General features: G+C 61.8%; 29 protein-coding genes, 1 rRNA gene and 1 pseudogene. 20 read left to right on the forward strand and 11 right to left on the reverse strand.

Annotated elements, in window-relative coordinates; translation table 11 throughout:
• Positions 1-139 precede the first annotated feature (139 nt).
• The 8 genes and pseudogenes from GUY40_RS23360 to GUY40_RS23395 form a co-directional block, all read right to left on the reverse strand.
• Positions 140-1,612 (reverse strand): efflux transporter outer membrane subunit, encoded by a 1,473-nt coding sequence (locus tag GUY40_RS23360; RefSeq protein ID WP_166571275.1) that lies wholly within the window; start codon positions 1,610-1,612, stop codon positions 140-142.
• Positions 1,609-2,676 (reverse strand): HlyD family secretion protein, encoded by a 1,068-nt coding sequence (locus GUY40_RS23365; RefSeq protein ID WP_166571276.1) that lies wholly within the window; start codon positions 2,674-2,676, stop codon positions 1,609-1,611. The genes GUY40_RS23360 and GUY40_RS23365 overlap by 4 nt, the downstream gene beginning before the upstream one ends.
• A gap of 281 nt (positions 2,677-2,957) precedes the next feature.
• Positions 2,958-4,235, reverse strand: a pseudogene (locus tag GUY40_RS23370) (MFS transporter); the annotation flags it as partial.
• Positions 4,236-4,343: 108 nt separating this feature from the next.
• A complete protein-coding gene (locus GUY40_RS23375) occupies positions 4,344-5,261 on the reverse strand; it encodes a LysR family transcriptional regulator (protein WP_166571278.1) in 918 nt (305 codons plus the stop codon).
• A gap of 69 nt (positions 5,262-5,330) precedes the next feature.
• A complete protein-coding gene (locus tag GUY40_RS23380) occupies positions 5,331-6,197 on the reverse strand; it encodes an ABC transporter permease (protein ID WP_166571279.1) in 867 nt (288 codons plus the stop codon).
• 18 nt (positions 6,198-6,215) lie between these two features.
• Positions 6,216-7,082, reverse strand: coding sequence for an ABC transporter ATP-binding protein (locus GUY40_RS23385; protein ID WP_166571280.1), 867 nt, complete (start codon positions 7,080-7,082; stop codon positions 6,216-6,218).
• A gap of 5 nt (positions 7,083-7,087) precedes the next feature.
• Positions 7,088-8,125, reverse strand: a complete 1,038-nt coding sequence (locus tag GUY40_RS23390) for an ABC transporter substrate-binding protein (RefSeq protein WP_166571281.1) — start codon at positions 8,123-8,125, stop codon at positions 7,088-7,090.
• Positions 8,126-8,152: 27 nt separating this feature from the next.
• Complete coding sequence (locus GUY40_RS23395) at positions 8,153-9,049, reverse strand: TauD/TfdA family dioxygenase (RefSeq protein WP_166571282.1); 897 nt, start codon at positions 9,047-9,049, stop codon at positions 8,153-8,155.
• Positions 9,050-9,779: 730 nt separating this feature from the next.
• Here GUY40_RS23395 and bcsE point away from each other — a divergent pair.
• From bcsE to GUY40_RS23445, 10 genes are all read left to right on the forward strand, one after another.
• Positions 9,780-11,324 (forward strand): cellulose biosynthesis protein BcsE, encoded by a 1,545-nt coding sequence (gene bcsE / locus GUY40_RS23400; RefSeq protein WP_166571283.1) that lies wholly within the window; start codon positions 9,780-9,782, stop codon positions 11,322-11,324.
• The gene (gene bcsF, locus GUY40_RS23405; RefSeq protein ID WP_166571284.1) at positions 11,321-11,512 is read left to right on the forward strand and encodes a cellulose biosynthesis protein BcsF; all 192 of its coding nucleotides are present in this window, start codon (positions 11,321-11,323) and stop codon (positions 11,510-11,512) included. The genes bcsE and bcsF overlap by 4 nt, the downstream gene beginning before the upstream one ends.
• A complete protein-coding gene (gene bcsG, locus GUY40_RS23410) occupies positions 11,499-13,136 on the forward strand; it encodes a cellulose biosynthesis protein BcsG (protein WP_166571285.1) in 1,638 nt (545 codons plus the stop codon). Before bcsF ends, bcsG begins: the two co-directional genes overlap by 14 nt.
• Positions 13,106-13,369, forward strand: a complete 264-nt coding sequence (bcsR, locus tag GUY40_RS23415; protein WP_166571286.1) for a cellulose biosynthesis protein BcsR — start codon at positions 13,106-13,108, stop codon at positions 13,367-13,369. Before bcsG ends, bcsR begins: the two co-directional genes overlap by 31 nt.
• Positions 13,366-14,085: a cellulose biosynthesis protein BcsQ gene (gene bcsQ / locus GUY40_RS23420; RefSeq protein WP_166571287.1), complete on the forward strand. Its 720-nt coding sequence runs from the start codon at positions 13,366-13,368 to the stop codon at positions 14,083-14,085. Before bcsR ends, bcsQ begins: the two co-directional genes overlap by 4 nt.
• The gene (bcsA, locus tag GUY40_RS23425) at positions 14,082-16,673 is read left to right on the forward strand and encodes a UDP-forming cellulose synthase catalytic subunit (RefSeq protein WP_166571288.1); all 2,592 of its coding nucleotides are present in this window, start codon (positions 14,082-14,084) and stop codon (positions 16,671-16,673) included. The genes bcsQ and bcsA overlap by 4 nt, the downstream gene beginning before the upstream one ends.
• Complete coding sequence (gene bcsB / locus GUY40_RS23430; protein WP_166571289.1) at positions 16,670-18,988, forward strand: cellulose biosynthesis cyclic di-GMP-binding regulatory protein BcsB; 2,319 nt, start codon at positions 16,670-16,672, stop codon at positions 18,986-18,988. The genes bcsA and bcsB overlap by 4 nt, the downstream gene beginning before the upstream one ends.
• Positions 18,978-20,111, forward strand: a complete 1,134-nt coding sequence (gene bcsZ, locus GUY40_RS23435; RefSeq protein WP_166571290.1) for a cellulose synthase complex periplasmic endoglucanase BcsZ — start codon at positions 18,978-18,980, stop codon at positions 20,109-20,111. The genes bcsB and bcsZ overlap by 11 nt, the downstream gene beginning before the upstream one ends.
• On the forward strand, positions 20,099-23,674 hold the full coding sequence (bcsC, locus tag GUY40_RS23440; protein ID WP_166571291.1) for a cellulose synthase complex outer membrane protein BcsC: 3,576 nt from the start codon (positions 20,099-20,101) through the stop codon (positions 23,672-23,674). Before bcsZ ends, bcsC begins: the two co-directional genes overlap by 13 nt.
• An 83-nt stretch (positions 23,675-23,757) precedes the next feature.
• Positions 23,758-24,072, forward strand: coding sequence for a tryptophan synthase subunit beta (locus tag GUY40_RS23445; protein WP_166571292.1), 315 nt, complete (start codon positions 23,758-23,760; stop codon positions 24,070-24,072).
• 1 nt (position 24,073) lies between these two features.
• Here the strand turns inward: GUY40_RS23445 and lapD are convergent, their stop codons facing one another.
• Both lapD and lapG read right to left on the reverse strand, forming a co-directional pair.
• On the reverse strand, positions 24,074-26,020 hold the full coding sequence (lapD, locus tag GUY40_RS23450; RefSeq protein ID WP_166571293.1) for a cyclic di-GMP receptor LapD: 1,947 nt from the start codon (positions 26,018-26,020) through the stop codon (positions 24,074-24,076).
• A gap of 9 nt (positions 26,021-26,029) precedes the next feature.
• Positions 26,030-26,722, reverse strand: coding sequence for a cysteine protease LapG (lapG, locus tag GUY40_RS23455; RefSeq protein ID WP_166571294.1), 693 nt, complete (start codon positions 26,720-26,722; stop codon positions 26,030-26,032).
• Positions 26,723-27,007: 285 nt separating this feature from the next.
• Between lapG and GUY40_RS23460 the strand changes: the two genes are divergently transcribed.
• From GUY40_RS23460 to GUY40_RS23505, 10 genes are all read left to right on the forward strand, one after another.
• The gene (locus GUY40_RS23460) at positions 27,008-27,697 is read left to right on the forward strand and encodes a GntR family transcriptional regulator (protein ID WP_166571295.1); all 690 of its coding nucleotides are present in this window, start codon (positions 27,008-27,010) and stop codon (positions 27,695-27,697) included.
• An 81-nt stretch (positions 27,698-27,778) separates the two neighbouring features.
• Positions 27,779-28,534, forward strand: a complete 756-nt coding sequence (locus GUY40_RS23465) for an alpha/beta fold hydrolase (RefSeq protein WP_166571296.1) — start codon at positions 27,779-27,781, stop codon at positions 28,532-28,534.
• A 529-nt stretch (positions 28,535-29,063) separates the two neighbouring features.
• Entirely contained in the window at positions 29,064-29,840 is a 777-nt protein-coding gene (locus GUY40_RS23470) for a DUF3050 domain-containing protein (RefSeq protein WP_166571297.1), read from the forward strand.
• On the forward strand, positions 29,837-30,766 hold the full coding sequence (locus GUY40_RS23475; RefSeq protein ID WP_166571298.1) for a diiron oxygenase: 930 nt from the start codon (positions 29,837-29,839) through the stop codon (positions 30,764-30,766). The genes GUY40_RS23470 and GUY40_RS23475 overlap by 4 nt, the downstream gene beginning before the upstream one ends.
• Positions 30,767-30,781: 15 nt before the next feature.
• On the forward strand, positions 30,782-34,210 hold the full coding sequence (locus tag GUY40_RS23480; protein ID WP_166571299.1) for a non-ribosomal peptide synthetase: 3,429 nt from the start codon (positions 30,782-30,784) through the stop codon (positions 34,208-34,210).
• Positions 34,211-34,232: 22 nt separating this feature from the next.
• A complete protein-coding gene (locus tag GUY40_RS23485) occupies positions 34,233-34,700 on the forward strand; it encodes an SRPBCC family protein (RefSeq protein WP_166571300.1) in 468 nt (155 codons plus the stop codon).
• A 128-nt stretch (positions 34,701-34,828) separates the two neighbouring features.
• Positions 34,829-35,335 (forward strand): sigma-70 family RNA polymerase sigma factor, encoded by a 507-nt coding sequence (locus tag GUY40_RS23490; RefSeq protein WP_166571301.1) that lies wholly within the window; start codon positions 34,829-34,831, stop codon positions 35,333-35,335.
• Positions 35,328-36,320: a FecR domain-containing protein gene (locus GUY40_RS23495; RefSeq protein ID WP_166571302.1), complete on the forward strand. Its 993-nt coding sequence runs from the start codon at positions 35,328-35,330 to the stop codon at positions 36,318-36,320. Before GUY40_RS23490 ends, GUY40_RS23495 begins: the two co-directional genes overlap by 8 nt.
• A 98-nt stretch (positions 36,321-36,418) precedes the next feature.
• Positions 36,419-38,932 (forward strand): TonB-dependent siderophore receptor, encoded by a 2,514-nt coding sequence (locus tag GUY40_RS23500; RefSeq protein WP_166571303.1) that lies wholly within the window; start codon positions 36,419-36,421, stop codon positions 38,930-38,932.
• A gap of 86 nt (positions 38,933-39,018) precedes the next feature.
• Entirely contained in the window at positions 39,019-40,194 is a 1,176-nt protein-coding gene (locus GUY40_RS23505) for a PepSY domain-containing protein (RefSeq protein ID WP_166571304.1), read from the forward strand.
• A gap of 69 nt (positions 40,195-40,263) precedes the next feature.
• Here the strand turns inward: GUY40_RS23505 and rrf are convergent.
• Positions 40,264-40,379: ribosomal RNA gene (rrf, locus tag GUY40_RS23510) — 5S ribosomal RNA — on the reverse strand.
• Positions 40,380-40,568 lie beyond the last annotated feature (189 nt).

A 40,568-nucleotide genomic window follows, 5' to 3' on the forward strand; every position in this document is an offset into this window, starting at 1 on the left:
ATGGGCTGCGCAGCAGCCCCCGAGGCCGGTGATATCAACGACAAGCCTTGGGAGTGCGGGCGGTTTCGGAATCGCCGGGGCCGCTTCGCAGCCCATCGCGGCCAGGTCCGCTCCTACATGGATTTCGGCGGTTCATCCCTTAACTGACTGGCATTGGGGCAAGCCCGACTCCTACCTGGGCGGTAGTCAGCGGGTACACCGACTGCCAGCCGCCGCCGAGTGCGCGGTAGAGGTCAACCAGTGCCAGCGACACGCCAGCGGCGCTGTCGATCAGCTGTTCCTGACTGGCCAGCAACGCACTCTGCACGGTCAGTACGTTGACGAAGTCGACCACCCCTTCCACGTACTGGCGTTGCGCGGTCTGCAGGGCGATCTGGTTCTGGCGCACGGCTTCGGTCAGGTGATCGCGGCGCAGCTGGCGGCTGTTGTACAAGGTCAGCACGTCATCGATTTCATGCCAGGCACCCAGCACGGTGCGCTGGTAAACCTGCGCCGCTTCCTGCTGCTGGGCCTCGCGCAACGCCAGGGTGCCGCGCAGGCGCCCGCCATCGAACAGCGGCAGGCTGAACTGCGGCCCGATAGCAAACTGACGCGAGCCCCAGGAGCCGAGGTCGCTGAGCTGCAAGGCTTGCGAACCGAGGCTGCCCGACAGCGTGATGCGCGGATAAAAGTCCGCCTTCGCCACGCCAATGCTAGCGGTGGCCTGGTGCAGTCGAGCCGCTGCGCGGCGGATATCCGGGCGCCGTTCGGCCAGCTCCGACGGCAGGCCGCGGCTGACTTGCGCAGGCGGTTGCGGCAAGGGTGCCTCAGGTTGCAGGCGCGCCTGCAGACTGCGCGGCGGCTCGCCGGTCAACAGGCTCAGGGCGTTGATCAATTGGGCTTCGCGTTGGGCCAACGGCGGCAAACGTGCTTCGATGCTGGCGACCTGCGCCGCGGCTTCGGCTACATCCAGATGGGTCGCGACGCCATCATTGAAGCGCAGCTGGGTCAGCGATTGGCTGTGGCGCGCCACTTCCAGGTTCTCGCGGGTAATGGCCTCGGTGCTTTGCACGCCGCGCAGCTGCAGGTAGTCCTGAGCGGTTTCGGCGAGCAGGCTCAGCAGTACTTCACGGCGATCGTTTTCGGCCACTTCCAGCGCAGCATCAGCGGCTTCGGTCTGGCGCTGCAAACGGCCCCAGAAGTCCACTTCCCAAGCGGCCTGAAAGCCGCCTTCCAGCAGGTTGAAGTTCGAACGCCCGCTATTTCCCGAAGGGTCACTCAGGCCTTTGGCAGACCGTCGTTGCCGGCTGTAACCACCGGCCGCCGACAGGTCCGGGGCGTTGTCAGCCGTCACCACCTGGTACAGCGCGCGGCTCTGTTGCAGCCTTGAGGTGGCGAGTTTCAAGTCGAGATTGCCAGCGATGACCTCCTCGCTGAGCGCCGACAGTTGCGGGTCACCGAACACCTTCCACCAACGCTCGGTCAGCGCCTGATCCACCGGTTTGCTGGCGGCCTGATCGCCTTGGGTGGTCAGCCATTGGTCGGGCTGCGCAGCGCTCGGTTCGCTGAAGTCAGGCCCTAACGTGCAGCCGCTCAGGGTGATTGCCGCCATCGCCAATGCAAAGGTTCTCATCGCTGGCTGACCTCTTTCCTGAAGTCCTCAGGCGCGGCGCTGGTAGTGTCGATGTCGGCTTGTACCGACATGCCCACACGCAGGTGGCCAAGTAGCGGCTGGTTGGCATCCAGGCTGATTTTCACCGGAATGCGCTGCACCACCTTGGTGAAGTTACCGGTGGCGTTGTCCGGGCGCACGGCGGCGAAGGTCACGCCAGTGGCCGGGGCGATGCTTTCCACATGCCCGAGCAAGGCAGCATCAGGGAAGGTGTCGACGCTGAGGCTGACCGACTGGCCCACGCGCACGTCGGTCAGCTGGGTTTCCTGGAAGTTGGCGATCACGTAAGCCTTGTCCAGCGGCACCACGGCCAACAGCTTGCTGCCGGGCGTGACATAAGCCCCGACCCGCACCGCACGCTCGCCGACCATGCCGTCGAACGGCGCGACGATGCGCGTGTACGACAGCTGATAGTCGGCCAGGGTCTGATTCGCCTCGGCCTGCTCCAGGCTGCCGGCAGCGGCATCGCGCTGGGCGGTGAAGATGTCCACCTGTTTACGTGCCGCCGCCAGCGTTGCGCTGGCCCTGGCCTGCCGGGCGGTGGTCTGCTCGACGCGGGTACGGGCTTGCTGGGCGTTCTGCACCGTACCAGCGCCATTGCCGGCCAGGTGGTCGTAGCGGGTCAGTTCGCGCTTGGCAAAATCCAGCGCAGCCTGGGCTTCAGCCAGGCCGGCCTGGTGTTGGGCAATGATCGTGGATTGCTGCTCCAGGGTGTTCTGCGCATCTTGCAAGCGCGCCTTGGCGACCAGCGCATTGGCATGGGCAGCACTGGCCGCCGCGCGCAAGTCGCGGTCATCGATCACCGCCAGCAACTGCCCGGCCTTGACCCGCTGGTTGTCCTCGATCAGCACTTGGCTGATAAAGCCGGCAACCTTGGGCGCGACCAGCGTGAAGTCGGCGGCCACATAGGCATCGTCGGTGCTCTGGCGGGTGCCGCCGACCAGTTTGGCGCCCATGACCGAAGCCAGCAGTGCGATGGAAAATGCGGCCACTGCCGTGAGGGTTAAAGTGCGTGATGGTTTCATGGAAAAAGTCTCTGGCAATGGGGCTACTGAGGTGCGCGCGGCGGATAAACACGCGTCGGCAACCAAGGAATCAACAGAATCAGCGCCGCAGCCACCCAGGCCATGACGTAGTAAAGATCGGCACTGGTCAACACCACAGCCTGGCGATGCAGGCGCTGGGCCAGCACGGTCGGGTCGCCGTCAACCCACGGCGAGTTGCCCAGGCGATCGACCAGCATCGTTGAATGAAAGTGCAGGCGCGACGTGGTCAAGGCGTCCAGCACCCCGGCGGCCACCACCGCCGCCATGCCCTTGACGGTGTTGAACCAGGCCGATGCATAGGGCCCATCGGTCGGTGCCAGGCCACCGGTGGCGAGCATCAGCAAGGGAATCACTGACATCGGCTGGCCGAAAATCTGCAGCAGCTGCAAGGGGTAGAAGTCGTTGCGAATCCACTGCGAGGTCAGCCCGGAGCCGGCCAAGCACGACAGCGCCAACAGGCTCAGCCCCATTGCCAGCACCCAGCGGCAATCGACCCAGCGCAGGTTGCACAGCGCCGCCACCAACGGCAGCGCCAACAGTTGCGGCACGGCCACCATCAGCATCATCGGTGCGGTTTGTATCGGCCGATAACCCTGAACCTGGGCCAGGTAGCTGGACGGGATAATGATGACCGCGGTCAGCACCACCAACACCCCGCCCAGGGTCAGCAAGGCGTGGGTGAGATTGCGGTTGGCCAGCAGCCGCAACTGGAAGAACGGCACCGGCGCAAACCATTCGTTGATCAAAAACGCCACCATCAACACCAGTCCGCCGCCGAGCAGCCAGCTGATCAAGGGCGAGTGCAGCCAGTTCAGCCGGTTGCCCTGCAGCAGACCCATCACCAGCGCGCAGATGGCGGGCAGGCCGAGCAGCAGTCCACGCCAGTTGAACTGGCGAAAGCGCTCAAGCCGCAGTGGGTCCCGGGGTAATCCCCAGGCGACGGCGGCCATGGCCAGCAGCCCCGGGGCGACAATTTGCCAGAAGGTCCAGTGCCAGCCCAGTTGGTCGGTCAGGAAAGCCGCCAACGGCGTGCCCATGCCCGGCCCGAAGGTGGCCGTCAGCGCATAACTGGCCAGGCCGTACAGCTTCACATTGGGCGGCAGGAAACGCAGCGCGGCGGTCATCAGCATCGGCGGCAGGCTGCCCGCCGCCAGGCCCTGCAAGGTGCGCAGCAGCAACAGACTGGGCAGATTCGGGGCGAACGGGGTCAGCAGGCCCAGCAGGATAAAGGCGGCGATCGCACACAAGGTAAAACGCCGCAACGAGAAGGTCACCGAGCACCACGGCGCGAAGGCCATGGCCGCCACCGACGTGGCGCTGTAGCAGGCGATCAGCCAGGTACCCTCGTCGTACCCCAGGTGCAGGCCACCCCGGATATCGGCCAGCGCTACCTTGCCGACCATTTCGTTGAAACCGGACAACAATACCGCCAACAACACTCCGGTCAGCCCCACGCCAATGCGCATGCCTAAAGCCGCCGGCACGGCGGGCTTGCCGGCGATGGCGGTCGGCGTGCCAGTGGCAGCAAGCGAACTCATGATCAAAGACTCCGGAGAAAAGATTCCCGGACAGTCTAAAAAGCTGGAGAGCTTACGAAAACTGACTTATCTGCAGCTAATAATTGCGTCCGACGCAACGATGGCACCTCACACCCCTGGTGCCCGCGAACGCTCGTCGCAACAGGCCTTGAGGGTCTGGCGCAGCCACCGGTGGGCGGGGTCCTTGTCCATGCGCGGATGCCAGGCCTGGATCACTACCACCGATTCCAGCGGCAGCGGCAAGGCGAAGGCACGCAAGCGCAGCCCCTGCTGTGGCGCGCCCCAGAGCGCCAGCTCCGGTAGCGGCAGAATCAAGTCGGAGTCCTGCAGGGTAAACATGGCCGAATGGAAGTTGGGGGAAATCATCGAGACGCGTCGCGTCAGGCCCATCGCCGCCAGTGATGTGTCGATCGGACCCAGTGCCCGGCCGCGGCGCGAGACGCTGATGTGCGCATAGCGACAGAGGCTTTCTGCACTCAGGTCTTCGGCAAATATCGGGTGATCCTCCCGCGCAAGGCCGACGAACATGGTGTTGAACAGTGTCTGCGTGAGGATTTCCGGCCCCAGGTTTCGCACCGAGCAAACCCGCAGATCGATCCGCCCCTCACGCAGGGCTTCGTCATCACTCTCGCCTTCGGGCACGAAACGCAGCTCGGCATTGGGCGCCTGCCGGCCCATGGCGGCGAGCAGCTTGCCGCCAAACGCGCCGACAAACACGTCATTGGCGCGTACGTTGAAGCGCCGGGTCAAGCTTGCCAGCTCCACCTCTTCTGCCGAGCGAAAGACCTGCCCGGCCTGCTCCACCAAGGATCGCACCTGAGCTTGCAGGGCCAGCGCCTTGGGGGTGGGCACCAGCCCGCGCCCGGCCCGCACCAGTATCGGGTCGCCGACCGCTTCGCGGATGCGCGTGAGCGTGCGGCTCATGGCCGCCGGGCTCAGGTGCATGCGCCGCGCGGCACCGACCACACTGCCCTCATCGAGCAGGGCGTCGAGGGCTACCAGAAGGTTCAGGTCGGGAAGCTGCATGGGGCACACTCTTGGTCTTGAAAAGATTGATCCAGGCGCAATCCTCTCAAGACCACGGCCTCTCGGCAATCAGCGCTGCATGCCCCAGCGTTTTACCGTCACGCGCTCCAGGGTGTTGAAGACCAGGTTCTCTACCAGCAGGCCAATCAGGATGACCACCGCCAGCCCGGCGAACACCTTGTCGGTGTACAGCTCGTTGCGGTTCTGGAAGATGTACCAGCCCAGCCCGCCCTTGCCACTGGTGGCGCCAAACACCAACTCGGCGGCGATCAATGTGCGCCAGGCAAAGGCCCAGCCAATCTTCAGACCCGACAGGATCGATGGCAGCGCCGCCGGCACCAGAATCAGCAACACGAAGCGCAGACCCCGCAGGCCATAGTTACGCCCGGCCATGCGCAAGGTTTCCGAAACGCCCAGAAAGCCCGCGTATGTATTCAGCGCCAGGGCCCACAGCACTGAATGCACCAGCACGAATATCAGGCTGTTTTCGCCAAGGCCGAACCAGAGCAAGGCCAACGGCAGCAAGGCAATGGCAGGCAGCGGGTTGAACATCGAGGTCAGGGTGCTGAGCACATCGCGACCGATCTGGGTCGAGACCGCCAGTGTCGTCAGACCAAACGCCAGCACAATCCCCAGCGCATAGCCCTTGAGCAGCACCACCAGCGAGACGCCGACCTTGGCCGGCAATTCACCGCTGAGTGTGCCGTCGTACAGGGCGCTGGCGGTTTGCAGAAAGCTTGGGAACAACAGGTCGTTGGCTTGGTAACGGGCCACCGCCTCCCAGGCGATGGCGAGCACAATCAGGATCAGGCTCTTGCGCAGCCAGCCATGTTGCCAGAGGCGCTGAGCCAGGGGCAACTCGCGCTCAAGCGGCACGGACAGCAGCGGCTCCAGGGCCACCTCATATTCCACACGGACCGAGGGTGTCGTTTTCATCGGGTAAGGCTCCTCGGCTCAATAAGCGATTCGGATATCGCTGAAGTCCAGCGCCTGCGCAGGCTCGGCGCCCTGTTCTTCATCGAACAGCAAGCGATGGATGCGCTGCGCCGAGGCTTGGAAGCCGGCGCCGCCCAGGCTTTGCAGGTCGTATTGGTGGCTGTGGATTTCAGCACGCACGCGGCCGGGGTGCGGCGACAGCAGCAGGATGCGATTGCCCACCACCAGCGCCTCTTCAATCGAGTGGGTGACGAACAACAGGGTGAAACGCACCTCCTCCCACAAGCGCAGCAGCTCTTCCTGCATCTTGCGCCGGGTCAACGCATCGAGCGCGGCGAACGGCTCGTCCATGAGCAGGATCTTCGGCTGCATCGCCAGTGCCCGGGCAATCGCCACGCGCGCCTTCATGCCGCCGGACAAGGTGTGCGGGTAGGCATCAGCAAAGCCGGTCAGGCCGACCTTGTCCAAATAGTGCAGCGCCCGTTGCTCGGCCTCGGCACGCTTGAGCGTGCGTGATGCCAGCAACGGAAACATGACGTTCTCCTTGACGGTTTTCCAGGGCGGCAGTTGGTCGAACTCCTGGAATACCACGATGCGATCAGGGCCCGGGCCGTGAACGGCTTTGCCCTGCAATCGGATCTCGCCCTGGGTCGGGGCGATAAAGCCGGCCACCGCCTTGAGCAAGGTGGACTTGCCGCAGCCCGACGGCCCGAGCAGCACGAAGCGGTCCGCCGGGTCGATTTCGAAACTCACCTCGTGGGTGGCCCGCACCACGCGCTGCGGCGTGCGGTATTCGAGGCTGACGTTGTCGACGTGCAGCAGCGCGCCAGTGGCGACTGCGGCGTGAAGGTTGCTGGCCGTGTGGCCTTGCAAGGGCGCATTCATGACCATCAGCTCCCTTGTAGCGGTTTGGCATCCTGGAAGAAGTAGTCCTTCCACGATTCGGGTTTGTGCTTGATCGCGCCGACCCGGTAGAGGAACTCAGCCAGCGGGTAGGTGTTCTTCGGCGTCACGCTGAACTCGTACTGCGGACTGTCGATGATCTTCAGCAGCGCCTCGCGATCGATCCTGGCCTTGGTCACGCGGATATAAGTGTCGGCGGCCGCGCCCTTGTCGTTCTGGGCAAACTCGGCAGCTTCGGCCAACGCCTCGACGAACGCCTTGTAGGTCTTGGGGTTGTCTTTGCGGAATTTCTCGGTGGCAAACAGCACCGTCGGCGAGTTCGGCCCGAGCAGGTCATAGGTGTTGAGCACCACATGCACATTCGGGTTGGCCAACGCCTGATCCTGGAACGGCGGGTTGGAGAAATGCGCGTTCAACTCGGTGCCACCGGCCAGCAGGGCGGCGGTCGCATCCGGGTGCGGGACGGCCAGGGTGTATTTGTCCAGCCGGGCGTATTCCTGGTCGCCCCACTGCTTGGCTGCCGCATACTGGAGGAAACGAGACTGCACCGAGACACCGACCGCCGGCACCGCAATGCGGTCCTGTTCGGTGAAGTCAGCAATGGTCTTGACCTTCGGGTTGTTGCTGACCAGGTAATACGGGAAGTTGCCGAGGGAAGCGACCGCCTTGACGTTCTGCCGGCCCCGGGTACGGTCCCAGATGGTCAGCAGCGGGCCGACACCGGCACCGGCGATATCAATCGAGCCGGACAACAGCGCATCGTTGATGGCCGCACCACCGGACAATTGCGTCCAGTCGACCTTGATATCGATGCCCTCCTCCTTGCCGTGCTTCTCGATCAACTGCTGATCGCGCACCACATTGAGCAGCAGGTAAACAATGCCGAATTGTTCCGCGATACGGATCTCACCTTCGGCATGGGCGGCGGCCGGCGCCACCAGGCTGCCGGCGAGGACGCTCAGGCTCAAACCCACGGCAGCGGCCACGCGGTTGAGACCCGGCACAACGAATTTGCGTTTGGACATGATGAAGCTCCTGAAAAAAGTCGGGTATCAGAACGGGGCGTCGCCCTGGATCGTGGTACGAAACAGTTTGCGGCGCAGGTGGTTGGGGCAGCCGGCCGCCAGGTGAATCAGCGAGCGGTTGTCCCAGAACACCAGATCATGGGGCTGCCATTGATGGCGGTAGATGTTCTCTTCGCGAATGCTGTGGGCGTAGAGCTCGGCCAGCAGCGGGCGACTCTCGTCTTCCGGCAGGCCGACAATGCGGGTGGTGAAGCCTTCGCTGACGAACAGGGCCTTGCGGCCAGTTTCGGGGTGCTTGCGAACCACCGGGTGAATGACCTCGTTGACCTGGGCCAATTGCTCGGCGGTCAGGGTCGGACGCCAGTTGCCCTCGAATTTGGTTTCGCTGTAACGCGCGGTGTAGGAGTGCGCGGCGCTGCGGCCTTCAACGGCTTTGCGCAGGGCCTCGGGCAGGCTGTCCCAGGCCTTGTGCTGATCGGCGAACAGCGTATCGCCGCCTTCGCTCGGCAACTCCTGGGCATGCAGCATCGACCCCAGGCTCGGCAGCTCTTTATAGGAAAGGTCCGAATGCCAGAATTTGCCCGCATCGCCCAGGCCAATCGACTGGCCGTTTTCAATGATGTTGGAAACGATGAGGATTTCCGGGTGCCCCGTCAGCAGGAACTGTTTGAGCACATGAATTTGCAATACGCCGAAACGGCGGCTGAAAGCGATCTGCTGCTCGGGGGTGATGCGCTGGTCGCGGAACACCAGCACATGGTGATCCAGATGCGCCCGGTGGATACGGGCGAAGTCTACGGAGTTGACCGGTTTGGACAGGTCGAGGCCGATGATCTCGGCGCCAACCCTGCCTGCGAATGGACGTACTTCGAACGCTTGCGCTGCACCTTCAGAGGCAGCCAAGGAAACTGAGGCCAAAGACATTGATTCACTCCCACGCAGTGCGCGCCAAGGTGCGCGCAACGATCAGAAATCCACGGGATTGCCGTGGTCGTTCATTTCGTGCGGCGCGCCGATTGGTCGGCAAGTACGCAGAACTGCAAGGTATAGGAATAAGAGAGTTACTTTAAATATCGATAAGGAATATCGATATTTCGTTCGATTCCTCGTGTCGGAATTTTCTCAGCGACCAGACGGAAGGCTGCTCCAGGTCATTCCTTGATGAATGCGAACACGTAGAATCCGCCGCCGATTCAAAGGAAGTGCTTTGAGTTCTTTGCATGGGCAGCGCACCGGTAGAGTGACAACGAACAGCTGAGCATGGCGTCATTTTTATGACGATCTTTACAGGCAATGACCGTTCGTCTGAAAAAAAATGGCGCTGACGTCCAAAATATTGACACCATCAGCCTGATATCACACATTGCGCGCCATTCCGCATCGCAATAACTTCTGTGTGATTTAGGTCGAATCTGTCTAATAAAAAGCTCACACTCGTCTAGGCAGGAACCGCTGATTTCCTCACCCGCGGGTATTTTTCGCGACAGATTTCGCCCTATTCGGACGTTTTAACGCCAATCGTGAACCCTGCTGCCCGCCCGCGGAGTCGTGCGGCTCTGCGCAGACATTGGATGTTTTTCTTGTCGTTAGGCTCGCACGGTGGCCAACCAGCCCGGCGCGTCCTATGCATTAGGATCAGGTGGAGTAGCAGGTTTTGAGTCATGTCACTTTGGCCATTCGGCATCTGCAGGATGAGCAAATACGCCTGCGAGAGGCAGGCCTGTATTGGGTCGTGCTGGATCAGCCGGCCGATGCGACCCTGCTTGCCCGCCAGTATCTATCGGCACTGCAGCAATCCCACGCAGCGACTTTGATCTGCTGCGGCCAGGACCCTGCCTCGGTGGTCGACTCCATGGCCAGCGATGCCGGGCCCGGTGCGCTGAGAATGTTTTCGGTGCCCGCTGACACCGCCATACCGGCAGCCTTCAATGCCTTCACCACGGATCTGTCACGTATCAACATTCGCCAAGGCAGTTGCCTGGTGTTGATGCTCGCTGCCAACCACCTGGAAAACCTCTCCCGCGCCCGGCTGCAACGCTGGATTGAAGGCATGCGCCAATGGCTCGATGAACGCGCTTGCACCTTGCTGGTGCTTTGCCACGGCCAGGCGCCTGCACTGCATGAATGCCTGCTGGCCCTCAATGAAGACATTTCCGGGCTCGCCCAGCTTTACCGTCGCGACGGCAGCATTTGCTACCAACTGAACTTCTGGCACAGCGAGCTGGGTGTATGCGCCGCCCAGGCATTCGATCTTGAGCTTGAAGATGATGTCTTCGGCTTGAGCGTCACGCAGCTATCCAGCCCGCCGCAGACGCGGACCGACGATCAGCGCATCTACTTGACCCAGCGCTCGGTACTCGAAGGCGCACCGCCGCTTTCCGAGCAATGGCGGCTGTTCGAGCATCGCGACGACCTGCTGGAGCAGGCGGGTCATGCGCGGGCTGCCAGCGTGATCATGGCGCTGGACAGCAACCAGGAAGTCGAGCCACTGGCCCGTCGTCTGCACGCGCTGCGCGAGCGTTGCGGCGTTGCCCTGAAGATCATCGTGCGCGAAATGGAGCCGTGCCTGCGCTACCGCGACGAGCGCCTGTTGCTGGCCTGCGGCGCCAACCTGATTGTGCCGTTCAAGACACCACTGGCGCATTTCCTGAGCCTGGTGGACAGCGTTCAGGGGCAGGTCTGGCGGCATCGCCAGGTGGCCAACGTCGAGATGCTGTTCGATCGCCTGCACCCGCCTGCCCAACGTGGCTTGCTGGACCCGCTGGCATTCATCACCACGCTGGATCAGGTCTACAGCGGTGCCTCGGGCGAAGTCACCCACCAACTGCTGCGGTTACGCCCGCGCGGTGACCTGGACATCGATCAGTACCTGAACCAGATCACCTTGCGCCGTTTCGGCGACATCGCCTGCGTACTGGACGGGTATTTCTATCTGTTTCTGTTCGCCTGCCGTGCCGATGGACTGGAGCCCGCGCTGGGTAACATCTGCCGCTTGCCATGGCGCGATATTTTCAGCGAGTTCAGCGCCCTGTCGACAGTCGATGACCTGCCTCGCCAGGCCTTCCTGGACGCGCCACATCAATCCGAGGCGTACCGCATCGCCAGCGAACAAGTGACGGATGACCTGACCCAAGCGATTGCCCGCACCGGCTACACCCCGCAACGCATCAGCCTGCCGCTGTCGGAGCCGTGCCCATGATGTACTCCCAACTGCTGCAAGTCATCGCGGCCAGTTGCCTGATGACCGTGGCCCTGGTCCTGCTGCTGCGTGCTGTTCACCAGCGTCTTCAGCGCTGGTCCCAGCGACACCTGTCACCCCGTTATTTGAAGCCCTGTGGCGTGCGTCGGCGCGTGCCTGCTGCGAGTGATTCCGATGAGCCGGTTTGAAAAACTCGACGTCCCCCTGCCCGTTCGACAGAACGCCTGGACCTGGCCGGGACTGGGGCGCTGGAACCTGTATTTTCTGATCAAGCTGGCCTTGCTGTGGGGCGGCTACCTGAACCTGCAGGTGTTGCCCAATCTGGTCTTCGCCGCCGTGCTGCTGATTCCGTTGCGCCAGCGCTACCTGGCCGCCCTGCGCACGCTGATCGCCGTTCCGGCGGGCGCGGCACTGCTTTATCAGGACACCTGGCTGCCGCCCTTCAGCCGCCTGCTCGACCAGCCCGGGGTATTGAATTTCACCCCGGAGTACCTGCTTGAGCTGGCCGGCCGCTTTATCGACTGGAACCTGTGCGGCGCGCTGATGCTGATGGTAGTCGCGTACTTTTTCATTTATCAATGGCTGCGGCTCACCACCTTCACCCTGGCCGCCCTTGCCTGGCTGGGCGCCAGCAACTTGCTGGCCTTGCAAGTGCCCACGCAGTCGCTGGCGCAGTCGGCCACGCCTGTCCAGGCCACCATAGCAGGCGAACCGGACAGCAAGACGCTGGAGGCCTACCTGCAAAAGTTTTATGACACCGAAGCCGCGCGCCATGTCGAGTTCAAGCCGGCAGACGCCACGGCCCAGCCGTTCGACCTGCTGCTGATCAACATCTGCTCACTGGCCTGGGATGACCTGGACACGGTCGGCCTGCGCGATAACGCCCTGCTGGCCCAGATGGACGTGGTGTTCGACAACTTCAACTCCGCTACCTCCTACAGTGGCCCGGCGGCGATTCGGCTGTTGCGCGCCAGTTGCGGCCAGCAATCGCACAGCCAGTTGTACGGGATGGCGCCCGAGCAATGCCTGCTGATGGACGATCTGCGCAAGCTGGGCTACGAGAACGAAGTCATGCTCAACCATACCGGTCAGTTTGAAGGTTTCATCAATGAAGTGCGCGCCCAAGGCGCCCTGCCGGCGCCGGCTGTCAGCACCTCCGATTTGCAGCGCGCACTGGTCGCCTTCGACGGCTCGCCAATCTGGCGTGACCGTGATGTGCTGGACAAATGGTGGGAACACCGGGAAAGCCAGAACAGTGCGCGCGTAGCGCTGTTCTACAACACCACCACCTTGCATGACGGCAACCGCGCGCTGACCGCCGATGGCGGCACCCAGCGTGCCGACTACAAGCCGCGAGCGCAAACCCTGCTGACGGACCTGGATATCTTCCTCAAGGAACTGGAGAAGAGTGGTCGCCGGGTGGCAGTGGTGATCGTGCCGGAGCACGGTGCGGCGTTGCATGGCGACCGGATGCAGATTTCGGGCATGCGCGAGATCCCGAGCCCTTCGATCACCCACGTCCCGGTGGGCATCAAGCTGGTGGGCATGGGCAAAAACCCGCGCAGCGGGCCGGTCCATGTCACTGAGCCGAGCAGCTACCTGGCCCTCTCGGAAATCATTTCGCGGCTGTACGCGTCGCCCCCTGCGCCTGACGGCCAAAGCCCCGACTGGCAGACCCTGCTCGCCAACCTGCCACAAACGCCGGTGGTGTCGGAAAACGCCGGAGCAGTCGTACTCGACTATGCCGGCAAGCCTTATGTTCGAGTCAAGGAGAAGGGTACATGGCTACCTTACCCGCAAAGATTCCAGTAAAAAACCAAGCGCTGTCACGCACCGAACGCGCCGATGACATCGCCCGCCTCAAGGTCGAGCTGAAGCTGCCCGCGCTTGAATACGTCGATATTTCGGCGCAACTGGAACTCAGCCGCGCCATGCGCCGCTGGCCGCTGCTCAACGAGTTCAGCTTTCCAACGCTTGCGCCCGCCGAGCCGCCTTTGCCGGTGGTCCAGCCGATCCGACAGGGCAAGTTCGGAGCGCTGAAGTGACAGCGTTGAGCCTGCGTGGCGTGCGCGGCGGCGTGGGGACCAGTTCGGTTCTGGCGGCCGTCGGCTATGCGCTGCACACGCTCGGGGAGCGGGTACTGATGGTGGATATGTGCCCGGAAAACCTGCTGCGCCTGCACTTCAATCTGGTCGCCAGCGAAAAGCTCGGCTGGGCGCGCGCCATGCTCGATGGCGACCATTGGCATGCCCAGGCCTGGAGCCTGGCACCCACGCTTGACCTGTTGCCTTATGGCGGCCTGTCCTGGCAAGAATCCATGCGTATCGAACAGCAGCTGCTCGACAACCCGAAGCTTTGGGCACGCCGCCAGGCAAGCCTGACGGCGCACTACGATTGGGTGTTGTTCGATTTGCCCCAGCGCTTACCGGGGCACGCAACGATCGGCCCGTGCCTGTTCCCGATCCGCGTAATCGAAGCCGACGCCGCCTGCCATGTACTGATGCTGCAGGAAGGCGGCACGGCACCGCTGCTGGTTAACCGTTTCGACCCCGGCAGCCAGTTGCAGCGCGACTTGTTGCTGATTTGGCGCAAGCATCTGGCCTCACGCCTGCTGCCCTTTACCGTGCACAGCGACGAAGCCCTGCGCGAAGCCCTGGCGTTCAAACAGCCGGTCGGCCAATACGCGCCCAGCAGCCTGTCTGCCCAGGACGCCCTCAGCCTGGCGACCTGGTGCCTGACCCGACGCCGGGAGGCGCAATGATCGCGCGGATTTTCCCCTACATGCATTTGCGTCGACGGTACGACTGTTACCCACCGACGGCGTTCTTGCTGGCGACGCTGACCGCGTTGGCCTGGATGTTCCTGCGCCTTGAGTCGTCCGCCTGGCAGCCGCTGCTGGAGCAGCGCCAACGCTGGTACCCGCACCTGGCCAACAAGGCACCGAGTGTGGGTGACCCGCTGCGTATCGCCCTGCAAAGCCTGTGGCTGCTGGTGGCAAGGCCCATGCCTGAACGTCGCCGCAGAAGCAAACCGCAATGGGTTCAGGACCTGGGCCAGTCCAACCTCCGGCTGTGGGAGCGCGCGGCCCTGTTTCTCAACGGGTTGCCGCAGCAGGCGAAAGACAGCGAAACGGTGCATGCCGGCAAGCAATGGTGGCAGACCCTCAGCCCTCGCCAACAGCATTGGCTGAACTATATCTGCGCGGCTGTCGGCCTGGTGCTGGTGGTGGTGTGCATCACCGAGCCGTTCGGTTACGGTTCGCAATTGATGTTCGTATTCTTGCTCTGGGCCGTGGCTATGGTGGTTCGCCGCGTTCCCGGGCGGTTCCCGACCTTGCTGCTGATCGTGTTGTCGATCATCGTTTCCTGCCGCTACCTGTGGTGGCGCTATACCTCGACACTGAACTGGGGAGCCCCGCTGGACCTGGCCTGCGGCGTCTTGCTGCTGATTGCCGAAACCTATTCCTGGCTGGTACTGCTGCTGGGCTACATCCAGACCTGCTGGCCCTTGCAGCGCATCCCGGCGCAATTGCCGGCCGATACCCGCCTGTGGCCAACGGTCGATCTGTTGATCCCGACCTACAACGAAGATTTGTCGATTGTGCGCGGCACCGTGTACGCAGCGCTGGGTATCGACTGGCCCCATGACAAGTTGCGAATCTCGATTCTCGACGACGGCAAGCGCGAGGAATTTCGCCTGTTCGCCGCCGAGGCCGGGGTGAACTACATCACGCGTTCGGACAACAAGCACGCCAAGGCCGGCAACCTGAACCAGGCGTTGCTCAAGCTCGACGGTGAGCTGGTCGCCATTTTCGACTGCGACCATGTACCGGTCCGCTCCTTCCTGCAGCTGACCGTCGGCTGGTTCCTGCGCGATCCAAAACTTGCACTCGTGCAGACGCCCCACCACTTCCTGTCGCCGGACCCGTTCGAGCGCAACCTCGGCACCTTCCGCCAGCGGCCGAACGAGGGCGAGTTGTTCTACGGCCTGGTGCAGGACGGCAACGACATGTGGAACGCCGCGTTTTTCTGCGGCTCCTGTGCGGTATTGCGCCGCTCGGCGATAGACGACATCGGCGGCTTTGCCGTCGAGACCGTGACTGAAGATGCTCACACCGCTCTGCGCCTGCACCGCCGCGGCTGGAACTCGGCCTATGTGCGCATCCCTCAGGCCGCCGGGCTCGCGACCGAAAGCCTGTCCGCGCATATTGGCCAGCGGATTCGCTGGGCGCGCGGCATGGCGCAGATTTTCCGTACCGACAACCCGTTGCTGGGCAAGGGCCTGACGATCTTCCAACGGATCTGCTATGCCAACGCCATGATGCACTTCCTGGCAGGCTTGCCGCGCCTGGTGTTCCTCACGGCGCCTCTGGCATTTCTGTTGCTGCATGCCTACATCATTTACGCCCCGGCGATGATGATCGTCCTGTATGTGATTCCGCACATGCTGCATGCCAGCCTGACCAACTCCCGCATGCAGGGCGAACACCGCCTGACGTTCTGGGGTGAAGTCTATGAAACGGTGTTGGCCTGGTACATCGCCCGCCCGACCACCGTCGCCTTGTTCAATCCCAAAAAAGGCAAGTTCAACGTCACCGCCAAAGGCGGCCTGATGGCCGAGAACCAGTTCGACTGGCGCATTGCGCAGCCTTATCTGGTGCTCGCACTGCTCAACATCGTGGGCCTGGGTTTTGCGGTTTGGCGCCTGATCTACGGCCCCGCCAACGAGATCGGCACCGTCCTGGTGAGCAGCCTGTGGGTGATCTACAACCTGCTGATTGTCGGCGCCGCGGTGGCCATCGCTGCAGAAGTTCGTCAGGTCCGGGAAACGCACCGGGTCCAGGCGCGTCTTCCGGTCGCCATTCGGCTGGAGAACGGCCATTTCTATCCTGGCATGCTGGTGGACTACTCCGACGGCGGGGCCGGTATCGAACTGGAAGTGGTGCTGTCGCTGCCGGTCGGTAGCCGCGTGTCGCTGCTGATGCAACGCGGTCAACGAGAGTTTCTGTTCCCCTGCTTCGTCAGCCGCAGCCACAAGAACTTTGTCGGTGTGAGCCTGCAGGACCTGCCCGCCGAGCAAAAAATCGATTACGTACAGTGCACCTTCGCCCGTGCCGATGCCTGGTTGAACTGGAATGAAGACTTCATCCAGGATCGGCCGCTGCGCAGCTTCATCGATGTGCTCAAGCTGGGCACCATGGGCTACTACCGCCTCTACGAATACCTGCCGGCATGGACCTTCAAGCTGGCCTCTCCATTCGTGCGCCTGGGCGCATGGGTGATCAGCTATGTACCGCGCTTTCCGAAGGCTGCCTCTTCTCTTTCTTCTCGTCCGGTGAGCGCATCATGAGCCGCTATTTCCAAAATTCCTTGTTGGCATGCCTGGTGTTGCTGGCCGTTGGTTGTGCGCAGGCGCAGACCCTGAAGGCTCAGCCAGCCGCGGCGGCAGCCCCCGTGCTGGAGCCCGCTGCGGCCACATCGGTAATGCCGAGCTGGGAGGTACAGCGCAGTTTCGCGCAGCTGGGGCGCCCGGCTGACAGCCTGTTGCTGGGCACGAACAACACCGATCAGATCGAATTCACCATGCGCCGCGACCGCATCGCCAGCGATGCGAAGCTGCAACTGGAATACACCCCGTCTCCGGCGCTGATCCCGACCCTGTCGCACCTGCGCATCTACCTCAACGATGTGTTGATGAATGTGCTGCCGATCGAGAAAGACCAGCTGGGCAAAAAGGTCACTCAACCGGTGGCGCTCGACCCTCGCCTGATCAGTGACTTCAACCGGGTCCGCCTGGAATTCGTCGGGCACTACACCGACATCTGTGAAGAGCCGTCGAACAGCGCCTTGTGGGTCAACGTCAGCCGCGTCAGCCATATTTCGGTCACCGAGCAGGCGCTCAGCGCGGAAAATGATCTGGCCTGGTTCCCGCTGCCGTTCTTCGACGCACGCGACTACCAGAGCCCGGTACTGAACATGATCTTCGCCGCGAACCCGACCCTGGAAGCGCAGCGCGCGGCCGGTATCCTCGCGTCGTATTTCGGCAGCCAGGCCGGCTGGCGGGGGACCCGCTTCCCGGTAGCCTTCGATCACTTGCCGGGCGCCACCGCCAGGGACAAGGCTCTGCCTTCGATCGTCTTCGCCACCAACGATCATCGTCCAGCCTTTCTCGCCGACCTGAAAACATTCCCGGCAGTGGATGCACCGGTGGTGCAGATCATCGACAACCCCGACAACCGCTACAGCAAAGTGCTGTTGGTCATGGGCCGTAACGAGGCCGACCTGATCACCGCGGTGAAGGCATTGGCGCTGGGTGGCGACCTGTTTCGCGGCTCCCGCGTGACCGTCGACAAGGTCCAGCAGATCCTGCCGCGAAAACCCTACGACGCACCGAACTGGATGCGCACTGACCGCCCGGTACGATTCGCCGAGCTGGTCAGATACCCCGAGCAGTTGCGCGTCAGCGGCGTACAGCCGTTGCCGATCAGCCTCGACATCAACCTGCCGCCGGACCTGTTCGTCTGGCGTAACCAGGGGATCCCGCTGCAGACCAAATACCGCTACACACCGCCGGCAGCGGCCAATGACGGCTCACGGCTGAACATCAGCCTGAACAACCAATTCATCACCAGCTTGCCACTGCTGGTCAACAGCAACAGCCGACTGGATGAACTGCGCCTGGCCGTACTCTCCAGCGAATCGGCAAACACCAATGAGCGCCTGTCGGTTCCGGCCCTGAAAATCGGTGACCGCAACACCCTCAGCTTCAACTTCAGCTTTGCCAGCACCGCCAGCAGTTCTCAACGCGACCGTTGCCAGAGCTCGCTGCCGGTCGACACCCAGGCTGTGATCGACGACCAGTCCAGCATCGATTTGTCCGGTTATCACCACTACATTGCGATGCCCGACCTCAAGACCTTCGCCCGCAGTGGCTTCCCTTACAGCCGCATGGCTGACCTGTCGGAAACCATGATCCTGCTGCCGCCACAACCGTCGGCCATTCAGCTGAGTACTTACCTGGAGGCGGTGGCGGGTATTTCCGCACGTTCCGGCCTGCCGGCCTTCGGTCTGCAGGTCAGCGATAATTGGAGCGATGCTGCCAGGCTCGATGCCGACCTGCTGGTACTCGGCGCACTGGCCCCGGACGTGCGTGACAACCGTGACTTGAACCTGCTGCTCGACCGCTCCCGCGATTGGCTGCTGCAGGCCAGCAATACTCAGCCCGGCCGCACCGGAGTACCGCAGCGGCAATACGGCGACGAGCGCAACCTGGCCGCCAACCGGGTCGAGGTATCCGCCAAAGGCCCGATCGCAGCCATGGTCGGCATGAAGTCACCGTTCCATGAGCAGCGCAGTATCGTTGCGCTGCTGGCCACCCAGGACGCCGACTACCAGCTGCTGCGCGAGACCCTCGCCGACAGCGGCAAGATGGACGCCGTGGCTGGCTCCGTGGTGCTGATCCGCAGCAGTGGCGTGAGCAGCCAGATGGTCGGTGAGCCGTACTACGTCGGCCATCTGCCGTGGTGGTTGATGCTCTGGTTCAAGCTGTCGGACCACCCGATCCTGCTGGCCTTCATGGCCGCAACCGGCGTATTGCTGACTGCCTTCCTGGTCTGGCGAGTCCTGCAGTGGGCGGCACGTCGTCGTCTGGCTTATGAAGAGTAAGCGGGCAGCGAATGCCTGCCTGACAGGCCTGCCGCTGGTTGTGGCGCTTGCGCTGCAACCAGCACACGCGGCGGCAAGCAATTGTCCGTGGCCGGCCTGGGAACGCTATAAGCAGGCGATGATCAGCGAAGACGGGCGCGTCATCGACGGGTCCTCCGAGCAGCGCATCAGCACCTCGGAAGGCCAGAGCTACGGGCTGTTTTTCGCCCTGGTCGCCAACGACCGCAAGTCGTTCGAGCGGCTATTGGCCTGGACCCGCAACAACCTGGCCGCAGGCGACTTGAACAGTCATCTGCCAGCCTGGAAATGGGGCAAGTCCCAGAACGAACAGTGGCAGGTGCTGGACAGCAACAATGCCAGCGACGCGGATTTGTGGATCGCCTACAGCCTGCTGGAAGCCGCGCGACTGTGGCAACGCCCGGACCTCGAAACTCAAGGTCGCAATCTGCTCTGGCGCAGCGCGGCGCAAACTCTGCACAAGCTGCCTGGCCTGGGGCTGATGTTGCTGCCGGGCGATGTGGGCTTCCAGTCCGCCGAGGGCGTGCGCTTGAATCCAAGCTACCTGCCACTGCAATTGCTCGCGCGGTTTTCCAGTGAGGCGCCGGTCTGGGCAGAGCTGGCCGACAACACCCGGCGAATGCTGGTTGAAACCTCGCCCAAAGGCTTCGCGCCCGATTGGCTGATGTGGCAGGCCGGCCAGCGCTGGGGCCCGGACGCCAAGGGCGCGGACGGCAGCTATGACGCCATCCGTGTTTACCTGTGGCTCGGCATGTTGGCCGAGAACGCTCCCGGCCGCACGCAACTGCTGGCGCATTTCAAACCGATGCTTGAGGCGACCACTCGACTGGGCTATGTGCCCGAACGCGTGAACAGTGTCAGCGGCATCGCCGCTGGAACCGGGCCAGTCGGTTTTTCCGCGGCCATGCTGCCACTGCTGTCCGCCAGTGGCGCCAACGCAGCAGCTGCCGTTCAGCGAGAGCGTGTGCAACAGGCCCCGCCGCTGGCAGACGCCTATTACAACCAGTCGCTGCTGATGTTCGGCCAAGGCTGGGACGAGCAACGTTACCGATTCGATAAGGACGGACGGCTAGTGCCAAATTGGAAGGGTTCATGCAAAGGCTAGTCCTGCGAAAAACGGCGGCGAAAACATCCACGCTGAGATCACTTCTGACTTGCGGCACGCTGCTGTCCAGCCTTTACCTGTGCTCCTCGGCACTGGCGGCGCAAGCCCCGGACACGCAACAGGCGCAGCAACAATGGTTGCTGCAGCAGATGCGCGTTGGCGAGGCGATGTTCCGTGAGGAGCTGATCAATGATTCGCTGGCGCGCCTGGAACTGATCGCCCCCGATCACCCGCAAGTGTTGGTCGGCAAGATCCGCCAGGCATTGCGCGCAGGTACCGCCCGGCAGGACCCGGCCCAAAATGCGCAATGGATCGAACAACTGTTGACCCGCCTGCGCCAGCAGGCCCCCGGCTCACCTGCGCTGCGCCAAGGCCTGGCGCTGGTCAAACTGCAGAGCGCCAGCGGTGTCAGAGACTTGCAGCAGGCTCGCTTGCTGGCGGCGGCCGGGCGCTTCGGCGAAGCCATCGCAGCGTACGAGCAGCTGTTCGGCAATGAGCCACCCGACCTTGCCTCAGCCGTGGAGTACTGGAGTATCCGCAGCCGTCTGCCCGGCCAGCGGCAGCCAGCCATCGCTGCCGCGCGCAACCTGGACAACAACTACCCGGGTAGCGCCAGCCTGCGTCAGCTGCTGGTCGGGTTGTTGTTCGCCGAAGATCGCGATGACGAAGCCCTGGCGGTGCTGCACCAATTGGCTGCCGATCCGCTGGCAAGCGCCAGTGCGGCCGACCGTGAATACAAATACCTGGTAACGCTGCCGGTCAGCCCGGAAACGGCCAAGGCCTGGCAGGCATTCGCCGGCTACTACCCCTATTCACCGCTGACCAAAGAAGCCGCCAGGCGGTTGGCCGAACAACGTCGGCTGCTTGCCGACCCCGCCTGGGTAGCCGGTAGCAAAGCTAAAGCGCTGCTCAGGAACGATGCCGATCCAGTCGGCGCTGAAGCCATGTTGCGTCGCTCGCTCAAGGCCTACCCCCAAGACCCGAGCCTGCACGGTGCCTTGGGCATTTCGCTGATGCGCCAAAGCCAATACACGGCGGCCAACGAGGCCTTCGGCCGCGCGCTGAGCCTTGAGCAGGACACCTTCTACATCACCCAATGGCGAGACCTGCAGGACGCTTCGCGCCTGTGGATGGTGCTGCAAAAAGGCGAACTGGCGCTCAAAGCCAAAAACTTGCCCGCCGCACGTGTGGCGTTTACCCAAGCCCGCGCACTCAAGCCCGACAATACCGACGCATTGATTGGCCTGAGTGATGTCGCCATCGCCGAATCGGACGACATCGCCGCCGAGGCGCTGCTGCTGCAGGTACGCAAGCTGGAGCCGGACAATGCCAGCGCCGTGCGAAGGTTGGTTCGCCTGTACCGAGCCCAGTCCAGCGAGAAGGCCGAAGCTTTTCTCGATACGCTGCCCACCGGCAATCAGGTCGAATTCACCCGCTTGCGTCAGAGCATTCAACTTGAACGCTTGAGCCTGAAGGCTGACGCGGCGACGCAGCGCTCGGACTGGGCGCAACTGGTGCCGTTGCTCAAACAGATGCGCCCGCTGGACCCGGACAATCCCTGGCTGGCTTACCGCCTGGCATCCGCCGAACTTGCCCTGGGCAAACCGGGCGAAGCCGACGACGCGTTCCGCCAGCTGTTGCTGCGTCAGGGCCAGAACCCTGAAGCCCGCTACGCCCACGGCTTGTACCTGGCCACCGAAAACCGCGACAGCGAGGTGCTCGCCAGCCTGGGGCAAATTCCCGAGGCCGGCCGGACCGACAACATGCGCGAACTGGCCACCCGGGTCGAACGTCGACAGGTGCTGGCACAGGCGCAGACTTTGCGCGCTGACGGCCGCGAGCCCGAAGCCATTGCCCTGCTGCTTCGCAAACCGACCGTCGATGACCTGTCGACGCTGGCCGACTGGGCGTTCCAGCGCGAAGATTACCCACAGGCGCAACACTACTACCGCCAGGTGCTCAAGCAACAACCACTGGAGGCCGACGCGCAACTGGGTCTGATCGAGACCTGGATCGCTACCGCTCGCCAACCTCAAGCCCGTGAGGCGCTGGCCAAACTCAAGTCTCCCGCTGCCCCTACGCCAGGCTGGCAACGGCGCGTGGCCAATGCCTGGGCCTCGGTCGGTGAGCCGGGCAAGGCCAACGCCCTGTACGCCCAGCTGCTGCAAACGCCGCAGACCGATCCGCTGATCTACCGCGACGCTGCACGGCTAATGGCCAAGGAACACCCGCAACAGGCCCTGGATAACTATGCCCGCAGCATGGCAGCTGCAGGCTTGACCACATCGGCACAGCCCCCCCCGCGCGACAACGTCGCGATGACCGAAGCCAGCCGCGCCAAAGACAGTGATGACTGGATGCTGCGCAGCCTGCGCGGTGATGTCGATGAGCTGTACCAACAGCAAAATCCGACTGTGAACCTCTATCAGGACTTTGCCTGGCGCACTGATAACGGTGACTCGGGCATTTCCGACTTGACCACACAAACCACTATTCTGCGCATCGATATGCCGTTTGCCGAAGGACAAGGCTTTGTCCAGGCCGAACAGGTCGACTTGCAAGCAACCGACTTCGATACTGATGCCAATGGCCGGCACCGAGAAGCGTTCGGGACTTGTGCGCTGGTCACCAACGGCTGCGCCAGCACCTCTCAAAGCACCAGCGGCCCAGGCCTTGCGGTCGGCTGGAAGAGCGCCCAATGGGCCGTCGATCTTGGTCACACCCCGCAAGGCTTCGAAATCGGCAACTGGCTGGGTGGCGTCAGTTACAGCAGCGACTGGCGAAGTGTGGGCTGGACCCTGACCGCTTCGCGACGGCCGATGAGCAACTCGGTGGTGTCCTATGCCGGTGCCGTCGATCCACTGACCGGCACTCGCTGGGGCGCAGTTACCAGCAATGGCCTGACCTTGGGTCTGAGCCATGACGAAGGCGGCGTGGATGGGATCTGGGCCAGCCTGGGCGCGCACTGGCTGCGTGGCAAAAATGTGGTCGACAACCAGCGTCTGTCTGTCATGGGCGGCTATTACTACCGGCTTATCAACACCGCCGATGAACGCATGCGTACCGGTCTGACCCTGATGTCCTGGAGCTATGACAAGGACCTGAGTGAATACACGCTGGGGCAAGGCGGTTACTACAGCCCGCAGCAGTATTATTCGATCGGGGTGCCGTTGAACTACGCCTGGCGTAACGCCGACTGGTCGGCAACGCTGGAAAGCTCCATCGGCTGGTCCTATTCGAAAACCCGTGCCAGCGATCTGTATCCACTTGAGCCCGTCGACAGTTTGCTGGCCAGGCTCGATGCCGACGGATTCGAGACTGACAGCAACGCCAGCCTGACCAAGGAGGCCAGCAGCAGCAATGGTGTCGGTATTCGCTTGCAAGCCCTGGTCGAGCGCAGACTGTCCGATCATCTGGTGCTGGGCTCGGGCATCACCTTCCAGCACAGCGAAGGCTATGCCCCCAGCCGTGCCCTGCTGTACCTGCGCTACACCTTCGATGAATGGCAAGGCAACCTGCCGATGCCGATCGAGCCGGTCACCCCGTACGCGGGCATGCGCTGACCCTTTCGATCACTCCATGCACAGCCAACCATTGGCCTATGCTGCTCTTGGCTGTCATGGAATCAACTCTGGAGGGATGCGCCATGTTCTATGTGCAACGCGATGCCCAGGGCCAGCTGGCCCGCGTGGAATCTGCACCGTACGGCGGGGAGACCGAAATGCTGGCGGCCGATCACCCGGAGATTCAGGCCTGGTACAGCCGTCGGCTGCTCAAGCAAAGCGACCTGGACATGATCCGGGTGCTCGACGACTTGATTCAGGTGCTCACTGAAAAGGGCGTGATTCGCATCACTGACCTGCCACCCGCCGCCCAGAGCAAACTGATGCAACGCAGCCAGACCCGTGAGGCACTCGGCGGGTTGGCCCACCTGGTCGACGACGACGAGAAGTTACTCTGACTCAGCGCCACGGCATCGGCTCACCGAACAGGCGACCCTGCACCCCCTCAATGCCCATTTCACGCAGCACCCGCAGCTCTCCTTCGGTTTCGACCTGCTCGGCGATAAGCGGCAGGTCGATGCTGTGGGCGGCACGCTGGATCGCTTCGATAAACAGGCGCTTGTGGTGTTCCTTGTCGATGGCGCGAATGTAGCTGCCGTCGATCTTCAAGTACGCCAGGCCCAGGTGCGCCAGGTTGCCGATCATGCTGAAGCGCCCGCCGAACTGCTGCAGGCTCAGGCCGAAGCCAAGGCTGCGCAGTCTGCGGATCACCTGTTCGAGCTGCGCCTGTTCGGGCAGCTGGTCTTCGGCGATTTCCAGTGTCAGCCGTGAACCCAGGGCTGGGTGACGCGCCAGCAGGGCGTAGATCCGTTCGAGCACCTGTGGGTCGCTCAGGGTGGCGGCGGACAGGTTCAGCGCCAGCGGCTGCTCATGGTCCTGCAGGTGCTGGATGACTTTTTCCAGCATCAGCAGGTCCAGCCGCGGCGACCAGCCAAAACGCCCCAGCCAGGGCAGGAAGCGCCCGGCGACGAGGGTGTTGCCTTGAGGGCCGAGCAAGCGAGAAACCACCTTGTGGTGCAGCACGCGCTGCGGGTCGTCGCTGGCAACCACCGGCTGGAAGAACAGCTGGAAGTCGCCCTTGCTCAAGGCTCCGTCCAGCAGTGCGTGCCAGTCGGATGGGTCGTCGCTCACTTGCTGCGCATTGCCGTAGTCAAGGCAGACCCCGTGCGCCTCTGGCTGACCCTGCGCCTGGGACACCGCCTCATCGGCCAGTGCCAGCACGGCGTGGGGTGCGTCGCCCGGGCGGTACGGCGCCAGGCCGATCCAGGCAATGGGAGTGACGTCGCTGACGCCGGTCGCTTGCAGGTCGAGCAGATGGGTTTCCAGGGTTTGCGCCAGTTGCAGCGCCTCCTCGCGCACCAACCCCGGCGCCAGCACGGCGAACTCGCCGCCTCGACTGCGGGTGATCAGGTTGCTGGTTTGTGGATAGCCGGCGCAGGCACGCTGCAGTTGCCCGGCGATGGCTTGCAGCAGCGCATCGGCGGTTTGCCCGCCGAGGCGCTGGTTGAGCCCCGTCAGATCGTTGACCCGCAGCAGCAGTAAAAAGCCCTCTCCGGCCTCATCGCGATGGCTGACCCGGGCGTTGAGTTGCATCTGGAAATAGCGCCGGTTACCCAGACCCGTCAGCCCATCGTGGTAGGACTCGACCCGTAGTTTTTCACTGCGTTCAGCCTGCTCCTGGAACAGCGCCTTGAGCTTCTCGACCATCTGGTTCATGGCCTGCACCACGCGGTGCAGCTCTGGCGTGCGGGGCAATTGCGGCAGGCTCAGGAATTCGCGCCGGGCAATCGCATGGGACTGCGCCACCATGTAGTCCAGCGGCTTGAGCTGGCGCCGTAGCAACAAGGCGCCCAGCACCGCGCTCGCGGCGCCGCACAACAGTAGCCAGCCGAGGCTGCCCAGTGCGCTTTGCCACAACTTGGTGACGGCAAACATCGGGTGGCTGACCACTTCAACCCGGGCCGCCTGTTGCCAGCCACGGCTGACGATCGCATCGCCACCGGCCGGGCGCAGGTTGATCAGTTTGCCAAACCAGGCCGGCACGCCACTGGCATCCGGTTCCGCGCTGCGCTCCACCAGGACCGTGTCGGTCGCCATGTCCACCACGCGGATGCTGGCGTAGTAGCCGCTGTCGAAGATCGAACTGACCATCAGCTCGACCATCGCCGGGTCGTCGATATTTGGCGTCAGGGACAACGCCAGCGCCGTCGCGGCGTCCTGGGCGTGGGATTGCAGTTGATTGACGTACTGGGCACGAGAGCTTTCCAGGCTGACCATGAAGCTGCCGCTGAAGGCGACCACCAGGAACAGGCAAATGGCGATGAGCAGTTGTTTGAATAAAGACATTGGCGCTCCTTAGTAAACGGGCTCTGCTGGAAATCCTTCGGTGCGCATCTTCTTCAGTAGATCCTGCCAGCGCGACAATCGTTTGGTATCTCCGACTTTTTTGTTGCCAGCAGCCCCGGTCAACCACATGCCCTCACCATTGAAGGCATAGACCGGAATCAGGTCGTCGCGCTGGCTGGCAGGCTTGATCGTGTCGATCAGGCTGTCGAGAACCAGCGGCACCGCCTCGGGGCTCGAGTAATAGGTGAGGACCATGTGCGCACGGTTCTGGCGCAAGGCTTTGACGTAGGTGATACGCAGCTTGTCGCTGGGCACGCCGAGGCGGCGCAGGCTGAAATATTTGCCGACGGCGTAGTCTTCGCAATCGCCGGCGCCCTTCCACAGCGACTCGATTGGCGTGGCCCAGTAGTCAATCTCATGCCACAGCTCGCTGTCTTCCCGGTAGCGCAGTTGGCGATTGAAGAACAGGTTGACCACCTTCAACTGCTCACGCTCCGCCAACTGTTTGTGGGTGCTCAACAGCCGTTGCCAGGCATCGATGCGCCGCTGCCCCTCGCCCAACTGCCCATAGAGTGCCTGGGCGTGACGGCTGATCCGGGAAAAGTCCCAATCGGCATGAACGCCGGCCAGCAGCAGGCCGCCGAGCAAAATCGCCAGCCCGAAGCGGTACAAAGTGGAGAAAAACGCGCACCGTGACGCCAATGCGATCAACCCGCGCAATCTGGAGGGAATGCCCCGGATGGTGCGGCCTGGAGGGTAAAAAAACAATGCCGGGGCACGCTGATGCCGAGCCGGAAAACTCGATAATCGCGGCCGCTTTATTTCGAAGAAATCTTGGTTCACGATGGTGTCATGCCTCGTAATCAAGGCGTGGAATCCCTGTAGCTGCGGTTACATTCCCGACGGGTTTGACAAGGACAATAGCAATCACTAGTGTGTTTTGGATCTTGGATCCAATTTGCACCTTTTGCAGGTGAAAATGGCGTGATGCAAAAATCCAGACCCTTGAGCAGCATCCTGGCCAGCGAGCAGGTGCCCGCGCACCTCGCCCGCGCCGTGATTGAAGAAAAACTGCGCAACGCGATTCTCGATGGTCGCCTGCCCAGCGGCATGGCTTTGCGTCAACAAGAACTGGCTACCTTGTTCGGTGTCAGTCGGATGCCGGTGCGCGAGGCGTTGCGGCAACTGGAAGCACAATCGTTGCTGGAGGTGGTGCCGCACAAGGGCGCCCTGGTCGCGGCACTGATCGGTGAAGATGCCGTCGACACGTACGCGCTGCGCCTGTTGCTTGAAACCGAAGCGCTGCGCCAGTCGATACCGCTGCTGGAGCCCGAAGACATTGCACTGGCCCGGCACTACATCGAGCTGTTGGAAAAACAGAACTCGCATGCCGAGATCGGCCGGCTCAATCGCCTGTTTCACATGGCGCTGTACGCCAAGGCGACCAACAAGAAACTGTTGCACTTCATCGAGGTCGAGCTGAATGAGGAGGAGCGCTTCCTGCGCTTTCACCTATCATCCATGGGGCTGGGGAAACTGACCCAGGATGACCATCGCGCCTTGGCCGATGCTGCCAGCGACAAGGCCGTGGACGCTGCAATCGGGGTACTGGAACGGCACTTGAACAAAGCTTCGGAGACGATCAAGAACTATCTGAACAGACGTTCTGATGTTTGAACCGACGGCCCTGGGGGCGAAGGATTCGGCCTGTGGGTAGTGAGCCGACCTGGGTGTATTGTCCCAGGCGAAGGAAAGGCAGTGCACGCGCAAAACAACAAGTGGCTGATGGTCCTCAATTCCGGTCAGCCGATAAAGATCCGGCTGATCTGCTTCCCTTATGCCGGGGGCGACCCGGAGCAATTTCGCAGTTGGTCAGCAGACCTGAGTGACCATATCGAACTGGTCACAGTGCGCCTGCCCGGGCATGGCTCGCGTCTGGACGAGACGCCTTACGATGAGTGGGCGCCGCTGCTGGAAGACACCTTTGCGCAGCTGAGCGGCTACCTCAAGGAACCCCACGCCCTGTTTGGCCACAGTTTTGGTGGCCGTCTGGCCTATGAAATCGCCAAACTGACCGAGCGTCGCTATGTGGGCCAGACCCGCCACTTGTTCGTCTCGGGCTGCCGCAGCCCCGACAGCGACCAGGCCCGTCCTTTTCTGCACGAACTCCCGCAACCCGATTTCGATCACGCGCTACTCTCCCGCGGCATCGCTCCGCCAGAGGCGGTGCGCAACAGTGAACGCCGGCTTCAGTTCGAGCCCGCGATTCGCAGCGACCTGAAGCTCGCCGAGCTGTGGTCCGATCAAATCGGCGAAAGCCTGAATATACCGGTCACGGCCTTGTACGGCAGCGACGACCCACTCGATTCGGTCGCCAGCATGATGAACTGGCGGGAATTCACCCGGCGCGAGTTCGAATTGATCGAGGTGCGTGGTGATCATTTCTTCGTCACCACCCAGCGCAAGCGCTTGCTGCAAATCATCAATACCCATCTGGGGTTGCTCAGCGAGTAGCCCAATCCGCTCCATAAATTGGGTTCAACGCGATCCAATGGCATTGCCTTGACCTGTTAACCCCCTCCCCCATGGCAGCGCGCCGATTTTGAGCACACTCTTGTCTCCCATCGACACGTCGAAGGAGATCAACGAGGGCCAGGACGGATCAACGCGTCGGCCAAAACAGTCAGTTATCGAAACTTCCCCAATCACACAGTGCTCGGAGTGAGGCATTCACTCATCTGTTATTTATTCTGGCGTTTATTCACCGGAAGGGGCACTTACAGGCCAATAAAACTTTAACTTAAAGTTTTAACGCGCTCACTTCGACCCAAAAAAATACAACTTTAAAATATATTCAAAATAACTTGCGCACTACTTCAGCTGTGTTTTAACTTTTTGATCACCGGCCGACGACAGCCCGTCCAGTCAACGCCCGGCACCCGGAAACAACTGGCCCAACGGTTTAACCACCTGACAAGAGGCGGTACTTGCACGCCTCGAAGTTCTAACCAGGAACCTCGCCAACTTTATTCAAGGACTGATCATGGAACACTTGAAAGCGCAACTTGAACACCATAAACATGCCCTCGCCCATCACCCGATATTTTCCGAAATCGATTCACTCACCGTCCTTCGGCGCTTTATGCAAACCCATGTATTTGCCGTTTGGGATTTCATGTCGCTGACCAAGCGCCTGCAACAAGAGTTGACCTGCACCCGTCTGCCCTGGCTGCCGCCGGCCGACCCTCAGGCCGCGCGGCTGATCAATGAAATCGTGCTCGGGGAAGAGTCCGATGATCGTCGCCCGCACGGTCACTACAGTCATTTCGAACTGTACCTGGACGCCATGCGCGAAGTCGGCGCGCGCACCTCATCCATCGAGCAATTTGTCGCCCTGCAACGCGCCGGGGAACCTTACCCGAGTGCCTTGCGCCAAGTTGCAGCCGGGGCTGCCGCCAGCCGCTTTGTCGAGCACACCTTGAGCGTCGCGCTGCACGGCGGCGCCCATGAAGTGGCCGCCGCCTTCCTGCATGGCCGCGAAAGCGTCATCCCGCCGATGTTCCAGCGCATACTCAATGACTGGAACATCAGTGAGGAACAGGCGCCAACCTTCCACTACTACCTGCAACGCCATATCGAGGTCGACAGCGAGGACCACGGCCCGGCAGCCGAACGCTTGCTGGCGCGGCTGGTCGCAGGCGATGAACAGCGTCTGCGCGAGGTGTACCAAGCGGCTATCGCTGCCGTGCAAAGTCGCATTGCACTGTGGGACGGCTTGCGGGTCTCCATGCACGTGGGCGAAGCCGAGGTGAGCGCATGAACGCCGCCGACTATCAGTCCTTCGCCGAAGCCTGGGAGGCGCGGGCAACCATCCGCACCCGCCCTCGCCGCCTGTTGGAAAACGATGACAAGCTGATCTACCCGCTGAGCCGTCAGCCCTTGGTGCTCAGCGCCACTTTCCAGCGCGAATGCCCGCAGCAACGCGACTTCGTGCTGGTGCAGAGCCTGTACAAGTTCATCAATGACGTGGTGATCTTCGAGACGGAAATCGTCGATCGCACCGCACGCAGCATCGCCAAGGACCGCTTCGCCATTGGCTATCCGTTTGCCTGCCGCTATGACGCGATGACGGTGGTGGTGGACGAGGACTACCACGCGCTGGTGGCCCTGGACTTCATGCAGCAGACCCTGGATCTGACGGGCATCGAGCCCATCGCATTGCCGGCCGAGATCGAACTGAGCCGTGCCATTCCGGCGGCCATGGCGCAGGTCCCGGATGAGCTGCGCAGTGCGGTGGAACTGATCTGCGTGGCCATCGCCGAAAACACCCTGACCAACGACGTCGCCGCCTTCGCCCGGGACGACACGGTCAAGGCTTCGGTGAAAGGTCTGATGGCCGACCACTTGCTGGACGAAGGCCGGCACTCGACCTTCTGGGCCAGGCTGGTGCGTATTTACTGGCAAGGCGCAACAGAACCCGAGCGGCAGGCCATCGCCCGGATGCTGCCGGTGTTTATCGGCCAGTACCTGACCAACGACATCCAGAAAGACTTCGACCTTCGCCTGATCGCGCAGCTGAATATTCCCGCCCGCACCCGCGAAGCACTCGAGCGCGAAATGCAGGCCATGGCCTTCCCGATCAACCGCCAGCACCCGCTGCTGGGCAACATCCTGCGGTTTTTCCGCAGCAGCTCGATGCTCGACTCAGCCTGCGTGCAACACGCGCTGGCCGACTATCTGCCCTGATGGAAGGAGACCGTCATGAGACGCCTGAACATTGTATTGATCGGTCGTAGCACGGCCCTGGCCGAGATCGGTCGGGAGCTTGAGCAGCACGGCCATCGCCTTGATCACCTGTGTGCCCCTGGCTCACTGGATGAAGCGGCGGCGGACCTGCAGTTGGTGATCGAGGACGGCAGCCTGCCGCTGCCGGACCTTCCAGCCTGCGAACATCTGGGCCTGCGGGTGGCGACCAGCCTTGCCAAACGTGGCCTGCCAGCGCTTGAGTTGCTGGGCTGGCATGGCAGCGCCACCGCTCAACGCCTGATCATCTGCCAAGCGCTTGCGACCGAACCCAGCGGCAACGGCCAGGCCCTTCGGTTGCGGGCGATCCAGGCGTGGGTGGAGCGCATTGCGGTTGAGGTCAGTCGCTTTTCTCGAAACCCCGCGCATTTCACCCAGGCCACGGTAGCAGGGCCTGCGCGGCAAGCCACTGAGTCGGGCTTGCAGAGGCTGGATGCGCTGGCGTTCGAGCACCTGCTCAATCACACCACTGACGAGGTGCTTGAACGACAGGCGCAAACCACGTTGATCGAAGCGCTGGATGAAAGCCTTGTGTGCTTTGCCGAACGGACTGCGCTGTCGATGAACGGGCAGTCGCTGAGTTATGCCCAATTGCAGGGGCAAGCCCTGAAGATTCAAGCCTCGCTGATCGAGCAGTTCCCCTGCGGTGTGTCCGGGCAGGTAGTGGGCGTATGCCTGGAGAAATCCTTCACGCTGTATGCCGCGATACTCGCCGTGCTGGGCTGTGGTGCGGTGTACCTGCCGCTGGACCCGAGCCATCCTTCCGAGCGCGTGCGGCATATCCTCGCCGATGCCAAGGCCTGCGCCGTGCTGCATGACGGCACAGCGCAGCTTGCAGGCCTGGGCATACCCACCCTCGACCTGCGCCAGCTGGACACACCGCAGCCTGCGGCCGACGCTCGCCTGATGCGCCAGCCGCCAAGCGTCGATGCGCCCTGTGTGGCGATCTACACCTCCGGCACCACCGGCCAGCCCAAAGGCGTGCTGCTCAGCCAACACAACCTCAGCCACTTTCAAGCGTGGTATTGCCAGCATGTGCAGCTGAATGAGCAGCGCCGCGTCCTGCAATTTTCAACCATTGGTTTTGACGCTTCACTGCTGGATATTTTCCCGACCCTGATCGCTGGCGCCGAACTGGTGGTGCCCAGCGAGGACCAGCGCCGCGACCCTCGGCAATTGCTCGAACTGATCAAGGTGCGCGGCGTGACCCACGCCTTTTTGCCGCCGGCGCTGCTGAGTATTTTGCCTGCCGATGAACCGCTGGGGCTTGAGCACCTGATCACCGGCGGCGATGTCTGCGAACCCACCGTGATTGAGCGCCTGGCCCGTGGCAGCCACCTGCACAACATCTACGGCCCGACCGAAACCACGGTGCTGGCGACCACCCGCGTCCTCAACCCCGGCGACAACAATCGCGACATTGGTCGGCCGATTGCCAACACTCAGGTGCTGATTCTGGATGAGGCGCTGCAACCGGTTGCCCACAACACCATGGGCGAGCTCTATATCGCCGGGGCTGGCGTGGGCCTTGGCTACCTGAACAATCCGCTGCTGACGGCCGAACGGTTTGTCGCCCTCGACCTGCCAGACGGTACTGCCTTGCGGGCCTATCGAACCGGCGACATGGGCCGCTGGACCGACGATGGCATCGCATTCTGCGGGCGGCGTGATCATCAGGTGAAGATCCGTGGCTTTCGGGTCGAGCCCGAAGAGATCGAACACACCCTGCGCGCCAGCGGATTGTTCGCGCAGGTGGCGGTGGTGATTGATCCACACAAGCGCATCCTGGCGTTTGCAGCGGGGCCGCACATTGAGGCTTCATTGGCCGCGCTGCGCCAATATGCCGAGCGCCAGCTGCCGGGCTATATGCAACCCGCTGTATTGCGTGAACTGACAGCCATGCCATTTACCCCTAACGGCAAGGTTGATCGCCGGGCCTTGTCGAACTTGCCGTTGCCGGAACGCGAACAGGCGCCGCGTTGCTTGCCCGCCAATGCTTGTGAACAGCGCTTGCTGACACTCTGGGCCACTCTGCTGGAGCTGCCCGAAGACGACATCGGTACAGACGAGAGTTTCTTCAATCTCGGTGGCCATTCGATCCTGTTGTCGCGTTTGCTGCTTCAGGTGCGCGAGCAGTTCCAATGCAGCATCCCCATCAATCGCTTTATAGAAACGCCCACGCTACAGCGACTGGCAAGCCTGATCGGTGGTGCCCAGGAAGAGGCGAACCCGGTTTGCCCGCAGGCCCTGATAGACGCTTGTCGAACACTGGAGCTGACGGTGTTGCCTGTCAGCCAACTGGGTGATGTACACCGCATCATCCTGACCGGCGCCAACAGCTTTCTGGGTGTGCACCTGGTCGAAGCCTTGCTGGCATGGGGTGCGACTGAAGTGGCTTGCCTGGTGCGGGCCACGCCGACGCAAACCGCCTCTGAGCGCTTTGCCCAAGCCATGCGCGAGAACCGCCTGGACCACCTGGACCTGAGCCGCGTCAGCGTGATCACCGCGGATATTTCCCAGCCCGGCCTCGGCTTGAGCGACACCGAATACGAGCGTCTGGACCGGGACTTCGGCGTGCTTATCCACAATGCCGCGCACGTCAATCACGTGCTCGATTACCCCGCGCTGGCCGCTGACAACGTAGAACCGATTTTCGAATGCCTGCGCCTGTGCGAGGGCCAGCGCAAGAAGATCTTCAACTTCGTCTCCACCCTGTCGGCCTCCAGCGCGACCGGCGCCAACGGCAGTGTGCTGGAACAACCGCCAGCGCAGACCCCGCCGATCTATATCCGCAACGGCTACAACCTGTCGAAATGGGTGGCGGAGCGGATCCTGCAACGGGCACGCGAACAGGGGGTTTGGGTCAATCTCTATCGACCCGGGAATATCACGTTCCACAGTGACAGCGGCGTCTGCCAGCCCCACAAAAACCGCTTGATGTTGATGCTCAAAGGGTCGCTTCAGCTGGGACAGGTACCGGCCTTGAAGCTGAACTTCGATTTGATGCCAGTGGATTTTCTCGCCCGTTTCATCGCCTTTCACAGCAGCTGTTACCAGCCCCGGCAAGCGGTGTTCAACCTGCACAACCCCGAGCCTTTGAGCTGGGACGGTTATGTGGCGTCGTTCCGCGAACTGGGGCACGCCTTCGAACTGGTCAGCGTCGAGGCCTGGCAGCGCCAGCTGCAACGCGTCGACAACCACAACGCCCTGTTTGGTGTGCTCGGTTTCTATCTCGACGGGTTCGAAGAAGACATCGGCGACATCTCCAGAATCGACCATGACAACGCCCTGGCCGGGGTACTGCGCATGGGCGAGCGCTACCCCAGCAAAAGCCCGGCGCTGCTGCGCAAGGGCTGCCAATACCTCAAAGACATTCAGTTCATCTGACTACCCACCGCAGGAGCACCTCATGAAAACCCTTAAACCCGACACCCTGATTCACAACCCGGATGGCTGCACCGTCGTCGCTTCAGTCGAAATTGCGGCCGATGCCCAACGCGTCTGGAGCATCGTCGGCAACTTTGCCGGCTTCCCGGTCTTCATTCCGGCGCTGGCGCACATCGAGATGACCGGCGAAGGCGTGCGCTCGGTGCGCAAGAAGCTGTTCAAGGATGGCAACGTGGTCATCGAGCAGCTTAACGCGCGGGACGATCAGGCGCTGCACATGACCTGGAGCCTGATTTATACCAGCCTGAATATCGGCAACCTGTGGGCCGCGATGCAGGTTGAGGAAATCGACGCAGGCTATGCCCGCGCTGTCTGGACCATCGAAGCCGAACCGCTCGAAGGCGGGGCCGAAGCCATGCCAGCGTTCAGCGCCTTCCTGCAAGGCTTTGCCGATGACGCGATGAACAATGTGAAGCAATTGTTGAGCTGATCCCAACTGGCTACGCCCGCAAGCTGAGCGGGCGTAGCCATTCAGACAGTCCGTAGTTGCAAAATTTTCAGGGCTTCAGCCACAATGCGACTAATTATCATTTATGACGCCACTTGCAGCGCGTGTCCATGCCCTCTCAAGAGTTCGCCGTGCAGTCGCTTTACCATCACCATCACAGCTGGCTGAACGCCTGGTTGCGCAGCAAGCTGGGCAATGCCGCCGATGCCGCGGATCTGGCCCAGGATACCTTCGTGCGCCTGCTGCAACGTCGCGACAGCCTGGAGCTCAGTTCGCCCCGGGCGTTTTTGCGGACCATCGCCCGTGGCCTGGTCATCGACCATTGGCGCCGGGAAGAGCTCCACCGCGCCTACCTGCAGGCGCTCGCTCATCTACCGCCAGCAGAAGTGCCGTCGCAAGAAACCCGTGAACTGCTGCTAGAGCTGCTTGAGCGCATTGCGCTGATGCTCGACGGGCTCAAGCCAAAAGTGCGACGGGCTTTTCTGTTGGCCCAGTGCGAAGGATTGAGCCATCGGGACATCGCCGAGCAAATGGGCATCTCGCTGCGTTCCGTTGAGCGCTACGTGGCCGACGCGCTCTATCATTGCTACCTGCTGCGCTATGAAGCCGATGAATAACACCGCGATAAAAGCGCCAGAGCCGCCCCCCAAGGTGGTCAAACAGGCCATCCACTGGATGCTGCGCCTGCGCAACCATGGCGACAGCCCGACACTCGTCCAGCAGTGCGAGACCTGGCGAGCAGCCCATCATGACCATGAAATGGCTTGGCAGAGGGTGCAAACACTCAGTCAGGAATTGAATGCCAATCTGCGGACCGTGCCGGGTGCGAGTGTCGCCTTCGAGGTCCTGGAAAACAGCTCCCAGCGTCTTGGCCGTCGACAAGCCTTGAAAATGCTCAGCGGCATCGTGATGCTCGGTTCAGCCGCTTGGCTCGGCAAAGACCTGGCCTTGCTCGACCCCTGGACCTCAGATTTCGCCACCGCCACTGGCGAACGTCGCAGCTTCCCATTGCCGGACGGTTCACGGCTGGAACTCAATACCCATAGCGCGGCCAATCTGGCGTTTACCACACAGCAACGGCTGATTGAACTCAAGCACGGCGAGATCATGCTCACCTGTGGCACCGACACCCACGCGGGGGTTACCCGGCCGTTGCTGGTTCGCAGCCAGCATGGGTTGTTCGAAGGCATCGAAGGGCGCTTCGTTGTCCGGCAGGACCCGGACTGCACGCGCATCAGCGTCAGCCAGGGGCGTGTCGCCCTTCATTTGCCAACCGGGCCACGCCTGATCGAAGCTGGCCAGGCGCTACGCGTATCCGGCACAACCATCACACCACTGCTGCAGCAGAACATGGATGCCGGTGCCTGGACCGAGGGCTTGATCGTGACCCGGAATATGCACCTGGGTGATTTCCTCAAGGAGCTGGGGCGCTATCGCAATGGTTTTCTGAGCTGTGCCGACGAGGTCGCCGATTTGCACCTGTCCGGGGTATTCCGTCTCGATGATCCGGAGAAACTGCTGAAAATTCTGCCGCAGACACTGCCCATCAAGGTGCACTATCGCACCCGTTGGTGGGTGCGCCTGGAGCGTGCGGTCGTTTGATTGCATAAAAGCGAATTATTTTTGGCGGGTTTTTCCACGGTGTCCGGCTAAGACCGTAAGCAACCCCTGCTGCCCATACCGTCTTGATGGATATCACCATGTATTTGTTTTCGAGCCTCGCTACACCTTTCGGCAAGAATGATTGTCATCCTGTCTTAGATTCCGCTTCCGGAAACCTGCTGGGGAAAGCCATCAGGGCGGCGCTGCTTTCGACGGTAATCGTAGGAGCCCTTCCTACGGTGGCGTCAGCACAGCCCGAGACCGTCAATGCCAGCCGTCAATACAGCATCGCACCGGGGCCGTTGGGCGAGGTGTTGAATCAATTTGCCCGCCAGGCTGGCATCACCCTGTCCATGACCCCGGAAATGACGCGAGACCGCCAATCGCAGGGTTTGCAAGGCAACTACTCGACCGACGTGGGTCTCAATCGCCTGCTCGGCGGTTCGGGGCTGGAAGCCGTGAACCAGGACGGCAGCAGCTACGTGTTGCGCGCGCTTCCCGAAGACGCCGCGCTGGCCTTGCCGAGCACTGACGTCCGTGGCTTCGCACTGGGGAATGCCTTGGGCAGCATGGAAGGCTACAACGCCACCCATAGCCAGATCGCGACCAAGACCAGTACATCGCTGCTGGAGACTTCCCAGTCAGTATCGGTGGTGACCCGTCAGCAGATGGACGACCAGGGCTCGCAAACCGTGTCCCAGGCCATGCGCTACACCCCGGGTGTTTTGACCAACCCCTATGGTGCGACCCATCGCTACGATTACGTGGCCATGCGCGGCTTCAACGACGGCTCTGTGGATAACATCTACCTGGATGGCCTGAAGTCCATGGGTGATAGCGGTACCTACAGCACCATGCAGGTCGATCCGTACTTCCTCGAGCGCGTGGATATTCTAAAGGGGCCATCATCCGTGCTGTATGGCCGCAGCTCACCGGGTGGCCTGGTGGCCCTGACCAGCAAGAAGCCGCTGTATGAGGCCTACCATCAGGTACAAGCCACGGTGGGCACCCAAGGCCAGCGTGGCATGGGTTTCGACTTCAGCGGCCCAGTAGACGACGACAAGCGCATTGCCTATCGCCTGTCAGGTCTGGTTGACCAATCCGACACCCAATTCGATCACAACGAAGAAAAACGCTACGCGTTGGCGCCCACTGTCAGCATCGACTTCAACGAAGACACCTCCCTGACTCTGCAAGCCTATCTGCAGCACGATCCCGAAGGCGGCTACCACGGCGGCTTGCCGGCCGATGGCGCGCTGCACCAGCGCAATGGCCAGCGGATTTCCGATCACTTCTTCGAAGGCGAGCCAGGCATTGATCGTTTCCGTCGTGATCAACAATCCTTTGGCTATCAGTTCGAGCATCGCTTCAACGATGTCTTCACCGCGCGCCAGAACTTCCGCTATCTGGATTCGAAGGTGAAGCTTGATCAGGTCTATGCGTACGGTTGGACCAGCCCAACCAGCAACGAACTGAACCGATACTTCACCGCTGGCGATGAGAAGCTTCACGCGTTCATCGTCGACAACATGCTGCAAGCCGAATTCTTTACCGGTGCCACCAAGCACACGATGTTGCTGGGTGCCGACTATCAACGTCGCAAGACGGTGGTGGACTGGGAATCGGGTGGGCTCGAGCCGATTAATGCGTTTGAGCCGGTCTACGGCAATTCGACGATCACTTATTACGACCCGACCAGCTACCTGCGTCGTCTGGAACAGACCGGCGTTTACCTGCAGGACCTGATCGAGATGGATAAGTGGCGCTTCTCGCTTGGCCTGCGTCAGGACTGGGTGGAGACTTCTGACGAAAACCGCCTGGCGGAAGCGGGTCGCCCAGTCGGCACGGAAATCAGCGACAACCGGACCAAACTGACCGGTCGCGCGGGTGTGCTTTACCTGTTTGACAACGGCATTGCGCCGTATGCCAGCTATTCGGAATCGTTCAACCCCAACTCCTTCGCTGATGCCGGCGGCAACCCGCTGGCGCCTACGGAGGGCACGCAATGGGAAGCCGGTATCAAATACCAGCCGCCGGGCACCGATAACCTGTTTACTGCGTCGCTGTTCCGCATCGACCAGGAAAACCTGGCGTCGAAACTGCCGCAGGAAAACTTCTATCGCCCGATCGGCGCAATTCGCTCACAAGGCCTTGAGCTCGAAGCGCATGTCCAGGTGACCGACAACTTGAAAATGCTGGGGAGCTACACCTTCACCGACATCGAATATTCCAAGTCGATGACCAGCACGATCGATGCCGCCTTGGACAACAAAGGCAATTCGCCGACGCAGGCGCCGAAACAGATGGCGTCGTTGTGGGCAGACTACAGCTTCAATCAGGGTGCGCTGGATGGACTGCGGCTGGGCGGCGGTGTGCGCTATGTCGGCTACAGCTGGGCCGACGCCGAGAACACCATGAAGGTTCCGGCTTACACGCTGGTGGATGCCTCTGTCGGCTACGACCTGGGCAAGGTCGGGCTCAAGGGCGTGGATGTGCGGGTGAATGCCAACAACCTTACCAATGAAACCTACATTGCCTCCTGTGCCAGCCTGAGCTTTTGCTACATGGGCGAGGAGCGCAACGTCAGCGCAACGGTCAGCTACCAGTTCTGATTTGAACTGCGGTGATCGGTAAAGCCAGCCTATTGAACTTCAACGGCTGGCTTTGTTGTTTCTGGCGTTACCTCTGGAGTTGAACCATGCGGCAGCTGTACGTTTTATTGCATCGATATATCGGCTTGGCCACCGCGCTGTTTCTAGCGTTGGCTGGGCTCACGGGTAGCGTCCTGGCGTTTCAGCATGAGTTGGATGAATGGCTGAATCCGAGCTTCTATGAGGCCAAGGCCCTGGGCGAACCACTTCAGCCGGGTGTGCTGGTCGATAACATTCAGCGTGAACATCCTCGCCTGCAAGTCTGGTATATGGAATACCCCGATGAAGCCGGGCATTCGGCGTTGCTCGCGGTGGTCCCTCGAAACGATCCTGCGACAGGCTTGCCCTACCTCGAAAAGAACACAGTGTTCTATCTGGATCCGGTCAGCGGTGTCACGTTGGGTCAGCGCTATTGGGGTGAGTGCTGCTTTTCGCGAGAAAACCTTGTCCCGTTCATGCTCGAGTTTCATCACAACCTGGCGCTACCGGGCAATTGGGGGCTTTGGTTGATGGGCGGCGTGGCCATCCTGTGGGTGCTGGACTGCTTGATTGCCGTCATCTTGACGCTGCCACGGGGTCGCCCGTTCTGGGGCAAGTGGACCAAGGCCTGGAAGATCAAGGGCGGGCATGCCTACCGGGTCAATATGGATATTCACAGGGCTGGCGGCTTGTGGCTGTGGTTACTGCTATTGCCCGTGGCGGTCAGCAGTGTGGCCATGAACTTGCCCAGCCAAGTGTTCAAGCCAGCGGTGTCGCTGTTCTCAGCCGTGGAGCCCAGCGTGTATGAAGCGCGCGGGCGAGTGCCAACAGCGGAACTGGGTGAAACGAAGTTGAGTTATCAACAGGCCTATGAATTGGCCAAGGCAGAAGGCAAGCGTCTCGGCCTGCATGCTGCAATCGGCGAGCTCTATTACAGCTTCGAGTACAACTTCTACGGCGCGGGGTTTGGTCAGCATGACACCGATGCACAGGGTAAGTCCTGGCTGTTTCTACATGGCACTGATGGTCGTTTATTGGGTACGGAGATAGCAGGTCAGGGAACGCTCGGAGAGCGTTTCTACCGCCTTCAATTACCCATCCACGGCGGCCGCATCCTCGGGAGCACAGGGCAGTACATCATTGCGATGCTCGGGGTTGTAGTCGCGGTGCTGTCGGTAACGGGGATATATATCTGGTGGCGCAAGTTGTTGGCGCGGCGTAGCAGTCGATTACGCAGGGCCTGAGCTGTTTATTGCTACCCCGGAAAGACAAAACCCCTGTCTGCGTTAGCAGACAGGGGTTTTGGAATTCAATCTTGACGATGACCTACTCTCACATGGGGAAACCCCACACTACCATCGGCGATGCATCGTTTCACTGCTGAGTTCGGGATGGGATCAGGTGGTTCCAATGCTCTATGGTCGTCAAGAAACTCGGTTGCCGATCCGTCACTGCTGTGACGTGCCAGCGAAAAGGGTGGAGCTTCTACTTAAAGACAAAACCCCTACCTGCGTACGCAGATAGGGGTTTCGGAATTTAATCTTGACGATGACCTACTCTCACATGGGGAAACCCCACACTACCATCGGCGATGCATCGTTTCACTGCTGAGTTCGGG

This window comes from Pseudomonas sp. R5(2019) (assembly GCF_009905435.1).
In the GTDB taxonomy this organism is placed as follows: Bacteria; Pseudomonadota; Gammaproteobacteria; order Pseudomonadales; family Pseudomonadaceae; genus Aquipseudomonas.

Bases quoted from the DNA above. Each gene is read 5' to 3' on its own strand.
- GUY40_RS23360 (WP_166571275.1), bottom strand. From the start codon at position 1,612: ATGAGAACCTTTGCATTGGCGATGGCGGCAATCACCCTGAGCGGCTGC.
- GUY40_RS23365 (WP_166571276.1), bottom strand. From the start codon at position 2,676: ATGAAACCATCACGCACTTTAACCCTCACGGCAGTGGCCGCATTTTCC.
- GUY40_RS23375 (WP_166571278.1), bottom strand. From the start codon at position 5,261: ATGCAGCTTCCCGACCTGAACCTTCTGGTAGCCCTCGACGCCCTGCTC.
- GUY40_RS23380 (WP_166571279.1), bottom strand. From the start codon at position 6,197: ATGAAAACGACACCCTCGGTCCGTGTGGAATATGAGGTGGCCCTGGAG.
- GUY40_RS23385 (WP_166571280.1), bottom strand. From the start codon at position 7,082: ATGAATGCGCCCTTGCAAGGCCACACGGCCAGCAACCTTCACGCCGCA.
- GUY40_RS23390 (WP_166571281.1), bottom strand. From the start codon at position 8,125: ATGTCCAAACGCAAATTCGTTGTGCCGGGTCTCAACCGCGTGGCCGCT.
- GUY40_RS23395 (WP_166571282.1), bottom strand. From the start codon at position 9,049: ATGTCTTTGGCCTCAGTTTCCTTGGCTGCCTCTGAAGGTGCAGCGCAA.
- bcsF (WP_166571284.1), top strand. From the start codon at position 11,321: ATGATGTACTCCCAACTGCTGCAAGTCATCGCGGCCAGTTGCCTGATG.
- bcsG (WP_166571285.1), top strand. From the start codon at position 11,499: ATGAGCCGGTTTGAAAAACTCGACGTCCCCCTGCCCGTTCGACAGAAC.
- bcsR (WP_166571286.1), top strand. From the start codon at position 13,106: ATGGCTACCTTACCCGCAAAGATTCCAGTAAAAAACCAAGCGCTGTCA.
- bcsA (WP_166571288.1), top strand. From the start codon at position 14,082: ATGATCGCGCGGATTTTCCCCTACATGCATTTGCGTCGACGGTACGAC.
- bcsB (WP_166571289.1), top strand. From the start codon at position 16,670: ATGAGCCGCTATTTCCAAAATTCCTTGTTGGCATGCCTGGTGTTGCTG.
- bcsZ (WP_166571290.1), top strand. From the start codon at position 18,978: ATGAAGAGTAAGCGGGCAGCGAATGCCTGCCTGACAGGCCTGCCGCTG.
- bcsC (WP_166571291.1), top strand. From the start codon at position 20,099: ATGCAAAGGCTAGTCCTGCGAAAAACGGCGGCGAAAACATCCACGCTG.
- GUY40_RS23445 (WP_166571292.1), top strand. From the start codon at position 23,758: ATGTTCTATGTGCAACGCGATGCCCAGGGCCAGCTGGCCCGCGTGGAA.
- lapD (WP_166571293.1), bottom strand. From the start codon at position 26,020: ATGTCTTTATTCAAACAACTGCTCATCGCCATTTGCCTGTTCCTGGTG.
- GUY40_RS23460 (WP_166571295.1), top strand. From the start codon at position 27,008: ATGCAAAAATCCAGACCCTTGAGCAGCATCCTGGCCAGCGAGCAGGTG.
- GUY40_RS23470 (WP_166571297.1), top strand. From the start codon at position 29,064: ATGGAACACTTGAAAGCGCAACTTGAACACCATAAACATGCCCTCGCC.
- GUY40_RS23475 (WP_166571298.1), top strand. From the start codon at position 29,837: ATGAACGCCGCCGACTATCAGTCCTTCGCCGAAGCCTGGGAGGCGCGG.
- GUY40_RS23480 (WP_166571299.1), top strand. From the start codon at position 30,782: ATGAGACGCCTGAACATTGTATTGATCGGTCGTAGCACGGCCCTGGCC.
- GUY40_RS23485 (WP_166571300.1), top strand. From the start codon at position 34,233: ATGAAAACCCTTAAACCCGACACCCTGATTCACAACCCGGATGGCTGC.
- GUY40_RS23490 (WP_166571301.1), top strand. From the start codon at position 34,829: ATGCCCTCTCAAGAGTTCGCCGTGCAGTCGCTTTACCATCACCATCAC.
- GUY40_RS23495 (WP_166571302.1), top strand. From the start codon at position 35,328: ATGAATAACACCGCGATAAAAGCGCCAGAGCCGCCCCCCAAGGTGGTC.
- GUY40_RS23500 (WP_166571303.1), top strand. From the start codon at position 36,419: ATGTATTTGTTTTCGAGCCTCGCTACACCTTTCGGCAAGAATGATTGT.
- GUY40_RS23505 (WP_166571304.1), top strand. From the start codon at position 39,019: ATGCGGCAGCTGTACGTTTTATTGCATCGATATATCGGCTTGGCCACC.